Annotated in this window: 54 protein-coding genes and 2 pseudogenes (1 of these 56 cut by a window edge); 26 read left to right on the plus strand and 30 right to left on the minus strand. The window is 73.0% G+C overall.

Features of this window, described 5'->3' with window-relative positions:
- The 3 genes and pseudogenes from ACWC97_RS18960 to ACWC97_RS18970 all read right to left on the minus strand — a co-directional run.
- Positions 1 to 81 (minus strand): annotated as a pseudogene (locus tag ACWC97_RS18960) (electron transfer flavoprotein subunit beta); the annotation flags it as partial.
- Positions 82 to 285: 204 nt separating this feature from the next.
- Positions 286 to 792 (minus strand): flavin reductase family protein, encoded by a 507-nt coding sequence (locus ACWC97_RS18965; protein WP_352274541.1) that lies wholly within the window; start codon positions 790 to 792, stop codon positions 286 to 288.
- A 196-nt stretch (positions 793 to 988) separates the two neighbouring features.
- Positions 989 to 1,315, minus strand: a complete 327-nt coding sequence (locus tag ACWC97_RS18970; protein WP_352274540.1) for a TlpA family protein disulfide reductase — start codon at positions 1,313 to 1,315, stop codon at positions 989 to 991.
- A gap of 218 nt (positions 1,316 to 1,533) precedes the next feature.
- On the opposite strand from ACWC97_RS18970, the gene ACWC97_RS18975 reads away from it, so the two are divergent.
- The gene (locus tag ACWC97_RS18975; RefSeq protein WP_352274539.1) at positions 1,534 to 2,256 is read left to right on the plus strand and encodes a lysophospholipid acyltransferase family protein; all 723 of its coding nucleotides are present in this window, start codon (positions 1,534 to 1,536) and stop codon (positions 2,254 to 2,256) included.
- 75 nt (positions 2,257 to 2,331) lie between these two features.
- On the opposite strand, the gene ACWC97_RS18980 is transcribed toward ACWC97_RS18975, so the two are convergent.
- From ACWC97_RS18980 to ACWC97_RS18990, 3 genes are read right to left on the minus strand one after another with little or no spacing between them, the layout of a single operon-like run.
- Positions 2,332 to 3,414 (minus strand): threonine aldolase family protein, encoded by a 1,083-nt coding sequence (locus ACWC97_RS18980; RefSeq protein WP_352274538.1) that lies wholly within the window; start codon positions 3,412 to 3,414, stop codon positions 2,332 to 2,334.
- Complete coding sequence (locus tag ACWC97_RS18985) at positions 3,393 to 4,154, minus strand: SDR family NAD(P)-dependent oxidoreductase (protein WP_450650403.1); 762 nt, start codon at positions 4,152 to 4,154, stop codon at positions 3,393 to 3,395. The genes ACWC97_RS18980 and ACWC97_RS18985 overlap by 22 nt, the downstream gene beginning before the upstream one ends.
- Positions 4,155 to 4,180: 26 nt before the next feature.
- Positions 4,181 to 5,578 carry a DUF6421 family protein gene (locus ACWC97_RS18990; protein WP_450650405.1) on the minus strand — a complete coding sequence of 466 codons (1,398 nt, stop codon included), beginning with the start codon at positions 5,576 to 5,578 and terminating at the stop codon, positions 4,181 to 4,183.
- A 277-nt stretch (positions 5,579 to 5,855) separates the two neighbouring features.
- On the opposite strand from ACWC97_RS18990, the gene ACWC97_RS18995 reads away from it, so the two are divergent.
- Complete coding sequence (locus ACWC97_RS18995; protein WP_352274535.1) at positions 5,856 to 6,539, plus strand: glycerophosphodiester phosphodiesterase; 684 nt, start codon at positions 5,856 to 5,858, stop codon at positions 6,537 to 6,539.
- A 37-nt stretch (positions 6,540 to 6,576) separates the two neighbouring features.
- Here ACWC97_RS18995 and ACWC97_RS19000 read toward each other — a convergent pair whose 3' ends face one another.
- Positions 6,577 to 7,140, minus strand: coding sequence for a GNAT family N-acetyltransferase (locus ACWC97_RS19000; RefSeq protein WP_385213307.1), 564 nt, complete (start codon positions 7,138 to 7,140; stop codon positions 6,577 to 6,579).
- A gap of 81 nt (positions 7,141 to 7,221) precedes the next feature.
- Here ACWC97_RS19000 and ACWC97_RS19005 point away from each other — a divergent pair, with 81 nt between their 5' ends.
- On the plus strand, positions 7,222 to 7,608 hold the full coding sequence (locus ACWC97_RS19005) for a VOC family protein (RefSeq protein ID WP_385213310.1): 387 nt from the start codon (positions 7,222 to 7,224) through the stop codon (positions 7,606 to 7,608).
- Positions 7,609 to 7,616: 8 nt separating this feature from the next.
- On the opposite strand, the gene ACWC97_RS19010 is transcribed toward ACWC97_RS19005, so the two are convergent.
- Positions 7,617 to 9,029 (minus strand): aminotransferase-like domain-containing protein, encoded by a 1,413-nt coding sequence (locus ACWC97_RS19010; RefSeq protein ID WP_450650408.1) that lies wholly within the window; start codon positions 9,027 to 9,029, stop codon positions 7,617 to 7,619.
- A gap of 104 nt (positions 9,030 to 9,133) precedes the next feature.
- Here ACWC97_RS19010 and ACWC97_RS19015 point away from each other — a divergent pair, with 104 nt between their 5' ends.
- From ACWC97_RS19015 to ACWC97_RS19045, 7 genes are all read left to right on the plus strand, one after another.
- Complete coding sequence (locus ACWC97_RS19015) at positions 9,134 to 10,387, plus strand: Tm-1-like ATP-binding domain-containing protein (RefSeq protein ID WP_450650410.1); 1,254 nt, start codon at positions 9,134 to 9,136, stop codon at positions 10,385 to 10,387.
- 57 nt (positions 10,388 to 10,444) lie between these two features.
- Complete coding sequence (locus tag ACWC97_RS19020) at positions 10,445 to 11,269, plus strand: phosphoenolpyruvate hydrolase family protein (RefSeq protein ID WP_352274530.1); 825 nt, start codon at positions 10,445 to 10,447, stop codon at positions 11,267 to 11,269.
- 139 nt (positions 11,270 to 11,408) lie between these two features.
- Entirely contained in the window at positions 11,409 to 11,978 is a 570-nt protein-coding gene (locus tag ACWC97_RS19025) for a DUF5134 domain-containing protein (RefSeq protein WP_352274529.1), read from the plus strand.
- Between the two features lie 85 nt (positions 11,979 to 12,063).
- Positions 12,064 to 12,999, plus strand: a complete 936-nt coding sequence (locus ACWC97_RS19030; RefSeq protein ID WP_450650412.1) for a M56 family metallopeptidase — start codon at positions 12,064 to 12,066, stop codon at positions 12,997 to 12,999.
- Between the two features lie 82 nt (positions 13,000 to 13,081).
- Positions 13,082 to 13,771, plus strand: a complete 690-nt coding sequence (locus ACWC97_RS19035; protein ID WP_450650414.1) for a phosphatase PAP2 family protein — start codon at positions 13,082 to 13,084, stop codon at positions 13,769 to 13,771.
- A 60-nt stretch (positions 13,772 to 13,831) separates the two neighbouring features.
- Positions 13,832 to 14,536: an HAD family hydrolase gene (locus ACWC97_RS19040; RefSeq protein ID WP_450650416.1), complete on the plus strand. Its 705-nt coding sequence runs from the start codon at positions 13,832 to 13,834 to the stop codon at positions 14,534 to 14,536.
- 66 nt (positions 14,537 to 14,602) lie between these two features.
- Positions 14,603 to 14,782 (plus strand): hypothetical protein, encoded by a 180-nt coding sequence (locus ACWC97_RS19045; RefSeq protein ID WP_352274525.1) that lies wholly within the window; start codon positions 14,603 to 14,605, stop codon positions 14,780 to 14,782.
- A gap of 4 nt (positions 14,783 to 14,786) precedes the next feature.
- On the opposite strand, the gene ACWC97_RS19050 is transcribed toward ACWC97_RS19045, so the two are convergent.
- From ACWC97_RS19050 to ACWC97_RS19060, 3 genes are all read right to left on the minus strand, one after another.
- A complete protein-coding gene (locus ACWC97_RS19050; RefSeq protein WP_352274524.1) occupies positions 14,787 to 15,158 on the minus strand; it encodes an ArsR/SmtB family transcription factor in 372 nt (123 codons plus the stop codon).
- A gap of 136 nt (positions 15,159 to 15,294) precedes the next feature.
- The gene (locus ACWC97_RS19055; RefSeq protein ID WP_352274523.1) at positions 15,295 to 16,392 is read right to left on the minus strand and encodes an NADH:flavin oxidoreductase/NADH oxidase; all 1,098 of its coding nucleotides are present in this window, start codon (positions 16,390 to 16,392) and stop codon (positions 15,295 to 15,297) included.
- Positions 16,393 to 16,485: 93 nt separating this feature from the next.
- Complete coding sequence (locus tag ACWC97_RS19060) at positions 16,486 to 16,875, minus strand: hypothetical protein (protein WP_450650419.1); 390 nt, start codon at positions 16,873 to 16,875, stop codon at positions 16,486 to 16,488.
- A gap of 146 nt (positions 16,876 to 17,021) precedes the next feature.
- On the opposite strand from ACWC97_RS19060, the gene ACWC97_RS19065 reads away from it, so the two are divergent.
- Together ACWC97_RS19065 and ACWC97_RS19070 are read left to right on the plus strand one after the other, a co-directional pair.
- Entirely contained in the window at positions 17,022 to 17,543 is a 522-nt protein-coding gene (locus ACWC97_RS19065; protein WP_352274521.1) for a GNAT family N-acetyltransferase, read from the plus strand.
- A 104-nt stretch (positions 17,544 to 17,647) separates the two neighbouring features.
- On the plus strand, positions 17,648 to 18,736 hold the full coding sequence (locus tag ACWC97_RS19070) for a WD40/YVTN/BNR-like repeat-containing protein (RefSeq protein WP_450650421.1): 1,089 nt from the start codon (positions 17,648 to 17,650) through the stop codon (positions 18,734 to 18,736).
- 73 nt (positions 18,737 to 18,809) lie between these two features.
- Here ACWC97_RS19070 and ACWC97_RS19075 read toward each other — a convergent pair whose 3' ends face one another.
- On the minus strand, positions 18,810 to 19,487 hold the full coding sequence (locus ACWC97_RS19075; RefSeq protein WP_352274519.1) for a uracil-DNA glycosylase: 678 nt from the start codon (positions 19,485 to 19,487) through the stop codon (positions 18,810 to 18,812).
- A 126-nt stretch (positions 19,488 to 19,613) separates the two neighbouring features.
- Between ACWC97_RS19075 and ACWC97_RS19080 the strand changes: the two genes are divergently transcribed.
- Both ACWC97_RS19080 and ACWC97_RS19085 read left to right on the plus strand, forming a co-directional pair.
- Complete coding sequence (locus ACWC97_RS19080) at positions 19,614 to 20,660, plus strand: N-acetylglucosamine kinase (RefSeq protein ID WP_450650423.1); 1,047 nt, start codon at positions 19,614 to 19,616, stop codon at positions 20,658 to 20,660.
- A 119-nt stretch (positions 20,661 to 20,779) separates the two neighbouring features.
- Entirely contained in the window at positions 20,780 to 21,703 is a 924-nt protein-coding gene (locus ACWC97_RS19085; RefSeq protein WP_352274517.1) for a sirohydrochlorin chelatase, read from the plus strand.
- A 99-nt stretch (positions 21,704 to 21,802) separates the two neighbouring features.
- On the opposite strand, the gene ACWC97_RS19090 is transcribed toward ACWC97_RS19085, so the two are convergent.
- From ACWC97_RS19090 to ACWC97_RS19100, 3 genes are all read right to left on the minus strand, one after another.
- Entirely contained in the window at positions 21,803 to 22,885 is a 1,083-nt protein-coding gene (locus tag ACWC97_RS19090) for a lactonase family protein (protein WP_450650425.1), read from the minus strand.
- A gap of 112 nt (positions 22,886 to 22,997) precedes the next feature.
- On the minus strand, positions 22,998 to 24,503 hold the full coding sequence (locus ACWC97_RS19095; protein ID WP_450650427.1) for an FUSC family protein: 1,506 nt from the start codon (positions 24,501 to 24,503) through the stop codon (positions 22,998 to 23,000).
- Between the two features lie 216 nt (positions 24,504 to 24,719).
- Positions 24,720 to 25,319: a TetR/AcrR family transcriptional regulator gene (locus ACWC97_RS19100; RefSeq protein WP_450650429.1), complete on the minus strand. Its 600-nt coding sequence runs from the start codon at positions 25,317 to 25,319 to the stop codon at positions 24,720 to 24,722.
- 249 nt (positions 25,320 to 25,568) lie between these two features.
- Between ACWC97_RS19100 and gndA the strand changes: the two genes are divergently transcribed.
- Positions 25,569 to 27,011 (plus strand): NADP-dependent phosphogluconate dehydrogenase, encoded by a 1,443-nt coding sequence (gene gndA / locus ACWC97_RS19105; protein WP_450650431.1) that lies wholly within the window; start codon positions 25,569 to 25,571, stop codon positions 27,009 to 27,011.
- A gap of 164 nt (positions 27,012 to 27,175) precedes the next feature.
- Here gndA and ACWC97_RS19110 read toward each other — a convergent pair whose 3' ends face one another.
- Positions 27,176 to 28,285, minus strand: a complete 1,110-nt coding sequence (locus tag ACWC97_RS19110) for a trypsin-like serine peptidase (protein WP_352274512.1) — start codon at positions 28,283 to 28,285, stop codon at positions 27,176 to 27,178.
- A 69-nt stretch (positions 28,286 to 28,354) separates the two neighbouring features.
- A pseudogene (locus ACWC97_RS19115) lies at positions 28,355 to 28,429 on the minus strand (dienelactone hydrolase family protein); the annotation flags it as partial.
- Positions 28,430 to 28,557: 128 nt separating this feature from the next.
- Between ACWC97_RS19115 and ACWC97_RS19120 the strand changes: the two are divergent.
- Together ACWC97_RS19120 and ACWC97_RS19125 are read left to right on the plus strand one after the other, a co-directional pair.
- A complete protein-coding gene (locus ACWC97_RS19120) occupies positions 28,558 to 29,622 on the plus strand; it encodes a Dyp-type peroxidase (protein WP_352274511.1) in 1,065 nt (354 codons plus the stop codon).
- Entirely contained in the window at positions 29,622 to 30,419 is a 798-nt protein-coding gene (locus ACWC97_RS19125; protein WP_450650433.1) for a family 1 encapsulin nanocompartment shell protein, read from the plus strand. The genes ACWC97_RS19120 and ACWC97_RS19125 overlap by 1 nt, the downstream gene beginning before the upstream one ends.
- Positions 30,420 to 30,426: 7 nt before the next feature.
- Here ACWC97_RS19125 and ACWC97_RS19130 read toward each other — a convergent pair whose 3' ends face one another.
- On the minus strand, positions 30,427 to 31,827 hold the full coding sequence (locus ACWC97_RS19130; protein WP_450650435.1) for a M64 family metallopeptidase: 1,401 nt from the start codon (positions 31,825 to 31,827) through the stop codon (positions 30,427 to 30,429).
- Between the two features lie 206 nt (positions 31,828 to 32,033).
- Here ACWC97_RS19130 and ACWC97_RS19135 point away from each other — a divergent pair, with 206 nt between their 5' ends.
- Complete coding sequence (locus tag ACWC97_RS19135) at positions 32,034 to 33,407, plus strand: tetratricopeptide repeat protein (RefSeq protein WP_450650437.1); 1,374 nt, start codon at positions 32,034 to 32,036, stop codon at positions 33,405 to 33,407.
- A 293-nt stretch (positions 33,408 to 33,700) separates the two neighbouring features.
- On the opposite strand, the gene ACWC97_RS19140 is transcribed toward ACWC97_RS19135, so the two are convergent.
- The 4 genes from ACWC97_RS19140 to ACWC97_RS19155 all read right to left on the minus strand — a co-directional run bounded on the left by ACWC97_RS19140 (position 33,701) and on the right by ACWC97_RS19155 (position 37,855).
- Positions 33,701 to 34,357: an aspartate/glutamate racemase family protein gene (locus tag ACWC97_RS19140; protein WP_352274507.1), complete on the minus strand. Its 657-nt coding sequence runs from the start codon at positions 34,355 to 34,357 to the stop codon at positions 33,701 to 33,703.
- A gap of 43 nt (positions 34,358 to 34,400) precedes the next feature.
- Entirely contained in the window at positions 34,401 to 35,363 is a 963-nt protein-coding gene (locus tag ACWC97_RS19145) for an alpha/beta hydrolase (RefSeq protein WP_352274554.1), read from the minus strand.
- Between the two features lie 275 nt (positions 35,364 to 35,638).
- Positions 35,639 to 36,781, minus strand: a complete 1,143-nt coding sequence (locus ACWC97_RS19150; RefSeq protein ID WP_352274506.1) for a glycoside hydrolase family 3 N-terminal domain-containing protein — start codon at positions 36,779 to 36,781, stop codon at positions 35,639 to 35,641.
- Positions 36,782 to 36,970: 189 nt separating this feature from the next.
- Positions 36,971 to 37,855 carry a GH25 family lysozyme gene (locus ACWC97_RS19155; protein WP_352274505.1) on the minus strand — a complete coding sequence of 295 codons (885 nt, stop codon included), beginning with the start codon at positions 37,853 to 37,855 and terminating at the stop codon, positions 36,971 to 36,973.
- 504 nt (positions 37,856 to 38,359) lie between these two features.
- Here ACWC97_RS19155 and ACWC97_RS19160 point away from each other — a divergent pair.
- Positions 38,360 to 39,226 carry a methylenetetrahydrofolate reductase gene (locus ACWC97_RS19160; protein ID WP_450650440.1) on the plus strand — a complete coding sequence of 289 codons (867 nt, stop codon included), beginning with the start codon at positions 38,360 to 38,362 and terminating at the stop codon, positions 39,224 to 39,226.
- Positions 39,227 to 39,286: 60 nt separating this feature from the next.
- Here the strand turns inward: ACWC97_RS19160 and ACWC97_RS19165 are convergent, their stop codons facing one another.
- The 3 genes from ACWC97_RS19165 to ACWC97_RS19175 form a co-directional block, all read right to left on the minus strand.
- Complete coding sequence (locus ACWC97_RS19165; protein ID WP_450650442.1) at positions 39,287 to 39,985, minus strand: L,D-transpeptidase family protein; 699 nt, start codon at positions 39,983 to 39,985, stop codon at positions 39,287 to 39,289.
- Between the two features lie 133 nt (positions 39,986 to 40,118).
- On the minus strand, positions 40,119 to 41,930 hold the full coding sequence (locus ACWC97_RS19170; RefSeq protein WP_450650444.1) for a choice-of-anchor A family protein: 1,812 nt from the start codon (positions 41,928 to 41,930) through the stop codon (positions 40,119 to 40,121).
- Between the two features lie 128 nt (positions 41,931 to 42,058).
- A complete protein-coding gene (locus ACWC97_RS19175; protein WP_450650446.1) occupies positions 42,059 to 42,529 on the minus strand; it encodes a hypothetical protein in 471 nt (156 codons plus the stop codon).
- 327 nt (positions 42,530 to 42,856) lie between these two features.
- Between ACWC97_RS19175 and ACWC97_RS19180 the strand changes: the two genes are divergently transcribed.
- The 3 genes from ACWC97_RS19180 (at position 42,857) to ACWC97_RS19190 (ending at position 47,294) form a co-directional block, all read left to right on the plus strand.
- The gene (locus tag ACWC97_RS19180; protein ID WP_352274501.1) at positions 42,857 to 43,771 is read left to right on the plus strand and encodes an AurF N-oxygenase family protein; all 915 of its coding nucleotides are present in this window, start codon (positions 42,857 to 42,859) and stop codon (positions 43,769 to 43,771) included.
- A gap of 53 nt (positions 43,772 to 43,824) precedes the next feature.
- Positions 43,825 to 45,474, plus strand: coding sequence for an FAD-dependent oxidoreductase (locus ACWC97_RS19185; RefSeq protein ID WP_450650448.1), 1,650 nt, complete (start codon positions 43,825 to 43,827; stop codon positions 45,472 to 45,474).
- A 203-nt stretch (positions 45,475 to 45,677) separates the two neighbouring features.
- Positions 45,678 to 47,294, plus strand: coding sequence for a chitobiase/beta-hexosaminidase C-terminal domain-containing protein (locus ACWC97_RS19190; protein ID WP_450650450.1), 1,617 nt, complete (start codon positions 45,678 to 45,680; stop codon positions 47,292 to 47,294).
- 51 nt (positions 47,295 to 47,345) lie between these two features.
- On the opposite strand, the gene ACWC97_RS19195 is transcribed toward ACWC97_RS19190, so the two are convergent.
- Positions 47,346 to 47,873 carry a DoxX family protein gene (locus tag ACWC97_RS19195; RefSeq protein ID WP_450650452.1) on the minus strand — a complete coding sequence of 176 codons (528 nt, stop codon included), beginning with the start codon at positions 47,871 to 47,873 and terminating at the stop codon, positions 47,346 to 47,348.
- 233 nt (positions 47,874 to 48,106) lie between these two features.
- Here ACWC97_RS19195 and ACWC97_RS19200 point away from each other — a divergent pair, with 233 nt between their 5' ends.
- The 4 genes from ACWC97_RS19200 (at position 48,107) to ACWC97_RS19215 (ending at position 52,364) form a co-directional block, all read left to right on the plus strand.
- On the plus strand, positions 48,107 to 50,122 hold the full coding sequence (locus ACWC97_RS19200; protein WP_450650454.1) for an FAD-dependent oxidoreductase: 2,016 nt from the start codon (positions 48,107 to 48,109) through the stop codon (positions 50,120 to 50,122).
- 145 nt (positions 50,123 to 50,267) lie between these two features.
- The gene (locus tag ACWC97_RS19205; protein WP_385213401.1) at positions 50,268 to 50,438 is read left to right on the plus strand and encodes a CsbD family protein; all 171 of its coding nucleotides are present in this window, start codon (positions 50,268 to 50,270) and stop codon (positions 50,436 to 50,438) included.
- A gap of 276 nt (positions 50,439 to 50,714) precedes the next feature.
- Positions 50,715 to 51,374: a histone protein gene (locus ACWC97_RS19210; protein WP_450650456.1), complete on the plus strand. Its 660-nt coding sequence runs from the start codon at positions 50,715 to 50,717 to the stop codon at positions 51,372 to 51,374.
- Between the two features lie 6 nt (positions 51,375 to 51,380).
- Positions 51,381 to 52,364, plus strand: coding sequence for an SRPBCC family protein (locus tag ACWC97_RS19215; protein ID WP_450650458.1), 984 nt, complete (start codon positions 51,381 to 51,383; stop codon positions 52,362 to 52,364).
- Between the two features lie 17 nt (positions 52,365 to 52,381).
- On the opposite strand, the gene ACWC97_RS19220 is transcribed toward ACWC97_RS19215, so the two are convergent.
- The 4 genes in view from ACWC97_RS19220 to ACWC97_RS19235 are tightly spaced (each overlapping or abutting the next) and all read right to left on the minus strand, a layout consistent with a single transcriptional unit that may run on beyond the window.
- Positions 52,382 to 52,780 (minus strand): gas vesicle protein K, encoded by a 399-nt coding sequence (locus ACWC97_RS19220; protein ID WP_450650460.1) that lies wholly within the window; start codon positions 52,778 to 52,780, stop codon positions 52,382 to 52,384.
- Positions 52,770 to 53,018, minus strand: coding sequence for a gas vesicle protein (locus ACWC97_RS19225; RefSeq protein WP_450650461.1), 249 nt, complete (start codon positions 53,016 to 53,018; stop codon positions 52,770 to 52,772). The genes ACWC97_RS19220 and ACWC97_RS19225 overlap by 11 nt, the downstream gene beginning before the upstream one ends.
- Positions 53,015 to 53,827: a GvpL/GvpF family gas vesicle protein gene (locus tag ACWC97_RS19230; RefSeq protein ID WP_450650463.1), complete on the minus strand. Its 813-nt coding sequence runs from the start codon at positions 53,825 to 53,827 to the stop codon at positions 53,015 to 53,017. The genes ACWC97_RS19225 and ACWC97_RS19230 overlap by 4 nt, the downstream gene beginning before the upstream one ends.
- Positions 53,824 to 54,061, minus strand: the 3' portion of a protein-coding gene (locus tag ACWC97_RS19235) for a gas vesicle protein (RefSeq protein WP_450650465.1). It continues 230 nt past the right edge of the window; 238 of the gene's 468 nt are visible here — the last part of the coding sequence; its start codon lies off the right edge, out of view — the gene reads right to left on this strand; it ends in the stop codon at positions 53,824 to 53,826. The genes ACWC97_RS19230 and ACWC97_RS19235 overlap by 4 nt, the downstream gene beginning before the upstream one ends.

Consider the following 54,061-nt stretch of genomic DNA (forward strand, 5'->3'; position numbering starts at 1 on the left):
CACCGTCAGATCATCAGCGAAACGCCGGTCACCCGTCGCATCCGGCACATACTTCACACAGACAACGATCCTCAAGCTCACGCCGGCTCTCCTACTGCATCGTCTTTTCCGGGGGCTGCCTTGTTGCTCGCAGCATAGGCGCCTGAAGGGGCGGATTCCGGTCGGGGCGACCGACGCCCCGACCGGAAATATTACTAGTCAGTACACCCAGCGGACGGCACATCGGCAAGCGCGCGTACCTGTGACATGCCCAACGTACGACGGACTCGTGCCGTCGGGGAGGAATCAGTCCCGCAGAGCGTTGAAGCGACCCTGGTGGTACAGGAGCGGACGGCCGCTCCCGGCCGGGTCGCCGACCACGGCCTGGGCGATCACGATCCGGTGGTCGCCCGCCGGAACCCGGGCCACCACGCGGCATACCAGCCATGCCAGTACGCCGTCGAGCAGCGGCACCCCCTCGGGGCCGCTGCGCCAGAAGGTGGACGGGCCGAACCGGTCGGCACCGCTGCGGGCGAACGTGGCGGCCAGCTCCCGCTGGTGCTCACCGAGTATGTGGACGCCGACGTACTCGGCCTCGGCCAGGACCGGCCAGCTGGAGGACCCGGTTCCGGCGCCGAAGGAGATCAGCGGCGGGTCGGCCGCGACGGAGTTCAGGGAGGTGGCGGTGAAGCCGACCGGCCGGTCACCGGCCGCGGTGATCACGGCCACCCCGGCGGCGTGCTGACGGAAGACGGAGCGGAGGAGTGCGGAGGAGGCCTGGACCGGAGAGCCGATTTCGGGCGAAGCCGTCATGGAGATGTCCTTCTGCGGTGGAGACGTACGGGGCCGTGGTTGCTCAGGCACCCGGACAGCGCGCGCTCGCGTTACGGGCGAGATCGACGTGGGCCCGGCCGTAGAGAAGGGGTTCCGGCGGCATAGCGTCAGACTGACGATTCGTGGCCGGTGCCGTCAAGGGCGTCCCGCGATGTGGGAGATGCGTCACGGCCCGTCACATCACCCGTCCCAGCGCGGCGACCACGTCGACGGTGCGCGGCTGGCCGACGGCACGGCGGACGATCCGGCCGTCGGCGTCGAGGACCAGCACGGTCGGCGTCCGGCTGATCCCCAGCTCCCGTACGAGTCCGAGGTGGGCCTCGGCGTCGATCTCGACATGGGCGACGCCCGCCACCATGCGCGCCACCTCGGTGAGCGTGCGGCGGGTCGCCCGGCAGGGCTGACAGAACGCGCTGGAGAACTGTACGAGCGTGGCCCGCTCGCCCAGTTCGGCGCCGAGCCGGGCCGCGTCCAGCGGTCCTACCTGCGACTGCCCGTCCACCCTCGGCCTCCCGTCAGAGTTCGTCACAAGGGCTCAGCACCGCCGGCCACCGGGGCATTCCCGGAGGCCGCACGTGACGAGAATCTCGCCTCCCGAGCCCCTTGAGACTGGCCACCGCGTCGCGCATGGGGCACGATCGGCGCCATGCCGCAAACCTACGGCTGCGTAACTTCCGCCGGGAGAATCCTCCTCAGGCGCTGAAGAAGGGTCTTCCCCAGATGGCAGAACTCGTCTATCGACCGGTCATCGGCGCCGCTCGCACGTTTTTCAAGGCGCTCGACCTGAAGATCGACACCCAGGGTTCCGAACACATCCCGAAGACCGGCGGCGCGGTACTGGTAAGCAATCACATCAGCTATCTCGACTTCATCTTCACCGGCCTCGCGGCCCTGCCCCAGAAGCGACTCGTCCGGTTCATGGCGAAGGAATCGGTCTTCCGGCACAAGGTCTCGGGACCGCTGATGCGCGGGATGAAGCACATCCCCGTCGACCGCAAGCAGGGCGAGGCCGCGTACGCGCACGCGCTGGACTCGCTGCGCTCCGGCGAGGTCATCGGAGTGTTCCCCGAGGCGACCATCTCGGAGTCGTTCACGCTGAAGAGCTTCAAGTCGGGCGCGGCACGGCTCGCGCAGGAGGCCGGTGTGCCGCTGGTCCCGGTGGCGCTGTGGGGCACGCAGCGGCTGTGGACCAAGGGGCGGCCGCGCAATTTCAAGCGCCAGCACGTACCGGTGACCATCCGCGTCGGCGAGCCGGTGGAGGCCCCCGCCGACCAGTACGCGGGTGCGATCACCCGGCGGCTGCGGGAGCGGGTCCAGGAGCTGCTGGAGGCGGCCCAGCGGGCCTATCCGGTGCGGCCGAAGGACGCGGGCGACACCTGGTGGGTGCCCGCGCACCTCGGCGGTACGGCACCGACCCCGGCCGAGGTGAAGGGGCGGAGCTGACCCGGCCGAAACGTCACTGTGGCCCGTACCTCCCGGAGATCCGGGGAGTACGGGCCACAGGCCGTACGTGCGCGGCTACTGCCTCGCCATCTCCTCCTTGAGGGCGAGGACGAAGGCGTCGACGTCGTCCTCCGTGGTGTCGAAGGCGCACATCCAGCGCACGTCCCCGGCCGCCTCGTCCCAGAAGTAGAAGCGGAAGCGCTTCTGCAGCCGTTCGCTCACCGCGTGCGGCAGCCGGGCGAAGACCGCGTTGGCCTGGACGGGGTGGAGGATCTCCACGCCGCCCACCGCACGCACGCCCTCGGCGAGCCGCTGGGCCATCTCGTTGGCGTGCCGTGCGTTGCGCAGCCAGAGGTCCCCGGCCAGCAGCGCCTCCAGTTGCACGGAGACGAAGCGCATCTTGGAGGCGAGCTGCATCGACAGCTTGCGCAGATGCTTCATCGCGCGGACCGCGTCCGGGTCGAGGACGACCACGGCCTCGCCGAAGAGCGCCCCGTTCTTCGTGCCGCCGAAGGACAGCACGTCCACCCCGACGGTGTTGGTGAACGTGCGCATCGGCACGTCCAGCGACGCCGACGCGTTGGCTATCCGGGCCCCGTCCAGGTGGACCTTCATGCCGAGTCCGTGGGCGTGGTCGCAGATGGCGCGGATCTCGTCGGGCGTGTAGACCGTGCCGAGCTCGGTGTTCTGCGCGATCGAGACGACCTGCGGCATGGCGCGGTGCTCGTCGTCCCAGCCGTACGCCTGCCGGTCGATCAGCTCGGGGGTGAGCTTGCCGTCCGGGGTGGGCACGGTGAGCAGCTTGAGGCCGCCCACCCGCTCGGGGGCGCCGCCCTCGTCCACGTGGATGTGGGCGGACTCGGCGCAGATCACCGCACCCCAGCGGTCGGTCATCGCCTGGAGGGCGACGACGTTGGCGCCGGTCCCGTTGAACACCGGAAAGGCTTCGGCGGTGGGGCCGAAGTGGCTGTGCATGACGCGCTGGAGGTGCCCGGTGTACTCGTCCTCGCCGTAGGCGATCTGGTGGCCGCCGTTGGCGAGGGCGAGCGCGGCGAGGATCTCCGGGTGGGTGCCCGCGTAGTTGTCACTGGCGAAGCCGCGGACCTGCGGGTCGTGGTGGCGCCGCGCGTCGGTCCTTACGGTTGTGGGGTCAGCCACAGGCGCTTTCCGTTCACTTCCGGGGCGGGCCGGTCCCAGACGCCGGCGATGGCCTCGGCCAGCTCCTCGACGTCGGTGAAGCCCGCGAATTTCGCAGTCGGGCGCTCGGCGCGCATCGCGTCGTGCACCAGTGCCTTGATGACCAGAATGGCAGCCGCGGTCCTCGGCCCCTCCTCGCCCCCCGCCTTGCGGAAGGCGTCCGCGAGCGCGAGGGTCCACGCCTCGGCGGCGGCCTTCGAGGCGGAGTAGGCCGCGTTTCCCGCGGTGGGCTTGGAGGCACCGGCCGCGCTGATCAGTACGTAACGGCCCCGGTCGCTTCGCTGCAGGCCCTCCTGGAAGGCCAGTGAGGTGTGCTGGACCGTGCGGATCAGCAGTTTCTCCAGCAGGTTCCAGTCGGCGAGGTCGGTCTCGGCGAAGCTCTTGCTGCCGCGCCAGCCGCCGACCAGGTGGACCAGGCCGTCGATCCGGCCGAACTCCTTCTCGGTCCGGGCCGCCCACTCCCGGGTGGCGCCGAGGTCCAGCAGATCGACCGTGTCGCCGGTGACGGTGGCGCCGCCGTGGGCGTAGCGCGCGGCGTCGACCGCCTCGGCCAGCCTCGCGGCGTCGGCGTCGGACGCGACGACGGTCGCACCTGCCTCGGCCAGCCGGAGCAGCGTGGCGCGGCCCGCCGGTCCCGCGGCTCCGGCGACCGCGATCACGGCACCTTCGAGAGTCCCGCTGCCCTTGCCGTTTCCGTTCATGGCCACCGCCTCCTCAGACCCGGCGCTCACGCGGCTGCCCGCTCGGCATCCGCGGCGGTGATCCCCTTGGTCGAGGCGATCACGTTCTTCAGCTTCTTGGAGAGCGCCTCATAGAACATGCTCAGGGGAAACTCGTCCGGAAGCACGTCGTCGACGAGCTTGCGCGGCGGCTGCGACAGGTCCAGCGCGTCCGGACCCTTGGCCCAGCGGGAGCCGGGGTGCGGGGCGAGGTAGGACGAGACCAGCTCGTAGGCGGCGAACCAGTGGACCAGCTTGGGGCGGTCGATGCCGTCGCGGTAGAGCTTCTCGATCTCGCCGCAGAGCTGGTTGGTGATCTGCGGGGCACGGTCCCAGTCGATCTTCAGCGTGTTGTCGGTCCACCGGACGACGTCGTGCTTGTGCAGGTACGCGAAGAGCAGCTGGCCGCCGAGGCCGTCGTAGTTGCGGACCCGCTCGCCGGTGACGGGGAAGCGGAACATCCGGTCGAAGAGCACGGCGTACTGGACGTCACGGCCCTGGGGGAAGCCGTCGGCCTCCAGCTTCACGGCCTCCTTGAAGGCGGTGAGGTCGCAGCGCAGCTCCTCCAGTCCGTACATCCAGAACGGCTGGCGCTGCTTGATCATGAAGGGGTCGAACGGCAGGTCGCCATGGCTGTGCGTCCGGTCGTGGACCATGTCCCAGAGCACGAACGCCTGCTCGCAGCGCTGCTGGTCGCCGACCATCTCCTGGATGTCCTCGGGCAGTTCGAGGCCGAGCAGCTCGACGGACGCCTCGGTGACCCGGCGGAAGCGGGCCGCCTCGCGGTCGCAGAAGATGCCGCCCCAGCTGAACCGCTCGGGGGCCTCGCGCACGGCGATGGTCTCCGGGAAGAGCACGGCGGAGTTGGTGTCGTACCCCGAGGTGAAGTCCTCGAAGGTGATGCCGCAGAACAGCGGGTTGTCGTAGCGGGTCGCCTCCAGCTCGGCCAGCCACTCGGGCCAGACCATCCGCAGGACGACCGCTTCGAGGTTGCGGTCCGGGTTGCCGTTCTGCGTGTACATCGCGAAGACGACCAGGTGCTGGAGTCCGTCGGCGCGGTCCTTGGCCGGCTGGAAGGCGAGCAGCGAGTCGAGGAAGTCCGGCACGCCGAAGCCGTCGGTGACCCAGCGGCGCAGGTCGGCGACCAGGGCGCGGTGGTAGGCGGCGTCGTGCGGCAGCAGCGGGGAGAGCTCCTCGACCGCGGCGATCACCCGGTCGACGGCGGAGCGCGCGGTCTCGGGGGACGGCGCCCCCTCGACCTCGAAGTCGATGGAGCCGTCCTTCGACTGCCAGGGCCGGATCTCCTCCACGGCATTCTTGAGCAGGGGCCAGGCGGAGTGGTCGACCACCCGCTGATCCGTAGCTATGCCGCCTCCGGCGGCGCCGTGCACAAGAATTTCCGTCATGTCACTTCCTCCACAGGAGAACCTCGCGTTAAGCAACCGTATCCATGTGGGGTTCTTCGAGACAAGTGGGACTCAGTAAATTATCCTGCGGACCCCCCATGGTCACCGCGATTTTTCCTGTCCAAAGCGGGACTCGTGGCGACTTCCCCGGGATTACCCGGGACCGTGGTGCCACAGGAGCGGGAGCTTGCTCCGACTGCCTCGCCGGCGTCATGCCGGAGCGTCCGGTGGGTAGGAGACCGCACCGGGAAGACGTCTCGACGGAAGCGGGTTTGCCATGTCTTTTCTCACCATCGGACATCGCGGGGTGATGGGTGTCGAGCCGGAGAACACCTTGCGCTCGTTCGTCCGGGCCGAGCGCGCCGGGATGGACGCGATCGAGCTGGATCTCCATCTGAGCAAGGACGGCGCCCTGGCCGTCATGCACGACGCCGAGGTGGACCGGACGACCGACGGTACGGGGCCGATCAGCGAGAAGACCCTGGCCGAGCTGCGCGAACTCGACGCCGGACAGGGTGAGCGGGTGCCGGTCTTCGAGGAGGTGCTCGACGCCGTGCGGTCCCCCGTGCAGGCCGAGATCAAGGACGCGGCGGCGGCCCGCGCGCTGGCCGAGGTGATGCTGCGCCGCGGCCTCGCCGACCGGGTCGAGGTGTCGTCGTTCCACGACGAGGCGGTGGCCGAGATCGCCCGCCTGGTGCCGGGGGTGCGGACCGTGCTCATCGCGAGCCGCTGGCAGGGCGACGTGGTCGACCGGGCGAAGGCGGTGGGGGCGGCGACGCTGGCGCTGAACATCCGCCGCCTCACCCTGGAGGTGACGGAGCGGGCCCACGCGGAGGGGCTGAGGGTCATCGGCTGGGTGGTGAACACCCAGGACCATCTGCGGCTGGCCCGGGCGCTGCGGCTGGACGGGGTGACGACCGACCACCCGGAGATCCGCCGCGCCGGCCGCTTCACCGCCTGACCGCCCCGGCCCGCCGCCGGTCACCGGCGGCGGGCCGCTACGCCGCTCCGGTGGCGAGGTCCTTGACGAGCAGCTCGAAGGCGAGGTCGTCGCGCTGCGGAATGCCGAAGCGCTCGTCGCCGTACGGGAACGGGCTCAGCTCGCCCGTACGGCGGTAGCCGCGCCGCTCGTACCAGGCGATCAGTTCGTCCCGGACGGAGATCACGGTCATGTGCATCTCGCGCACGCCCCAGCCCTCGCGGACGGTGCGCTCGGCCTCGGCGATGATCACCTTGCCGAGCCCCTCACCCTGGAGTTCCGGACGGACCGCGAACATGCCGAAGTAGGCGGCGGTGTCGCGGTGTTCGAGCTGGCAGCAGGCGACGAGCACGCCGTCCCGCTCCACCACCAGCAGCCGGCTGCCGGGCGACTCGACGATCCGGCGCACCCCGTCGGGGTCGGTCCGCTGCCCCTGGAGGATGTCCGCCTCGGTGGTCCATCCGGCCCGGCTGGCATCCCCCCGGTACGCCGACTCGATCAGCGCCACCAGCGCGGGCACATCGGCGTCGACCGCGTCGCGGAAGGTCGGCTGTCCGGGTTCCCGGGCGGAAACTGCGTCCATCGTGGTGGTTCTCCGTCTCTTCACTCTCACGGCCGTGCCGGAGCAGCGTAACCCCGGGAACGGGCCCCTTAGAGTCCGGGCATGGTGCACGTACTGAGCAGCCGGGTCCTGCTGCATCCGGTCGACCCCGAACGGTCACGGCGGTTCTACGGCGAGCGGCTCGGGCTGCCCGTGTACCGGGAGTTCGGCACCGGCCCCGAGCGGGGCACGGTCTACTTCCTCGGCGGGGGCTTCCTGGAGGTGTCCGGGCGGGCCGCCGGGCCACCGGTGCCCGGTCTCGAACTGTGGATGCAGGTCGCGGACGTACGGGCGGCGCACGTGGAGCTGTCCGGCCGCGGCGTCGAGGTGCTGCGGGAGCCGGTGCGCGAGCCGTGGGGGCTGGTCGAGATGTGGATCGCCGATCCGGACGGGCACCGGATCGTCGTGGTGGAGGTGCCGGCCGGCCATCCGCTGCGCTACCGCCCCTGACGCCGCCGTCAGTGCGCGGCGCGGCTGCGTTCCGCGCAGTCGACGAGTACCGGCAGGGCCCTGGCCAGGGCGCCGTCCCGGTCGGCGAACGGGAGCCGCACATGGTGCCGGAAGCCGTCCACGGCGGAGAAGGCCGGTCCGGGGACGATCAGTACGCCCGCGCGGCGGGCCAGCTGGGCGGTGGCCTCGGCGTCGGCACCGGGCAGCTCGACCCAGAGGGCGGAGCCGCCGTCGGGGCGCCGCCACCGCCAGCCGGTGTCCTGGTCCCGCAGGAGGCGTTCGGTCTCCACGAGGCGTTCCCGCAGCCGGGCGCGGCGGCGCGCCCTGGCCTCGGGGAGCTGCCGGAGCAGCGTCACCGCGAGGAGCTGGTCCACCACCGGGCAGGACAGGTCGATGGACTTCTTGATGTCGGCGAGGCGGCGGACGACCGGGGTGGAGGCGCGGATCCAGCCGATCCGCAGGCCGCCCCAGAAGAGCTTGGAGAGGGTGCCGACGGTGGCCGTGGCGGCGGGCGGCAGCAGCCCGGCCAGCGGGGCGGGCGCGGCGTCGTGGTGCAGGGCCAGTTCGGCGTAGGCGTTGTCCTCCACCGTGTACAGGCCCTGGTCGGTGAGGACGGCGGCCCAGGCGCGGCGGGCGGCCTCGTCGGCGGCGCGCCCGGTGGGGTTGTGGAGCGAGGGCTGGAGGTAGACCAGGCGCGGGCGGACGTGGCCGGTCAGCCGGGCCAGTGCGGCGGCGCCGTGCGGGCCGTCGGCGGGCAGGGGGACGAGCCGGGCGCCCCGGGCGCGCAGTGCTTCGAGGGCGCCGCGATAGGTCGGGTCCTCGACGACCACGGTGTCGCCGGGCTCGACCAGGCCCTGGGTGATCAGCCAGACGGCCTGCTGGGATCCGGCGGTCACCAGGATCTGGTCGGCGCTGGTCGGCAGCCCCGCCGACCGGTGGTAACCGGCGATCGCCTCGCGGAGCTCGGGCAGCCCGTACGGGAGGTACCCGTCCCCGGTCAGCGCGGTGGTGAGGTCGGCGGCCGAGAGCGCGTCGGCGGCCGCCGCGACGGAGGGCAGCCCGTCCAGGGCGCCGCTCGACAGGTCGATGACGCCGTCCCTGGTCCCGAAGCTGGCCAGCCGCCCCTCGGTGACGGGCCGGCCCACCGCCCCCGAGCCCCGCAGCCGGGAGCCGCTGCCCCGTCTGCTCTCCAGCTGTCCGCAGGCCTCCAGCAGACCGTACGCGGCCGTCACCGTGGAACGGCTGACGCCCAGCGCCGCGGCCAGGGCCCGCTGGGAGGGCAGCACCGTGCCCGGCGCGACGTCCCCGCGCTCGGCGAGTTCGCTCAGCGCCGCGGCGAGCAGCGCGGGCAGCGCGCCGGTGCCGTCCTTGGACCACCCGGTCAGCAGGCGGGAGAGCCGGGTGGGAGGAATCCGCTCCATGGCCCCATCATCGCCCGACGCAGGCCAATTGCCGTCAAGTGGTCTTTGCCGCCGCCGGGCGGCTCGCACATGATCGGGAGGACGCCGTTGCAAAGGAGCGAGACATGGCGACCGTGGTGCTCGTCGGGACACTGGACACCAAGGGGGCGGAGTACGCGTGGCTGTCGGAGCGGATTCGTGAGGCCGGCTGCGACGTGGTGCTCGTCGACGCCGGGGTGATGCCCTCGCCCGTCGACGGCCCGGCGGGCGACATCGACGCGGCGGCCGTCGCGCGCCGCGCCGGGCACGGGCTGGACGCGCTGCGGGCCGCCGGGGACCGGGGAGCGGCGGTCACCGCGATGGCCGAGGGCGTGGAGCGGATCGTGGGCGATCTGCACCGGGAGGGGCAGCTCCACGCGGTGCTGGCCGTGGCCGGGAGCGGTGGCTCGTTCATCGCCGCGCGCGCCATGCAGGCACTGCCGATCGGCGTCCCCAAGGTGCTGGTGTCCACCATGGCGAGCGGGGACGTGTCGCCGTACGTGGGCAGCAGCGACATCACGATGATGTACAGCGTCGTCGACGTGGCGGGCATCAACTCGGTGTCGTCGCAGATCCTGGGCAACGCGGCCGCGGCGGCGGCCGGCATGGCCGTCCACCACGAGCGGAGCCTGCGCAACCCGGGCCCCCAGGGGCGTCCGCTGGTCGGTGCCAGCCAGTTCGGCGTCACCACCGCCGCCGTCGACGCCGCCCGGCAGCGGCTGGACGAGCTGGGGTACGAGGTCCTGGTCTTCCACGCCACGGGGGCCGGCGGCCGGGCGCTGGAGAAGCTCACGGCGGGCGGGTTCCTCGCCGGTGTGCTGGACCTGACCACCACCGAACTGGCGGACGACCTGGTCGGCGGGGTGCTGAGCGCGGGGCCGGACCGGCTGACCGCGGCGGGCCTGGCCGGGGTGCCGCAGGTGGTCGCGCCCGGGGCGCTGGACATGGTGAACTTCGGCCCCGCCGACACCGTCCCGGAGCGGTTCGCCGACCGCCGTCTCCTGGTCCACAACCCCACCGTCACCCTGATGCGCACCACGCCCGGCGAGATGGCCGAGCTGGGCGCCTCGATGGGACGGAAGCTGGCCGCGGCCCACGGCCCGACGGCGGTGCTGTGGCCGTTGGGCGGTGTCTCCGCCGTGGACGCCCCGGGCGGCCCGTTCCACGATCCGGAGGCCGACGCGGCCGGGCTCGCCGCCCTGCGGGAGGCGGTGCGCGGCAGTGCCGTGGACCTGCGGGAGATCGGCGCCCACCTCAACGACCCGTCGTTCGCCGTCGCCGCCGCCGACCACCTCCACCAGCTGATCACGGCGCACGGCACGGCCCGCGCTCGGTCCTGAGCGGCGGCGCCCACCGACCACCCCATGAACACCTCTCGTCCGAACAGGAGCTCATCCGTGAACCGCACACAAGCACTGGCCCGACTGACCGAACAGGTCCGGTCCGGCCGGGCCGTCATCGGGGCGGGCGCGGGCACCGGTCTGTCCGCCAAGTGCGCGGAGGCCGGCGGCGTCGACCTGCTGATCATCTACAACTCCGGCCGCTACCGGATGGCCGGCCGCGGCTCGCTGGCGGGCCTGCTGCCCTACGGTGACGCCAACGCCATCGTGCTCGACATGGCGGGCGAGGTCCTGCCGGTGGTGCGGGACGTCCCGGTGCTCGCCGGGGTGTGCGGCACCGACCCGTTCCGGATCATGGGCAACTTCCTCGACCAGCTGAAGGCCGTGGGCTTCACCGGTGTGCAGAACTTCCCGACCGTCGGCCTGTACGACGGGAAGTTCCGGGAGAACCTGGAGGAGACCGGGATGGGCTTCGGCCTGGAGGTCGACATGATCCGCCAGGCCCATGAGCGCGATCTGCTCACCGCTCCCTATGTGTTCGACCCGGATCAGGCGGCCGCGATGGCGCGGGCCGGTGCCGATGTGCTCGTTCCGCACGTCGGGCTGACCACCAAGGGGTCGATCGGCGCCGCGACCGCGCTCACGCTCGACGAGGCCGCCACCGCCGTGCAGGAGATGCACGACGCGGCCAAGCGGGTCAATCCGGAGATCGTCGTGCTCTGCCACGGCGGGCCGATAGCCGAACCCGAGGACGCCCGTTACGTCCTGGAGCACACCTCGGGGATCGCCGGGTTCTTCGGCGCCTCGTCCATGGAACGGCTGCCCACCGAGCGGGCCATCACCGAGCAGGCGCGCGCCTTCAAGGCCCTCACGCTCGACTGACCCCGGGCCGCAACCGCACCGCGCGCGGAGGGAACGCTCCCTCCGCGCGCTCCCCCTGTACCCCAGTGCGCCGCGTACGGCAGTTCCCGTACGGGCATCGACCTTGGGGGTACCGCGTCGTACGTCCAGGGGGTGTGCCGTGCACGGACCGGTGGTTCCGGGCTGGTTGTTGATGGCCTTGTGCGCGGCGGCGGGGGCCTACTGCCTGCTGCGCACCCGGGGCGAGAGCGGGGAGGGGCGCAGGGCGGCGCGCGCGGAGGCGCTGATGGGCTTCGGCATGGCGGCGATGGCCGTGCCCGCGGCCGTCGTGCCGCCGCCCGCCTGGGGCTGGGCGGTGTACGCGGTGCTGTTCGGCGGGGCCGCCCTGCGCGCCCTCTGGTTCGCCCGGCTCGACCGGCACCATCTGCATCATCTGGTCGGTTCCGTGGCGATGGTCTACATGGCGCTGACGATGGCGCCCGGCGCGGGCGCGGGGCACGGCGTCCACGCGGGCCACGGGGCAGCGGTGGCGGGAGGCGTCCCGCTGCTGACCGGGGGGCTGCTGGCCTACTTCGCGGTGTACGTGCTGCGGTCGGGGGCGCGGCTGATACCCGTGGCCGCGGCGTCCGGCGGCGGCGCCGCGGGAGGCTGGGCCACCCGGCCCGAGCTGGCCCTCGCCTGCCGGCTGACGATGGGGATGGCGATGTTCGCGATGCTGCTCGGCCTGTGAGACGACCGCCCGGCAAACCGTGGCGTGCGTCACTTGCCGTGCACGGCCATACCCGTGGCCGCCGCGCCCCTCATAGGCTGGCTGCATGTTGGTCTCCCTCGCACTGCTGCTGCTCGGTGCACTGGCCGCCGTCCTGACCCCGCGGCTGATGGCCCGGGCACGGTGGCCGGAGCGCGAGCCCGTGGTGGCGCTCTGGGTGTGGCAGTGCGCGGTGGCCGGGGTGCTGGTCTCGTTCGCGCTCTCCATGACGTTCAGCGCCGCCGCCGCCTGGCAGGCGGTGCGCGGCCATGTGTTCGCTCCGGCGCCGCGGGCGGTGGTGGAGGCGTACGCGCTCGGCGGGCACGGCTCCTGGTCGGCGGCGATGGCGGTGCTGCTGGCGCTCGGCGGCGTCTGGTCGGCGGTGATGCTGACCCGGGAGATCCGCCGGGCCCGGGTGCGACGGCGCACACGGCGTGCCGAACTGCTGGTGCGGGCCCCGCTGATGCCCGGCGAGGAGGCCGGCAGCGCCCGTCTGGTGGTGCTGGAGGGTGACCGTCCGGATGCCTGGTGGCTGCCGGGCGCCGCCCCTCAACTGGTCATCACCACCACGGCACTCCGGCGCCTGAAAGGCCGTCAGCTCGACGCGGTACTCGCCCATGAGCAGGGGCACGCGAAGGCGCGCCACGACTGGCTGCTGCACTGCTCCGGCGCCCTGGCCTCCGGGTTCCCGCAGGTCCCGGTCTTCGCGGCGTTCCGCGACGAGATGCACCGGCTGGTCGAACTGGCCGCGGACGACGTGGCGTCCAAGCGTTTCGGGCGGCTCACGATCGCCCTGGCCCTGGTGGAACTGAACGAGGACCGCGGGGTGTTCGGCCCGTGCCCGACGCCGGGCGCACAGCTCCCGATGCGGGTGAACCGGCTGCTGACCCCGGCGGACCGGCTCACCGCCGGGCACAGGCTCCGGCTGACCGCCGCGGCCGCGCTGGTTCCGGTGGTCCCGCTGCTGATCGCGTTCCTCCCCGGGCTCAGCGCACTGCGATAGCGCACCGGCCCCGGCGTCGAAAGTGCGCCGCCACAAGGCTCTGTGGTGGCCGCGGCGGCCCGTCGTCCGCGAGGATCGCCCCATGCCGTCCACCTCGCTCGCCCCGCCGCCCCTCCGCCACCACCGGCTCACCGCGCTGCGCGCGGGCACGGTCTGCGGGCTGCTCTTCCTGGCCCTGCTGGCCCTCGTGGCCGTGCGGTGGTCACCGCTGATGGACCTGGACCGCACCGTCGCGGACACCTTGCACCGCGGAGCGGTGACCGAGCCGGGGCTGGTGCACGTCAACCGGGTCCTGACCGACTGGTTCTGGGACCCGTGGACCATGCGGGCCCTGATCGCCGTGGCGGTGGTGGCGCTGTGGTGGCGGGGGGCCCGGCCGCTCGCGGTGTGGGTGGCGGCGACGAGCCTGCTGGGCACGCTGGCGCAGCAGGGGCTGAAGTCCGCGGTCGGCCGGGAGCGGCCGCGCTGGCCCGACCCGGTGGACTCCGCGCACTACGCCGCGTTCCCCTCGGGCCACGCGCTGACGGCCGTGGTGACCTGCGGGCTGCTGCTGTGGCTGCTGCGCCGGTACGGTGCCGGGCCCCGGCTGTGGCGCGGGGCGCTGGCCGTGGCGGGCGTCTCCGTCGTCGGGGTGGGGGTGACCCGGCTCTACCTGGGGGTCCACTGGCTGAGCGACGTACTGGGCGGCTGGCTGCTGGGGGCTGCCCTGGTGGGTCTCTCGGTCGCCGGGTTCGCGTGGTACGAGCGGCGCGGCGGGGCGCGTACGCGGTGAGCCACCGGCCCGGACCGGCCCCCTTGCGGTGTGTCGCGCGCACCGGGAAGTATCGCGATCATGCAGATCAAGGGCGTGTTGTTCGACTTCTCCGGGACCCTCTTCCGTATCGAGCCGGTCCGTTCCTGGCTCCGCGCGGTCCTCACCGAGCGCGGCGTCACGGTGGACGAATCCGCCTTCGAGCGGTACGCGGCCGGCCTGGAAGCCGCCGGGGCCCTGCCGGGCGGTCCTGCTCCCCGGCACGTCCCGGCCCCGCTCGCCGCCCTGTGGGCCGGCCGGGACGAGAGCGCGCGGGCGCACCGGGAGACGTACACCGCTCTGGCCCGCCAGGTGGCGCTCCCGGACCCGGGGCTGTACGACGCGCTGTACGAGCGGCACCGGACGCCCGCCGCCTGGCAGCCCTACCCGGACGCGGCCGAGGTCCTCGGGGCGTTGCGCGGGAAGGGTGTCCGGGTCGGCGTGGTCAGCAACATCGGCTGGGACCTGCGCCCGATCTTCCGGGGGCACGGCCTCGACAACCTGATCGACACCTACGTCCTGTCGTTCGAGCACGGCATCCAGAAGCCGGACCCACGAATTTTCCACATGGCCTGCACATCTCTCGGACTGGATCCGGCCGATGTGGTGATGGTCGGGGACGACCGGGAGGCGGACGGCGGAGCAGCCGCGATCGGCTGCGACGTGCGGTTCGTGCGGCATCTGCCGGTGTCGGAGCGGCCCGACGGACTGCGGACGCTCGAACTGGTACCGGGCGTTCCCCGGTAGGCATGTGAGAGATGTCCCTGACGCGCAATGGGTCCGATTGTCACATCGTGGCCTTAGCCTGTAACCATGTCCCGTTCTTCGTGCTCCTCCGATTCCACGCGCACCGCCGCCGCGGTGAACGAAGAAATCCGTGACCTGTGGCAGCGCTCGGGCGGCTGCCTGTCCCCGGAGGACGAGGAGCAGTACCAGCGACTGCTGGTGGAGTGGGCCGCGGCGACGGGCGACTCCTCCCGGCCCGCCGCCTGACGGCTCAGCGTTCCTCGCCTATGCGCCGCGCCTGGCGGGCGGCCGCGTCCAGCACGTGGTCGAGCAGCCCCGGGAACAGCTCCTCCAGATCGTCCCGCCGCAGGCCGTTCATCTTGGCCGTGCCCCGGTAGACCTGCTGGACGATGCCGCTCTCGCGGAGCACCCGGAAGTGGTGCGTGGTCGTCGACTTGGTCACCGGGAGGTCGAAGCAGGAGCAGCTGAGTTCGGACTCGGCGGCGGCCAGCTCGCGGACGATGCACAGACGCACCGGGTCGGAGAGTGCGTGCAGCACCGCCTCGACGCGGATCTCGTCCCGTGCCGGATGGTCGAGTACCCGGCCGCCGGCCTCGGCGGCGGGGGCGCTGGCGGGGGTCACGGCGGCTCCACCTCCTGGATGTGCACGGGCCCGTGCGGGTTCCCATGATACGAGACACGTCGAAGTTGGAGGCGCCCCCGCCGCCCCGCCCGTGCCCCTTCCCGCCGGTCGCGCACCCGGACGACCGGCGGGGCGGTCAGACGACGCGGAGGTACTGGTCCGGGGTGCGCAGCTCGCCACCCAGCTCACGGGCCGCGCGCTGGGCCCATGACGGGTCGCGCAGCAGTTCGCGGCCGAGCAGGACGGCGTCCGCCCGCCCCTCGGTGATGATCTTCTCGGCCTGCTGCGGTTCGGTGATCAGACCGACCGCCGCCACCGGGAGCGAGGTCTCGGCCCTGACCCGCTCGGCGAAGGGGACCTGATAGCCCGGCCCGGTCGCGATGCGGACCCTCGGGGCGTTCCCGCCGCTGGAGACGTCCAGCAGATCGACGCCGTGGGCCTGGAGCAGCCCGGCCAGGCGCACGGTCTCGTCGACCGTCCACCCCTCGCGGTCGTCCTCCTCGTCCTCCGTGAGCCAGTCCGTGGCGGAGATCCGGAAGAGCACCGGCAGCTCCTCGGGCCAGACCTCGCGGACCGCGTCGACGATCTCCAGGGCGAGGCGGGTGCGGTTCTCGAAGCTGCCGCCGTACTCGTCGGTGCGCCGGTTGCTGTACGGGGAGAGGAACTGCCCGACGAGGTAGCCGTGGGCGCCGTGCACCTCGGCGACCTGGAACCCGGCGTCAAGGGCGCGGCGGGCGGCCTCGCGGAAGCTGTCGACGACCTCGCGGATCCCGTCCGTGGTCAGCTCGTGCGGCACGGGGTGGCCGTCGTCGAACGGCAGCGGGCTCGGGGCGACCGGCGTCCAGCCGTGCGCCTCCGGTCCGACCGGGGCGCCGCCCAGCCAGGGGGCCGCGGTGGAGGCCTTCCGTCCGGCATGGGCGAGCTGGATCCCGGGAACGGAGCCCTGGCTCTTGATGAAGTCCGTGATCCGGCGGAACGCGGCGACCTGGGTGTCGTTCCAGATGCCGAGGTCGCTGGGGCTGATCCGGCCCTCGGGGCTGACGGCCGTCGCCTCGGTGAGGATGAGCCCCGTTCCCCCGATGGCGCGCGCCGCGAGGTGCGCGAAGTGCCAGTCGGTCGCGACACCGGTCTCCGGACCCTCCGGTGCGGCGCTGTACTGGCACATGGGTGCCATCCAGACCCGGTTGGGAACAACGAGCGACCGCAGGGTGTAGGGCTCGAAGAGGGCACTCACGTCGGACTCCGTTTCGACGACTGCGAAGGATCACTACTACGGCAGTCATCGTACTACGACATTCATCAAAGTACGAAGCCCCTCGTACTAGATTCAGGATCCGTCGCCGCGCCGCCGGAGCGTGATGGCGGCCGCCGCGTCATAGCCCTGGGTCCAGCTCCGCCCGGCCCCCGACCGCCAGGTGATCTGGGCGGTGGCGCCGTCGACCCGGACCGCCTCCACGGTCATGGTGCGTTCGCCGTCCCGCACGTCCCCCCGGCGCAGCTCACACGCCTGAACGGTCACGAGCCGTACGGTGCCGGCGCGGTCGGCCTCGTCCGCCGCGCGGAGCAGCTCGGCCGCCAGCTCCCGGGCCCGCTCGGGGGTGCAGAACAGCGAGACGCCGCCTGCGGGCCCCGCCGCCCTGATCCCGACCCGCGCCCCGGCCGGGTCCACCTCCAGGACCGCTCCGCGCCCCTCGACGTCCTCGACACCGCTCACCATCGCTCCACTCCTCCGTCCCGCCGGGCCGACGCGGTCCGCCGGCCCGGTCCAGCCTGCGGTGCAGGGGGCGCCCGGCGCCACTTCCGCCGCCGGTCCCCCGGTATTGCGTTGCGGACCCCGGACGGCCGTGCGTACCGTCTGCGGCCATGACGACCCCTGTCCTGCACACCGCACGCCTGCGCCTGGAGCCGTACACCCCCGCCGACGAGGAGGACTTCGTCGGACTGTTCCAGGACGCGTCGGTCGCCCGGTGGATGGGGGAAGGACTCCAGACCGAGGCCGAGGACCGCGCCCTGTTCGGGCGGATCTTCAGCAAGGTCTACGCGCGGGAGTTGTTCGACGTCTGGGCGGTCCGGCACGACGGCCGCTTCATCGGCCACGCGGAGATCAAGCCGTCCTCGAGCGTGGACGGCCACGAGATCGTGTACGCGCTCGCCGCCCCGGCGTGGGGGCACGGTTTCGGCACCGAGACCGCGCGGGCCCTGACCCGGTACGGGTTCGACACGCTCGGCCTGTCCGAGGTGCACGCCACGGTGGCCGCCGGGAACACCGCCTCGGTGGCGCTGCTGGAGCGGATCGGCTTCCGGCACGTCCGGGACATCACGGAGGACGACGGCGGCACGACCCTGGTCCTGACCTGCTCCGAGGAGGCCGGCCGTCCCGGGTAGGGCCCGGACCGGACCAGGTGTCGGCGACGACCTGCGGGCCACTGTCAGTGGCCGGGTGCAGACTGGCCCGTATCCGGCACAACGGCGTTTCGGGAGGTTCGGTCATGACCGACGTACTGCTCACCGTGGGCACCCGCAAGGGACTCTTCATCGGCCGCAGGCACGGTGGTACGTGGGAGTTCGACGGCCCGTACTTCAATGCCCAGGCGATCTACTCGGTGGCCATCGACACCCGCGGAAAGGTCCCACGCCTCCTGGCCGGGGGTGACAGCGCGCACTGGGGCCCGTCGGTCTTCCACTCCGACGACCTGGGCCGCAGCTGGGTCGATCCGGAGAAGCCCGCCGTGAAGTTTCCCCCGTTCACCGGGGCGTCCCTGGAGCGGGTCTGGCAGCTGCACCCGGCCGGGCCGGAGGCGCCCGGCGTCGTGTACGCGGGCACCGAACCGGCCGCGCTGTTCCGGTCCGAGGACGGCGGGGAGTCGTTCGAGCTGGTCCGCCCGCTGTGGGAGCATCCGACGCGCTCGCGCTGGGTGCCGGGCGGCGGCGGTGAGGGGCTGCACACGATCCTGACGGACCGCAGGGACGCCCGCGCCGTGACCGTGGCCGTCTCCGCGGCCGGGGTGTTCCGCACCCAGGACGGCGGCGCCAGCTGGGCACCGGCCAACAAGGGGGTGTCCGCGGTCTTCCTCCCCGACCCCGACCCGGAGTTCGGCCAGTGCGTCCACAAGGTGACGAGGGACGCCGTCGACCCCGACCGGCTCTATCTCCAGAACCACTGGGGCGTCTTCCGCAGCGACGACGCGGGGGACCACTGGACCGACATCGGCCAGGGCCTCCCCTCCGACTTCGGCTTCGCCGCCGCCGCCCACCCGCACCGCGCGGACACCGTGTACGTCTTCCCGATCAACGCCGACGCCGACCGGGTGCCCGCCGAGCACCGCTGCCGGGTGTTCCGCACCGGTGACGCGGGCGCCACCTGGGAGCCGCTGTCGACGGGCCTGCCCGAGGAGACGCACTACGGCACCGTGCTGCGCGACGCCCTGTGCACGGACGACGCCGATCCGGCCGGCGTCTACTTCGGCAACCGCAACGGCGAGGTGTACGCCAGCGCGGACGACGGCGACAGCTGGCAGCAGCTCGCCGCCCACCTGCCGGACGTGCTGTGCGTGCGGGCGGCGGTGATCGACGCCTGACGCGCCGGAGGGGCGGGGGCGGCGCGGGCCGGTCCCGCCCCCGCGCCTCGGATGGCCGGGGTAAGGGTGCCGCCTACGGCAGCCGCCAGTCGACCGGCTGGGCGCCCTGGCCGAGCAGCAGCTCGTTGGTGCGGCTGAACGGGCGCGAGCCGAAGAAGCCCCGGTCCGCGGACATGGGCGAGGGGTGGGCGGACTCGATCGCCGGGTAGTCGCCGAGGAACGGCCGGAGATTGCGGGCGTCCCGCCCCCACAGCACGGACACCAGCGGCTTGCCGCGCGCGGCCAGGGCCCGGATCGCCTGCTCGGTGACCTCCTCCCAGCCCTTGCCCCGGTGCGCCGCCGGCTTGCGGGGGGCGGTGGTGAGCGCCCTGTTCAGCAGCAGAACGCCCTGCCGCGTCCAGGGCGTCAGGTCGCCGTTGGACGGACGCGGGAGCCCGAGGTCGGTATGCATCTCCCGGAAGATGTTCTCCAGGCTTCCGGGGACCCGCGTCACCTCGGGGGCGACGGAGAAGCTCAGCCCCACCGCCATCCCCGGGGTCGGATAGGGGTCCTGACCGACGATCAGGACGCGTACCTCGTCGAAGGGCTGCTGGAACGCGCGCAGCACGTTCGCCCCGGACGGCAGATAGGTGCGCCCGGCCGCCACTTCGGCGCGCAGGAAATCACCCATCGCCGCGATGCGTCCGGCCACCGGGGCGAGTGCTTCGGCCCAGCCGGGCTCGACTACTTCGTTCAACGGTCGTGGTGCCACGAAACATCACTCTACCGGCGTACACGGACAGCCCCGCCCGCGAACGCCGCTCCCTGGGACCGCACTCCGGGACCTGGGGATAGGCTGCCGCCGTCATTCGTCTTCCCCCTCTCCCTGGAGCCGGACATGAGCGCATCGCGGCCGTCGCCCGAAGCCACCGCCGCACCGGGGTGCCGGGTGCTCGGCGTGGACTCGGGGGGCTCGGGGCTGCGCATCGCGCTGGGCGCCGCCGACGCGGCGGCCCCGGTGGCGACGACGGTGTGCGAGGCCCCGGTCCGCACCGGGCCCGCCGGGATCGACGCGGGCCATCTGCTGGAACAACTCCTGCCCGCCGTCCGGGGCCTGCTGGCGCGGAGCGGCGCCGGGGAGGACACCGGGGTGGACACCGTCGCGATCGGCGCGGCCGGTATGGCCACCCTCGGCGAGCGGCTGCGCACCGAACTGCCCGCCGCCCTGGAGCAGGCGCTCGGGGTGCGGCGGCTGGCGCTGGCCGCCGACGCGGTGACGGCGTACGCGGGCGCGGTCGGCCAGCGCCCGGGGGCGGTCGTGGCCGCCGGAACCGGCATGATCACGCTGGGCACGGATCTGGTGGGCTGGCGCCGGGCCGACGGCTGGGGCCATCTGCTGGGCGACTGCGGCGGCGGGGCCTGGATCGGCCGGGCCGGGCTGGACGCGGCGATGCGCGCCCACGACGGGCGGCGCGGCGGGTCCGCCGCGCTGCTGTCCCGGCTGGAGGCGGTGTTCGGACCCGCGCCGGGGCTGCCCGCGCTGCTCTATCCGCGGACCGACCGGCCCGCCGTGCTGGCCTCGTTCGCGCCCGAGGTCGCCGCGTGCGCCGGGCACGACCCGGTCGCCGCAGGCATCCTGCGCGAGGCCGCGGCGCACATCGCGGAGGCGGCCGCGGCGGTCTGCCCCGCGGCGGGGGCCGACGGCGAACCGTGCGAAGTGGCGCTGACGGGCGGCCTGTTCCGGATGGGCGATCCGCTCCTGGTGCCGCTGCGCGAGGAGTTGTCCCGGCAGGTCCCGCAGGCCAGGGCCGTCCCCGGATCGGGTGATCCGCTGACCGGCGCGCTGTCCATCGCGCGGGCGCTGGCGGTCGGGGATCTGCGGCTGCCGCTCCACCCGACGCTGCTGCGGGTCGCGGGTGAAGAGCCTGGACAGGGGAGCGAGTAGGCGGCGACAGAGCGGGACAGTCACCAGTTAAGCCACTCATCGGATAAAAGTGGACAGATAACGCCTGTCCGGGCCCTCCCCGAACAGAGGCATACCCAAAACCAGTAGCATGCGGCGCCATGAGCACCCCCACTGGGCCCGCTTCCGGCCTGCCTGTACGAATGCCGCGACCTCGCCAGTCCGGACGGCACCGCCGCCCGGAGCCCGTGGTCGCACCCGAGGGCGCCGCAGCGCTCGTCCTCGCTGTTCCCGGTACCCCCTCTCCGGCCACGCGCAGCCTGGCCGAAGAGGTGATCAGCATCGCCCGTTCCGAGCTGCCCGGCCTCAACGCCCGGATCGGCTACCTCGACGGCGGCGACGACGAGTACCCGGCGCTCGGCGCCGTCCTCACGCACTGCGCCGCCGAGCGCGTCGCGCGCTACGAGCAGGCACGGGCGGCGGGCCGCGAGGTGCCCGAGCCCGAGGGTCCGTCGGCGGTCGTCGTGCCGCTGCTCGCGGGGCCGGACAGCTCCCTGATCCGGCGGATACGACAGGCCGTCATGGACAGCGGTACGCAGGTCGAGCTGACCGATGTGCTCGGCCCGCACCCGCTGCTCGCGGAGGCGCTGCACGTACGGCTCTCGGAGGCCGGTCTGGCCCGCGCCGACCGGGCGCGGCTCTTCACGGTGGCGACCGCCGCCGACGGCATCGTGCTGGCCACGGTCGGGGGCGACGAGGCCGTGCAGGCGGCCGGGATCACCGGCATGCTGCTGGCCGCCCGTCTGGCGGTGCCGGTGATGGCCGCGGCGCTCGACGTCGAGGGCTCCGTCGCCTCGATCGCCGAGCAGCTCACCGGCTCCGGCTCGGTGCAGCTCGCGGTGGCCCCGTACCTGGTCGGCCCGGAGGTGGCCGAGGGGCTGCTGGACGCCGCCGCGAAGGAGGCAGGCTGCCCGGTCGCCGAGCCGCTCGGCGCGTACCCGGCCATCGGCAAGCTCGTGCTCTCGATGTACATGACGACGCTCGGCATCACGCCGACCGCGCCGCAGGGTGCTCAGGCGCACTGACCCGGTGCCGGGCAGGCACGGCCCGTCCGTCCACGATCGCCGTACGGGTCCGGAGAACCGGACCCGTACGGCGATCGTGTCGTGTGCGCGGCGCGGGTGTCAGGCGAAGATCACGCAGGACGCGGCCGGGGCGGCCAGCGAGCCCGCACGGCGCGGGACGCCGGTCTCCGGGTCGATGTCGAACCAGCTGACGTCGCCGGAGCGCTCGTTGGCCGCGTACAGGCGGCGCCCGGTGGGGTCGAGGACGAGGTCGCGCGGCCAGTGGCCCCCGCAGTCCACGGTGGTGACCAGGGTCGCCCGCTCCCCCGTGGCGTCGAGCGCGAGGACCGAAAGGGTGTCGGCGCCCCGGTTGGCGGTCCAGAGGAACCGTCCGTCGTGGGAGACGACCACCTCCGAGGGGTAGGTCGGCGCGGCGCCGTCCCCCGCCCCCTCGGGCAGCACGGAGGTCTCCCCGACCGGTTCGAGGACGCCCGCGGCGGCGTTCCACCGGCACACGGTGACGGTCGGGGCGAGTTCGTTCAGTACGTAGGCGTGGCCGCCCTCGGGGTGGAAGGCCAGATGGCGCGGGCCCGTGCCCGGCCGCAGCCGGGTCTCGTCGTGCACGCGCAGTTCCCCGGTCGCCGGGTCGAGGGCGCAGACCCGTACCGAGTCGGTGCCGAGGTCCACACCGAGCACCCAGTTGCCCGAGGGGTCGGGCAGGACCTGGTGGGCGTGCGGGGCGAGCTGCCGGTCGCGGTCGGGTCCGCTGCCCGTGTGCGGCAGTACCGAGGCCACCGGTCCGGGGGTGCCGTCCGCCCGCACCGGCAGGACGCTGACGCTGCCGGAACCGTAGTTGGCGGTGAGCAGATGGCCGGCGGCGAGCGCGAGGTGGGTCGGGCCGTCGCCGTCCACCGGGCGGAGTCCGCCGAGCGGCCGGGGGACGTCCGCGCTGATGTCCAGGGCGGCCACCGCGCCCGGTTCGGTCTCGCTGACCGCGTAGAGCGTGCGGCCATCCGGCCCCGGCCCGTGCCCCAGGGCGAGGTACGAGGGGTCGGGGACGGCGTCCGTGGCGCCGAGGACGGTCAGCGCTCCGCTCTCCGGATCCACCGCGACGGCCGTGACCCCCCGCCCGCCCGCCGAGGTGAACGACCCGATGAATGCCCGCACCACGACGTCGTCTCCGCTCACCGCAGTGTCCGTCACCGTTTCTCCCCTTTGCCGCCGGCCGGCCGCGGCGGCACGCGCCCGCCGCGGTTCTCGGGGCGACGGTAGCAGCCGGAGGAAAGGTCCGGACCAGCACCTCGGCCGGTGCGGTTCAGGCGCCGACCGGCACCCCCGCGGCCCGGCGGAGCGGAACGGCGAGTTCGAGCAGTGCCTGCTCCAGCGCGTGGAGATGGGCCAGCACGGGCCCGCCGGCCACCGGCTCCGGCACGACGGCGGACGGGCGCCGCACCGCGCCGACCGGCTGCTCCGTGAGCGCCTTGACGGCGACCTCGACCCGTCGGCAGGCGGCGGCCAGCCGCGCGTCGTGCGAGGCGTCCGGGTCGGCCGCGGCGACGGCGAGACCGCGCACCTCGCGGGCGCAGTCGTCGAGCAGGGCGAGCACCCGCCGGGCGCGGCTCTTGCGGGCCCTCATCGGGTGGAGCGGATGCACGAGCGGCGCGAGCGAGAGCCGCACCCGGCCGAGGATCGCCTCCAGTTCGGCGACGCGCGGCGCCGGGTCGGCGGTGTCGTCGCCCGCCAGCCGCGCGGCCGTCTCGGCGGTGCACGCGCGCACGCAGCGCAGCGCCCGCTCGACCCAGGCCTCGGTCACCGCGTGCGTGGTCACCGGCAGCACGAGCAGCACCGCGGCCGCGGCTCCCAGCGCGCCGACCGCCGTCTCGGCCACCCGCAGGGCGAGCAGCCCGGTGTCGAGGACGCCCAGCAGTCCGTAGAGCATGCTCGCCATCACGGTCACGGCGAGCATCATCCAGGTGTAGGAGACGGCGGCGGTGTAGAAGATCCCGAAGACGCCGGCCGCGACGACCACGGCGGCGACCACCGGCTCGTGGTGGAGCGGTACGGCGACGGCGAATCCCAGAACGATCCCGAGCGCGGTACCGAGGAACCGTCGGAACCCGCGGACCAGCGTCTCCCCGCGCGAGGTGGTGTTGACGAAGACCCACCAGGTGGCGCCGACGGCCCAGTACCACCGTTCGCCGGAGAGCGCCTGGCCGATCGCGAGGGCGAGGCCCGCGCCCACCGTCGCCTGGACGGCCTGCCGGGTCGTGGTCCGCAGCAGCCCCTTCCCGCCCGTCGGCGCGGGGACGGCGGCCGGGACCGGCAGGCTCCGCTCGTAGCACCAGGCACCGAACCGTACGGCGGCGGCCGTGGCCAGCGACAGCAGCACGGCGGCGTACAGCTCCGGGAGCTGACCAAGCACGGTGTGCAGGAACTGCGCGGAGAAGAACATCATGAAGGCGAACACGCCGAGCGCGTGCCCCCGCGGCCCCCACCGCCGCGCGTACACCCCCGCGCCCACGACGGCGAGGAACGCGAGGTCACGGGCGAGGGGCACGTCGTGCAGCGCGGCGGCCAGCGCGAGCACCGGAAGTCCGGCGACGGGCAGCAACGCGGTCGTGACCGCCTGCCCGCGCACCGTCGGGTCGGTCACCGTGAACAGGGCGAGCAGCGCGGCCAGGCCACCGGTGATCGCCGCCACCAGTGAATGCCCGGCCGCCCCGCACAGCGCGACGGCGAGCCCGATCCCGAGCACGCCCCGGCTCGCGAAGCGCAGCCGTACCCGCCCCGGGTCCGGTGCCACGAACACCCTCTTCAACAACGCGCCCCGCCCCTTTCACGCCCGTACCGGCGCAGACATGGAAAAGGCGCCGCGGGGATCCCGGGAGGGAACCCGCAGCGCCATTGATGGATCTATCCCAGCATCCAGGGGGCTAGTGGTTCAAACCAGGTCCGATCGACTGGGCCAATGGCCCAGAAAGAGGAGACTCCGCCCGGCCATGTCCGGACCAACGGACCAGCTGCGCGCGGCAGGGGCTCAGGGCGTGTTCCGAACGTCCCGTCCGCCCGTCGCGGCCGGCCAGTTCTCCAGCAGGAAGTGCAGCGCCTCGACGGACCGCTCCCAGGAGGCCCGCACCTCGCGGGCCGCGCCGAAGCCTCCGCTCGCCTCCAGGGCGCAGTAGCCGTGGAAGGCGCTGCGCAGCAGTCGTACCGCGTCCGTGAGGTCGGGCTCGGTCAGTCCGTAGGCGCGCAGCATTCCGCCGGTGATCTCGACGGTGCGGTGGTACGCGGACGACGTGGCGACGATCTCGGGGGCGACCTTCATCTGTGTCGCCGCGTACCGCCCGGGGTGCTCCAGGGCGAAGGACCGGTAGGCGTCGGCGAAGCCGGTCAGGGCGTCCCTGCCGGCCCGGCCCGCGACGGCATCGGTGATCCGGTCGACGAACTCCCCGGCGGCCAGCAGCGCGACCCGGATGCGCAGATCGTCCAGGTTCTTGACGTGCGAGTACAGGCTGGCGTCCTTGACGCCGAAGCCCCGGGCCAGCGCGGAGAGGGTGACCTTCTCGAAGCCGATGGAATCGGCCAGGTCCGCCGCCGCCACCACGACGCGTTCGGTCGTGAGACCCGCGCGTGCCATCCCCACCTCCGCCGAAGGAATCCGAATACCTCCAGGACCTGTCTGCAAACTGCCGTCCGCCGCGCGGCCCGGCCTCCGGCCGGACGACGGCACTGTGAAGACAGGTCCTAGGAATCTGCCGAATATACACAGGAAGCCCGGCCCGGACGGGTGAGGTCGAACAGGCCGTCTTGCCGCCCCCCGCCCATACTGGAGACTCCGGCCTGTCGAAGATCCAGGCACTCCCGAGACGGATTGCGGAGCACCACCATGAGCGGTACCGCGCAGATCGGCGTCACAGGACTGGCGGTCATGGGCCGCAACCTCGCGCGCAACTTCGCCCGCCACGGGTTCACCGTCGCGGTGCACAACCGGACCACGGCGAGGACCGAGTCGCTGGTCGAGGAGTTCGGCGGCGAGGGCTCCTTCGTCCCCGCGCGCACGGCGGAGGAGTTCGTCGCGGCGCTGGAGCGTCCGCGCCGGCTCGTGATCATGGTGAAGGCGGGTGGGCCGACCGACGCGGTGATCGAGGAGTTCGCCCCGCTGCTGGAGGAGGGCGACGTCATCATCGACGGCGGCAACGCGCATTTCGAGGACACCCGCCGCCGGGAGCGGGAGCTGCGCGGGCGCGGCATCCACTTCGTCGGGGTCGGCATCTCGGGAGGTGAGGAGGGCGCGCTGCACGGGCCGAGCATCATGCCGGGCGGCTCGGAGGAGTCGTACCGCTCGCTGGGACCGCTGCTGGAGCGGATCGCCGCCAAGGCCGAGGACGGCACCCCGTGCACCACCCACATCGGCCCCGACGGGGCCGGGCACTTCGTGAAGATGGTCCACAACGGCATCGAGTACGCGGACATGCAGCTGATCGCCGAGGCGTACGATCTGCTGCGCTCCGTGGCGGGCTACTCCCCGGCGAAGATCGCCGAGACCTTCCGGGGCTGGAACTCCGGCCGTCTCGACTCGTACCTGATCGAGATCACCGCCGAGGTCCTGGCGCACACCGACGCGGCCACCGGCAAGCCGTTCGTCGACATCGTGGAGGACCGGGCCGAGCAGAAGGGCACCGGCCGCTGGACGGTGCAGACGGCGCTCGATCTCGGGGTGCCGGTCTCCGGGATCGCGGAGGCCGTCTTCGCGCGGTCGCTGTCCGGGCACGCGGAGCTGCGCGCGGCCGCCCGTCATCTGACGGGGCCGACGGCGGTCCCGCTCGGCGAGGAGGCCGCCGCGGCGTTCGCCGCCCGGGTGGAGCAGGCGCTGTACGCGTCGAAGATCGTCTCGTACACGCAGGGGTTCCACCAGATCCGGGCCGGCAGCGAGACGTACGGCTGGGACATCGACCTCGGGGCGGTGGCCTCGATCTGGCGGGCCGGGTGCATCATCCGGGCGGCGTTCCTGGACCGTATCCGGGCCGCCTACGACGCCCGGCCGGACCTGCCGAGCCTGCTGTCCGACGCGCGGTTCGCCGAGGAGATCGGGGCGGCGCAGGACGACTGGCGCGCGGTGGTCGCCGAGGCGGTGCGGCAGGGGGTGCCGACGCCGGGGTTCGCCGCCGCGCTCTCGTACTACGACGGGCTGCGCGCCGACCGGCTGCCCGCCGCGCTCACCCAGGCCCAGCGCGACTTCTTCGGCGCGCACACCTACCGGCGCACCGACCGCGCGGGCTCCTTCCACACGCTCTGGGGCGGTGACCGCTCCGAGGTCTCCACGGGCTGACCGGGCTCCGCGAGTGCACCCCCTGCTGGACGTCGCGGAAGGAGCGCTTCCCTCCGGATGCCGCGTCCGGCGCGAGCTTCCCGCGCCGGATGCGCCGGTGCGGTCCCGCGGAGCCCCCCCGTGCGGCACGGGGCGGGCGGCCGGCCCGGTCGGGACAGAAGGCCCTACCGCGACTGAGCCCAGTCGTAGAGGCGGTGGGCGCTGTCACCGAAGCGCGTGGCGTAGAGCGTGGGCGCGGGTCCGCCCGCGAGTTCGTGGTCGGCAGTGGTGACCCCCACGACGGTGCCGGTGCCGGTGCGGGGATCGAAGTGGGCGAGGTGCGGGCCGCCGCTCGACCCCGCGGACATGTCGCAGGTCTCACCCCACAGCAAGGGGGCCTCGGGTCCGGGGCGGCTGCTTCCCGCGCAGTGGACCATGCGGGATCCGACGTACCTGTCCGTGGGGTCGTTGAGCCCGTAGTTCGGGTAGCCGAAGGAATGGACGAACTCGTCCTCGACGGGCTTGCCGAAATCGATTTTCTGGCTTCCGGTGACATCCTCGATGGGGCGGCCCCCGGCAGCGGGGTTCGCCACGAGAAGTCCCGTGTCGAAGCCGGCGGCAGCGACGTCCGACGATTCCGTGGTGTCCGGATCGTCGTCCCAACGGGAAGAGGTGGCCATGGTCCTGACGCTGAAGCCGCCGAGCGGCTTCGTTCCGTTGCGGTAGCCGGGCACGAAGTAGAAGTTGTGGTTCCAGGTGTCGTCGGCAGAAGGCGACCCGACGCTTCTCAGGCAGTGTGCCGCTGTGACGACGGTGCTGCGGTTGGCGCTGGTGACGACCGTCGCGGTGCAACTGCCGTCGTAGCCGTCCGAGAAGGTGAAGAACAGCCGGCCGACGTTCCTCTCCACCGCCCCGCCGTGTGTCCACACGGCCCCGGGGTCCGGGGTGTTCCCGGGGAGCGGCCGGGGGTCGTCCGGTGTTTTGTCGTTCTCGGGCACGGGGGTGATTTCGGGGACCAGAGCCCCTGCCAGCTTCATCCGCCCGGGGGTCCAGTAGGCGTTGATCCGGTTGCGTTCCTTCGTGGTCGTGGCACCGGCGTGGGTGGTGATGGTGTCCGGTCCTGCCGCACCGGCGCCGGAGGACGAGGGTCCGGGCGGCGCGGCGTGGGCGGCCGCGGTCGGTGCGAGCAGTGCGGCCATGGTGGCCGGAACGGCGAAGGCGGCGCCGATCGCGCGCCGAAGAGCCCTGCCGGTGCTGCCCTGGTGACCGTGTGAGCAGTGAGGAGTTGTACGCATGTGCGAGAAATTAGTGACGCGATGTCAGGAAGCGGTCAGAAGAGTGTGAGGGTGGTGTCCGAGCGAATGGGCCGCCTCGCCCGGTCGGCCCGTGATCAGGCCGTTGACCGTCCCGATCGCACGCAGGCCGACACCGTCACGACCGGGTCCGTCGCCCGGGCGGGCGACCCGGGGTGCGGTGGCGGCGGGGCCGTGCGTAAGTAGCAGCAGGCCCCTTCCCCGATGCCGTCACCGCCCCCGTCCCCCGCCCTCGCCGCCCAGGGAGCTCCCGCATGTCCGATGCCACCCCGGACCCGGCCGCGGCCCAGCCCGTCGTCGCACCGCTGACCACTGCCGCGCTGATCCTGGTCGCCACCATCGAGCCGGGCGGCGAGGCGGCCGTGCGCGAGGTGCTGCCGGACCTGGCGGCCTTCGCCCGATCCATCGACTTCCGCTACCCGGAGGCCGGGCTGATCTGTGTGACCGGTTTCGGCTCCGACGCCTGGGACCGGCTGTTCAGCGGGGAGCGCCCGGCCCTGCTCCACCCCTTCGAGGAGCTGCGCGGCGCCCGGCACCACGCGCCGGCCACGCCGGGAGACCTGCTGTTCCACATCCGGGCCGAGCGGATGGACGTCTGCTTCGCCTGGGCGGACCGGCTGTTCAAGCGGCTCGGCGACGCGGTGCGGGTCGTCGACGAGACGCAGGGGTTCCGCTCCTTCGACCACCGGGACCTGCTCGGTTTCGTGGACGGCACGGAGAATCCGGTGGGCGACGACGCCCGTTCGGCGGCGCTGGTCGGCGCCGAGGACCCGGCGTTCGCGGGCGGCAGCTATGTCGTCGTGCAGAAGTACCTGCACGATCTGACCGCCTGGAACGCGCTGAGCACCACGGAGCAGGAGCGGGTCATCGGCCGTACCAAGCTGGACGACGTGGAGTTCGCCGACGAGGTCAAGCCCCCGGACTCGCACGTCGCCCTGAACACCATCACCGACCCCGACGGTACGGAACGCGACATCCTGCGCGCCAACATGCCGTTCGGCAGCTTCGAACAGGGCGAGTTCGGCACGTACTTCATCGGGTACGCCGCCGATCCGGGGGTGACCGAGCAGATGCTCCGCAACATGTTCCTCGGCAGCCCGCCCGCCACCCACGACCGCATCCTCGACTTCTCGACCGCGGTCACCGGCACGCTCTTCCACGTCCCCAGCGCCGACTTCCTCGACGCTCCGCCGCCCCCGCCGTCACCGGCCCCGGCCGCCGCCGTCCTGCCGGAGCCCGCGTCCGCGCCGGTCACGGTCCCGGACCGGTCCGCCGACGGTTCGCTGCACATCGGCAGCCTGCACGAAAGCGCCCAGTGATGAACAATCTGCACCGCGAACTCGCCCCTGTCACCGATGCCGCCTGGGACCAGATCGAGGAGGAGGCCCGGCGCACGTTCAGCCGCCATGTGGCCGGCCGCCGGGTGGTGGACGTCACCGACCCGGAGGGCCCGGGGCTGGCCGCCATCGGCGACGGGCATCTGCGCGGCATCGACCCGCCCGCGCCCGACGTCATCGCGCGGGCCCGCACCTCGGTGCCGGTCATCGAGTGGCGGGTGCCGTTCACGGTGACCAGGGCGGCGGTGGACGATGTCGAGCGCGGCTCGGACGACAGCGACTGGCAGCCCGTCAAGGACGCCGCCCGGACCTGTGCGTTCGCCGAGGACATGGCGATCATCGACGGGTACGCGGCGGCCGGGATCACCGGGCTGCGGGACGGCTCCTCGCACACGCCGCTGACGCTGCCCGCCGACGCCCGCGACTATCCGGCCACCGTCAGCCAGGCGCTGACCCGGCTGCGGCTGGCCGGGGTCGACGGCCCGTACCGGCTGCTGCTCGGGGCCGACGCGTTCACCGAGGCCACCGAGACCTCGGACCACGGGTACCCGGTCGCCACCCATCTGGGCAGGCTCCTCGACGACCAGATCCTGTGGGCGCCCTCCGTCACGGGCGGGGTGCTGCTGTCCACCCGGGGCGGTGACTTCGAGCTGTGCCTCGGGCAGGACCTGTCCATCGGCTATCAGGACCACGACGCGACGAGCATCCGGCTCTACTTCCACCAGGCGTTCACCTTCCGGATGCTGACGCCGGAGGCCGTGGTCCCGATCATCGCCTGAGCGCGGGTCACTTCCTCCGGTGTCCGGACGCCTTGACGTCCCAGGTCAGGGTGGAGGTGGCGAGGGCGCGGACGGCGGGGTCGCGGATGGCGTCGGTGCGGTCGACGGCCCGTGCGGTCACCCGGTGGCCGCGGCCGTCCGGGCGGACGCCGAGCGAGTCGGGGGTGACGGCGGTGCGCCCGCGGGCGGCGGTCCGCTCGACCCCGTCCACGTACCAGCGCAGTTCGGTGCGGGCGAGACCGGCCGGGGTTCCCGGACGGTGGGCGCGGGGTGCGGTGCCGGTGGTGCGCACGGTGATGCGGTGGCCGGGGGCGAGCGCGGTGCCGGTGTCGACGGTGCTGGTCAGGGCCTTGCCGGCGCGGTAGAACCCGGCGATCATCGCCTCGCGGCCCGGCAGGTTGAACTCGGTGTTGCCGAGTTCGCGCATGATCGAGGACGCGGTGGGGCGGTAGAGGCCGGACGGGTAGTAGGCGCTGCCCTCGTACGTGCCGACGGTGCCGCCCGCCGGGTCCGCCTGGCCGAGCCAGCGGTACCACTTCGCCCGCTTCCGCGTGAGCTGGCCGGCGGTGTATGTCGTGGAGTTGATGCCTCCGGGCTCGCCGCCGGTCCAGGTCCCGTACTCGTCGTAGGTGTACTCGTCGTCGAGCAGGCCCACCGAGTGGCCGATCTCGTGGGCGGCGATCATGCCGGACGCGGGGTGGTCGGAGGAGAGGGTGGAGACCCCGTTGAAGGGGTAGCCCTCGGCCTGGAGACCGGAGTAGCCGGCGCCGCCGTACTTGGTGGAGTTGGCGATGACGACCACGAGGTCGGCGGCCGGGGCCTTCGCGGCGTACGCGGCCACCTTGTCGATGTCCGCGCAGATCAGCCGCTCGATGTCGGAGCACCAGAAGCCGCTGCCGAGCGCGGAGTTCCGGACGGTGCCGGGGTCGGGGTCGCCGCTGATCCCGGATTCGGCGGAGACCGCGTCGACGGTCCAGACGTTGAAGAGGTCCTGGTAGCTCCGGTAGGGCTCCAGGGCCGTGATGTCGGCCCACTTGGCGGCGGCGTCGGCGTGGAAGTCGTCCTGCTGGCCGGCCGTGTAGCCGTCGCCGACGATCACGACGTCCAGGCGGTCGTCGGTCGGGCCGGTCACCGCCTGTTCGCCCACCGTGCCGTCGGCGGCGGCCTCGGTGGCGCTCAGCGGGGCGGCGGTGGCGGCGGCGCGGGCCGGGGAGGTGGCCGGGACCTCGGTGGTCCGGCCGGCCCCGCCGGGGTCGGGGAAGTACTCGGCCGCCACCCGACGGCCGTCACCGGGACCGGTGGGGGCGGCCGAGGCCGGGGCGGTGACGGCGGTCGCCGCCAGGAGGGCGGCGAGGGCGAGCCCCGCCGTCACTCCTGCCGTTCGACGCGCGTGGGGGCGTATCCGCATGGACAACTCCTTCTGGTCCGGAGCGACTTCCAGGGCACGGCCAATGTGTAACCCATGGGTTAAGTCGAGTTGATGCGACGCTTAACCTAGAGGCGAACGAACCTTCGAACAAGGCCCGGTGTCCGGCGCCCGGGGGTCGTATCCGGGCATTTACGATGCGTGGACCGCGTTCCGGCGCGGCACACGCGGGCGAAGGGGGCGGCGCGATGGGCGCGAAGGGCACGGCGGGACGGGGAGCGGCGCCGGAGGAGGTCCCCGAGCCGCTCGGCCGACGCGTCCAACGTCTGCGTACGGACAGAGGGCTGACACAACGTCAGCTCGCGGAGCCGTCGTACACCCCGGCCTATGTCTCCACGGTGGAGGCGGGCCGGGTACGCCCCTCGGAGGCGGCCCTGCGCCATCTCGCGGACCGGCTCGGCGTCACGTACGAGGAGCTGGCGACGGGGCGCCCGGCCCATCTGGCGACCGCGCTGCGGCTGCGGCTGGTCGAGGCCCAGCGGACCCTGGCCACCGGCGCCGCCGAGGACGCCGCCGCCGACTACGCCGTACTGCTCGACGAGGCCGCCCGGCACGGACTCGACGAGGAACGCGCCACGGCCCTGCTCGGCCTCGGCCACTGCGCGCTGGAGACGGGCGATCTGCCCGTGGCCCGCGAACACTTCGAGGCCGCGGAGCTGCTGCTCGCCGACGCCCCGCTGCCCCGCCGCGCCCCGGCGGTCCGGGGTCGGGCCGTCGCGCATCTCCTGGCGGGCGAACTGCGTTACGCCTGCTACCTGCTGGAGAGCGCCATCGACGAGCTGAACGCCTCGGGGCTCCAGGATCCCGGCGCGCTCCTGCTCCTGTACACGGCCGCGATCGCCCCGTACATGGACATGGGCGCGCATGCCCGGGCCGCCCAGGCGGGCGAGCTGGCGCTGGCCCTCGCCCCACGGGTCGCCGATCCGGAGCTGGTCGCCGGGCTGCACCGCAGCGTCGCCCGCACCCTCATCGCGGCGGGCCGCACCGCCGAGGCCGACGCCTCACTGGCCCGGGCCGCGGAGATCTACCAGCAGCTCCAGATCCGCACCGAGCTCGCGCACTGCCACTGGATGCGCGGCTACGTCCACGCCCAGGACGGGGACCTGCCGGGTGCCGAGAGCGAGCTGCGCGCCGCCCGCGCCATGCTGGCGTCCAAGCGGGCCCGGCTGTACACGGCGCAGGTCGAGGTGGAGCTGGCCGATGTGCTGCGCCGCCGGGGCCGGGCCGGGGAGGCGCGGGAGCTGCTCCTGCGGCTCCTGGGCAAGCTGCACCCGGACCGGGGTGCGGTGCACGCGGGCGGGGCGCACCGGCTGCTCGGCCTGATCCACGAGGAGCAGGGCGACCCGGAGGCCGCCGAGGAGCACTACGTCACCGCGCTGGGCCTGCTGGAGCGGGCCGGGGCCGCCGGGGACCTCGCGGACATCTGCCGGCTCCTGGGCGACCTGCTGCGCCGTACGGGCCGGACGGAGGCGGCCATGGACGCCTACCGGACCGGGCTCGGCCACCGCTCCTCCCCCGGCACCACCACCCTGGGCCCGGCCCCCGTCCGCCCCCGGCCCTGATCCGGCACGGCCGTCCTACTGCGGGGCGGGCTCGGGGCGGGGCTCCGGGGGCTGCGGGATCGGGTCGGGCGAGGGGCCGGGCGGTACCGGACCCGGACCCGGGGGCGGTTGCGGGGGTCGCGGAGGTTCCGGCACCGGTGCGGGCGGGCTCGGCATCGGCCCGGGGGTGGGCGCCGGCGGCACCGGGTCGGGGTACGGGTTGGTCATCGGGGCCTCCGAGGGGATCACGTGGTCGCGTCGTACGTCCCGTGTCCCTCCACCGTCCCCCGGGACGGCCGGGCGCGCCCGGTGGGTCAGCCCGTGCGGGTTCGGAACACCCGGTCCCGGGCCACGGCGGCGGCCGCGGCGGCGAGTCCCGGCCGGGGGCTGGCGAGCACCGGCAGCCGGGTGGCCGTCCGGGCGGCCGCCCCGGCCATGGACGCCTGGGCGAGCACGATCACCTCGGCGTCCTCCACCGCGTCCGCCGCGCCCGCGACCAGGTCCAGGTAGCCCTCGCGGTCACCGGCCTCGAACCGCTCCCAGGCTCCGTCCACCACCTCGGCGCGTACCTCGACGGGCCGGTCCCCCGCCTCCTCGGCGAGCAGCGCGAGGGTCGGTGCCAGCGTGCTGCGCACGGCCGCGAGCACCACCACCCGGTCGCGGGTGACGGCGGCGGCCGCCATCGGCCGGTCGACGCGGAGGACGGGGACGCCGAGCGGGGGCGACCACGCCTCGGCGACGGCGCCGATCGTGGAGCAGGTGCAGAGCACGGCACGGGCCCCGTCCGCGACGGCCCCGGCGAGCAGCGCCCCGATCTCCTCCGCCACCGCACCGGGGCCGGCCTCCCGGGCCCGGTCGAGCAGTTCCTCCCGTACCAGGTGGCGCAGGACGAGCCCGGGGTGGTCGGTGTCCCGGAGGGCGTCGAAGACCGGTACGTGGACCGGGGAGGTGTGCAGCAGCGCGAGGGTCACCGGCCGCACGCTACCGCCCCGGTCCGTGCACCGGCCGGTCGGATCAGCCGTCGGCCCTCAGGGCCCGGAGCAGCATCGGCAGCGAGGAGTGCAGTTCGCGCTGCCAGTAGGGCCAGCTGTGGGTGCCCGGTCCGTAGAAGTCGGTGACGACGTGCTTGGCGCCCGCGCGCTTCAGCCGGGCCGCGAGCGCCTGGTTCTGCCGGTGGAAGTCCGCCTCCAGCTCGCTGGTGCTGCCGGGCGGGTCCAGGGGGCCTGTGGTGCCGTCGCCGGACGACAGGAAGAGGGGCGTCCGGGCCAGGCTCCTGGCCAGGTGGAACGGGTCGTGGGCCGCCCAGATGTCGCGTTGTGCGACCGGGTCGCCCCAGACCCGCAGCGGGTCGTTGCCCTGGCCGGCGAAGAATCCGAGGATGCGCTGCGTGGACTCGTCGTCGAGCAGCGGGTGCACGGAGCCGGAGTACGCCGCGGCCGCCTTGAACATCCCGGGGTGCCGGGCCGCGTACAGCAGGGCTCCCTGACCACCCATGGAGAGCCCGGCCACGGCCCGGGTGCTGCCCGCTCCCCAGTCGCGTTCCAGGAGTCGGCGCAGTTCCCCGGTGTGGAAGGTCTCCCACGCCGGGTCGCCGCCCCGCCCGTGGTTCCACCAGTCGCTGTACCAGCCGTTCCAGCCGCCCTCGGGCATGACCACGAGGACGTCGCGCAGGCTGTCGGTCCGCGCGACGTCGGTCCGGGCGGTCCACGAGGTGTAGTCCCCGCAGCAGCCGTGCAGCAGCCAGAGTGTCGGCCAGTGGCGGCTGCGGTCCGCCGGGTTCCAGCCCTCGGGGGTGAGCAGCCGGACGTTGACGGTGCGGCCGCCGAGGGCCGGTGAGCGGACCGACAGGTCCACCTGCCGGTCGGCGACCCGGGTGACCGCGACGACCTCGGCGCCCCGGGCAGGGGCCGCCGCCCCGGCCGGTGACGCCTCGGCCGCGGTGGCGAGCGTCGGCGCGGCCGACGCGAGGGCGAGCATCAGTGCGGCGAGGACGAGCCGGAGGCGGGGCCGACGCGTTCTCGGCGGAACGGCCGGACGGGCGGCGCGCGCGCCCAAAACCCCGCGCGTGCCGGTCAACTTGCTGTTCACATGACTCCTTCGGAAGATCGGCCCCGCAACGGTGCGTGCGGTGGCGGCCACCGGTCAAGACATGTGCATGCCCAAAGGGTCCACCCGAGGGCACCGGTCCACTTCGCCACCGCGCGGAGAGCGGGGGCACGGGCGGCTCGGCACGGCGGCGAAGTGGCCGGTGGTCAGGCCAGCCCGGCGCGCAGGGCGTTGACGCGGGCGGCGGCCGCGTCGAAGGCGGCACCGTCGAGCGTGCCGTCGGTCAACGCCCGGCCGAGGGCGGTCACCGCGTCGTTCCCCTGGGCGACGTCGCGGGCCGAGCACAGCAACAGGTCCATGCCCGCCCCGGCGGCCAGTACGGCGCGTTCCGCGGTGCCGCCGAAGGCGCGCAGGGCCCCGGCCTCCAGGGCGTCGGTGACGGTCACGCCGGGGAATCCGAGCCGGTCGCGCAGCTCCCCGACCACGGCCGGGGAGAGGCCCGCGGGCCGGTCGGCGTCGAGCGACCGGTAGACGGCCCAGGAGAGCATGACGAGCCCGACCCCCGCCCCGATCGCCGCCCGGTACGGCGCCTCGTCGGTGGCGCGCAGGGTGGCCGCGGAGGTGGTGAGGGTGACCGGGCCCAGGTCGGTGTTCTGGTTGGTGGTGGCGGGGCCGAGGCCGGGGAAGTGCTTGGCGGTGGCGGCCACCCCGGCGTTCTGCTGCGCGGTGACGAAGGCCGCGCCGCAGGCGGCCACCGCCGCCGGGTCGCTGCTGTAGGACCGCTGGTACCGGTCGGTGAAGTCACCCGCCTTGCGGTACACGTCGAGCACCGGTGCCAGGTTGACGTTCATGCCGACGCCGGCGAGGTTCATGCCCGCGCCCTCGCCGGTGAACGCGGCCCGCGCCCTGGGGTCCGCGGAGGCGCCGACGGCCTTCGCGGACAGGACGGGCTCGCCGGGCAGGCGGCGCACCAGGCCGCCCTCCTGGTCGGTCATCAGGAGCAGTGGGGCCTTCACGGGGGCGGAGGCGTGCGCCTCGTTCATCGTCCGGACAACGCCCTCGATCTGGGTCAGGTTCTCGATGTTCTCGCCGAAGAAGATCACTCCGGCCGTGCGCCCCTCCCTGATGGCGTCCAGCAGGGCGGCGGGAGGCGTGAGCCCCGGGTAGGAGTGGATGACGCACTGCCCGGCGCGCTGGGCCGGGGTCAGCTCGGGCAGCCGCAGGCGGGCGCCCTCGGGCAGGCGCGGGGCGGCGCCCGCGCGGCCCGTCGCGCCCACCCCGCCGACCAGGGCCGCGGTCGTGGCGAGCAGGGCGCCGCGCCTGCTGAGGGGCCGTGGTGTCGCGGTCATGACGTGCTCCTTCGCGAACTGTCGTTGCGTCCGGCCGGAGAGGGGCCGGCGGGCCGGTCCCGGCCGTCCGCCGGCCGGTCGCGGCAGGGCTCCGGGCCGGAGCGGCTCGCACCGCCGCTCCGGCCCGGGTCGCCGGTGGTCCCAGGGTCACAGAGACCCGGGGCGGTCACCGGGTACCGACACCCGCCGTCACGGGGTGTTGTTGGCCAGGGCCAGCAGACGCGAGCGGTCGCCGCCGAAGCGGTCGCGGTCGACGTTCCCCGAGACACCGCTCACCGAGCCGGTGGAGCTGTACTGCCAGACGGTCCAGTACGGGAAGCCCGCCGGGATGGAGGGGTTGCTCGCGGTGGTCCAGTGGGCCACCCACAGCGGGCTGCGCGCGGACATGCCGCTCCAGCCGCCGGTGCAGGAGTTCCACCAGCTCGGGCTGGTGTAGATCACGACGTCGCGGCCGGTGCGGGCCTTGTACCTGTTGTAGAAGTCGAGGATCCAGGTCTGCATGGCGGCGGCCGTCTTGCCGTAGCAGCTGCCCTCGATGTCGAGCACGCCGGGGAGCGTCAGGTTGTCGCGGGACCAGGCGCCGCCGTTGCTGGCGAAGAAGTCGGCCTGCGCCGCTCCCCCGGACACGTCGGGCCGGGCGAAGTGGTACGCGCCCCGGATCACACCCGCGTTGTAGGCGCCGAGGTAGTTGGCGCTGAAGGTGGGGTCCTTGTACGTGGTGCCCTCGGTCGCCTTCATCCAGGCGAACTCGATGCCGGCGCCGCGGACCGAGCCCCAGTTGATGCCGCCCTGCCAGCTGGAGACGTCCACGCCCAGGGGGGTGGCCTGGATGTTCATGTCCGGCTTCGCGTCGAGGCGGAGCTGCCGGGTGTCCGGCTTGAAGTCCCTGCCGTCCTGGACATAGCCCACGCCCATGTACCCCTTGCCCTGCGGTACGGCGTTGTCCGACGCGTGCGGTGCGGCGGAGGCGGTGCCCGACAACAGACCGACGGCCAGGGCGAGGCTCGCACCCACGACGCCGGCCGAGGTGAGTCTTTGCTGTACGGATTTACGGGAAAGGCTCCGGGAGAACAAGGCTTCCTCCTGCTGGGTGGGGGGAGTGGGATGCAGTGGTGCCGCGTGGTCCTTCGTGCGGTGGATCCCACGGCGCCGGTGTACGGGCGGCGCCGTGATCGGCGGAGCTGCGTGCGTCCGGTCAGGAGGAGTCGGCCACGCGTTCCCGGCAGGGTCTACGCGCGTCCGATGACGCGAACATGACACAGTGAGCCACAGGAGGGCCGGTCCGGTAAACAGTTTTCCGTTCTGTTAGTGGACCAGACCAATACGCGCTCCGGTGAGCTGCGGGAACGCGCGGAGCCGGGCGGAAAATTTTTTAACCTCCGGAGGAAGTAGGGCTGTTGGTGCCTGGACCCACCGGATCGTCCGGGACCGGGACGGTCGCCCGGCCGGCGCCCGCGCCCCGTCGACGGGCCGCACCCCGGGGCCGGCCGCGCCGTGGCGCCGTCCGCGCGGCGCGGCCCGCCCCCACGGCCGTCTCCGGGCTCTTGTTATCCTCCCTCGGCCCCCGACAGGAGCACGATGAACCCTCACAGCCCTTCCACCCCGGCGACGCACCCGTCGCTGCTCGACGACTTCTCCCTCGAAATGACCGGCAAGGACGTACCGGGGCTGGAGGAGGCCGCACACCTCGTCCCGCCCGGGACCCGGATCAACGTGACCTTCCTCGGCAACGAGGACCAGGAGGCGCGGCTCGGGGCGGCCCTGGCCGCGAAGCGCCTCGGGCTCCGCCCGGTACCGCACATCTCCGCCCGCCGGCTCACCTCCCGGGCCGAGTTCGAGGCGTTCCTCGGCGGTCTGCGGTCCGGCGACGCCCACACCGACGTCTTCGCCGTGGGCGGCGACCCCGCCCGCCCGCAAGGGCCCTACCCGGACGCCCTCTCCCTGATCGAGTCCGGTCTGCCGTCCGCCTACGGGGTCCGGAACATCGGGATCGCCGGGTACCCGGAGGGCCACCCGGCCATCGCCTCCGACGTGCTGTGGGCCACCCTGCGCAAGAAGAGCGCGGCCGTCGCCGACCAGGGGCTGGGCGCCGACATCATCACCCAGTTCGGCTTCGACGCGGATCCAGTGCTGGCCTGGATCGAGCGCGTCCGGGACGAGGGCATCACCCTGCCCGTCCGGGTCGGCGTCCCGGGACCGGCCGGGGTGCGGCGGCTGCTGAACTACGCCAAGCGGTTCGGCGTGGGCACCAGCACGTCCATCGCCAGGAAGTACGGCCTCTCCCTCACCAACCTGATGGGCACCGCGGGCCCGGACCGGTTCCTGCACACCCTGGCCGAGGGGTACACCCCGGCACGGCACGGCGAGGTGAAGATCCACTTCTATACGTTCGGCGGACTCCGGGCCACCTCCGAGTGGGTCGCCGGATTCACCGGCGGAACGTGACGGCGCCCCGGGCCACTCGCGCCCGGGGCACCTCGGCGGACCCACCGCCGGGTGGACCGCTCAGGAGCCGGTGCCCGGCTTGACGCCCCAGACGTAGACGGCGTCGTCGAGCTTGAGCAGGTCCCACAGCTTGGCGGCGTCCTCGACGGTGAGGTTGACGCAGCCGGCGGAGCCGCCGCCGTCGAAGAGGTCGCCCGGATGTCCGTGCAGGGCCTGGCCGCCGTCGAAGAACTGGGAGTACGGCATGGGGGCGTCGTCGTACAGCGAGGAGACGTGGTCCTTGTCGCGCCAGTAGATGGAGTGCCAGCCGGGCCGGGTCTCCTGGGACTGGCGCCCGGTGCGTATCGGGACCGGGCGGAAGTCGATCCGCTTGTTCGTCTGCACCCACAGCAGTTGCCGGTCCATGTCCACACAGGTGACCCGGTAGGTGCGGACCGGGCAGTGCCCGGCGGCGTTCGGGTCGTCGGCCGCCTGGACCGCGAGCATGTAGCGGTACGTGGACAGATCCGCGTACCCGTCGGTGCGGGGCAGCTCCTGCTTGGCCTGGAACGTTCTGATGGCCTCACAGTCCGCCTCGGACTGGATGCCGTCGACGGGGCGGCCGAGGTACTTCTCCAGCTCCCGCTGGTAGGGGCCGGTCGGTGCGGTGCACCCGGCGGAGGGGGCGGGAGCCGCGGCGGCGGGGGCCGCGAGCGCCACGGACGCGAGGACCGCCGCGGCGGCGGCGGTCGCGAGGGCGGATATGGGGGCAGGACGCACGGGGCGAACCTCCTGGCGGACGTGGGGGGACCGTTTCCGCCAGTGAAACAGCGCACCGGTCCGGCCGCCCTGTTGTGGTGGCCGAACCGGTGACCGCCCCGGTCGCCCGGGGCGGTCGTACGCCGTATCCGTGTCAGCAGGACTTGCCCTTGCAGGGCTCACCGCGCTCGTTGGAGAGTTCGACGTGCACGCCCTCGGCGCTGTTGGCCTCGGTCACCGCGTAGGGGCCGAAGACCGGGTTCTCGGGCAGCTCATAGCCCTCGGGCACGGCGGTCTCCAGCAGGTAGTAGTCCCCGAGCGGCAGGTCCGGGAAGGTGCACAGCCCGGCCCGGTCGGTGGCGCAGCCGGGGCCGAACCGGGTGTCGGGGTCGGCGCCCGTGGTCTGGAGGCCGGCGATGCCGTTGGTCTCCTTCCAGCTCTCGAACACGGCCCCGGGCAGCGGCCTGCCGTCCTTGCGGTCGGTCTTGGTGAGGTGGATCGAGCCGTGGTTGTGCGGCTCGACGGCGCTGACGTCCCGGGCCTCGGCCTGCACGCCCCGGCTCGCGTTGTCCTCGGTGAGGACCAGCGGACCGAAGACGTCCGGGTCGGGCAGTTCGTAGCCGGGAGGGGCGGCGGTCTCACGCCAGTAGTACGTGCCGAGCGTCGTGGTGACGGAGCAGCGCCCGTCGGCCGCCGTGACGCAGGTGGTCACCCGGGTGTCGGGGGTGGTTCCACCGGTCTGGAGCCCGGGGAGGCCGTTGCTCTCCCGCCACAGCTCGAAATGGGCGCCGGGCAGGACGTCCCCGGTGTCGGCGTCGGTCTTGAGGATCCGGACCTGGCCGGTGACCATGGGCACGCCGGAGCAGTCGGGCAGGTCGCCGTCGAAGGGGTAGGCGTGGAACTCCTGGCCGCCACCGCCGCTCGCGAGGCTGGTGTGGGTGAGCGAGCCGGTGGTGAAGAAGCGGCCGTTGACCCCGGCCATGGTCACCGTCGTCATGGACGACTGGTCGCCGATGAGGAAGCTGCCCTGCATCTGGCCGATGCCCTGGAGGCGGACGGTGGTGGCGTCGGGGATGTTCCACAGCAGCCGCTCGCGCAGCGCGTTGAGCGGGTCGTCGCTGTCGTCGATGGCGCCGCTGTAGGTGTTGACGGTGCGGTTGGCGCCGACGATGTTGACGAGAACGGTGGCGTCGGCGGGGATGTTCTCGAAGACGATTCCCTGGGGGCCGCCGCCGGGTGCGGTCAGGTCGAAGTCCACGTTGAAGACCTGGAGCGCGGATCGGCCGTCGCCGTGGAAGACGGTCTGCCCGCCCTCGTTGACCGCCGTTCCGGTGGCCTCCCGGGGGCGCCCGTCGACCCGGGCGTAGCAGCGGCTGGCCGCGGTCAGGTCGTCCCGCAGCCCGGCGTACGGCACGGCGGCGTCCGGGTCGTGGACGAGCCGTCCGTCCACCGTTCCGGATTCGGTTCCGGCGTACCGTGCGACGCCGGGTTCCTCGATGACCCCGCCGGTGAGGTCGAGGCGCTGGCCCGGGGCCACCGTCAGGTTCCCGCCGGTGGTCAGGAAGTCCGCGCCGGGGGACGGGGGGACCCGGGAGCCGACCCCGGCGATCCCGAGGTTGTACAGGCTGCTGGCCCCGGCCTCCTTCTGCTGGTCGAAGTTGTCGAGCACGACCACGCGGCCCTCGGCCTCCGCGGCCCGGCCCCGTACCAGGAAGTCGTCGCCGACGAAGACGTTGACGGCGTCGTCGCGGCCGGCGAACGGACCGTTGCCGACCCCGGGGAACGGGTCCGGACAGGAACCGGGTACGCAGGGGCCGAGGCCGCCGGGGAGCGGCGCCGCCTGGGCGGGCGCGGCACCGATTCCGAGGGTGAGCACCGGCACGGTCGCCACGGCCACGGCCAGGGCCGTACCGGTGCTTCCGACTCGGACGCGCAGCGCGCCGAAGCGTTGGGAGATACGTCTCATGAGGGCATGTTCGATCTCCCACCGGCACCGGATGCCCGCGTGACACGGAGCACTGACCGGATCTCGCGATCGATCTCAGTCGAACGGCGTACGCCGGGCACGGCGGGTCGTGTCCGCCGGGGACGGGCTCATTCCCCGGACTCCGGCCCGCTCCCGGGCGGGGGCGCCAGGATTACCGGCCAGTCCTCCTCCGCCTCCCCGGCGTCCGGCGAGCCGCCCGGTTCCTCGGTGAGGAGCACGGTGGCGGGGGCCGCCCGCGCGTACAGCTCAGGGTCCGCCTGGGTCTCCGCGCGCAGGATCAGCACCGCCTCGGGGTCCACCGCCGAGCGGTCGGGGAACTCCGCCGGGTCCACGCCCGTACGCGCCAGCACGGAGGCGTACACCGCGAGGCCGACGGTCAGGCGGTGGCCGTCGAAGGCGCGCTCGGCCCAGCCGTCGGTGCGCACCAGGTAGAGCACGCCGTCACCCTCGTAGCAGTGGTCGCCGAGCCGGGCGGCGACGCGCTCGCCGGGCGTCCCGTCCGGGTCGACGTGGAGGGTCACGAAGGGCGTCGCGTGCTCGTCGGGGTCGACGCCGGTACGGACGTGGAGCCGGGCCATGAGCGGGCCTCCGGTGAGAAGTGGGGCGGGCGGTGCCCAGTACAGCACGGTCCACCGACAGCCCGGTCCGGCGTACCGCCCGGCCGACGGGGAATCCTTCAACAGGGCGGATCGCGCAGCGGGTTGACGCCCATGGGTCCGCACCGGAACCCGATCCTCCGCGACCGCCGGGCCGGAGATCGGGTGACCGGATTCCGTCCAGGGGGTAGGCCCGCACCGTCCTCTTGCTATACGTTCCGTCTAACAGCTTGCTAGACGTGACGTCTAACAAGGGAGCGAGGCGCCCGGCGAGCGCCGAGTCGATCAGTCGAATCGAGGAGCCGCACCATGGCAAGCAGCACCGTTCGGCCGCAAGACCAGGACCGGTTCGACGAGAACGACGTCGCCCGGCGCCTGCTCGCATCGTCGGCGAAGCTCTCGTACGACCCGGCCACCGAAGTGGACTGGAACACCCCGCTGGACAAGGAGTTCCACGGCGCGAGCCCGGAGTGGAGCACGCTCTACGGCACCTCGTACTGGGCCGAGATGACCGAGGAGCAGCGCAAGGAGCTGACACGCCAGGAGGCCGCCTCGGTGGCCAGCACCGGCATCTGGTTCGAGATGATCCTCCAGCAGATGGTGCTGCGCGACATCTACACCACGGATGCCACCGATCCCCGGTTCCAGTGGGCTCTCACCGAGATAGCGGACGAGTGCCGGCACTCCATCATGTTCGCCCGCGGGGCGGCGAAGCTGGGTGCTCCGGCGTACCGGCCGCGCCGCGCGGTGGTCGAACTCGGGCGGGCCTTCAAAACGCTGGCCTTCGGCGAGGCGGCGTACGCGGCGATCCTGGTCGCCGAGGAGGTCCTCGACGTCATGCAGCGCGACTGGATGCGGGACGAGCGGGTCGCTCCGTTCGTCCGCACCATCAACAACATCCATGTCGTCGAGGAGTCCCGGCACATGAAGTTCGCCCGCGACGAGACCCGCAGGCGGCTGCGGAACGCGGGTCCGGTGCGGCGGCAGATCCACGCGTTCGTGATCGCCGTGGCGTCCTACTTCATCGTCACCAGCATGGTGAACCGCGAGGTCTACGCGAACGCCGGGCTCGACGCCCGGCGCGCCCTCGCCGAGGCCTCCGCCAATGAGCACCACAAGTCCCTGATGCGGTCGAGCTGTTCGGGGCTGATGGAGTTCCTGGCCTCGGCCCGGCTCCTCACCCGGCCCGCGCTGGCCCTCTACAGGCGCGCCCACCTGATCTGACCCGTCCCGACCCCGAGAGAGCCGATCCGAGCCGAGCGACCCGAGCCGACGAGATGACCTACGCGATCACCCAGACCTGCTGCAACGACGCCACCTGTGTCGCCGTGTGCCCCGTCAACTGCATCCACCCGACCCCGCAGGAGCGTGCCTTCGGCAGCACGGAGATGCTGTACGTGGACCCGAGGGCCTGCATCGACTGCGGGGCCTGCGCCGACGCCTGCCCGGTCGACGCGGTCTTTCCGGTGGACTCGCTGCCCGAGGGGCAGCGGGAGTACGCCGCGATCAACGCCGCGTACTACGCGGGCCGGGAGCCCGAACCGGCCGACGAGGGGCCCAACTTCCATCACTGGGACGCGCCTTCGTTCGATCGGAGCCTGCCCTCGGACTTCGGGCCGATCCGGGTCGCGGTCGTCGGCACGGGACCGGCCGGCATGTACGCGGCCGAGGACCTGCTGCTGCACACCAACGCAGAAGTGACCCTGGTCGACCGGCTGCCGGTGGCCGGCGGGCTCGTCCGGTACGGCGTGGCGCCCGACCACCCCTCCACCAAGAAGGTCGGCGAGACCTTCGCCCGGTTCCACGCCCATCCCCGGGTGCGGATGCTTCTGGGCGTCGAGATCGGCAAGGACGTCACCGCCGCCGAGCTGGCCGCCCACCACGACGCGGTGGTCTACGCGGTGGGCGCCTCCACCGACCGCCGGATGAACATCCCCGGCGAGGATCTGCCGGGCAGCGTCTCGGCCACCTCGTTCGTCGCCTGGTACAACGCACACCCCGAGGCCGCGCCGGACCCGGTCGCCCTGGACACGCCCCGGGTGGTCGTGGCGGGCAACGGCAACGTCGCCCTCGACGTCGCCCGCATCCTGGTCACCGACCCGGACACGCTGGCCGCTACGGACATCGCGGACCACGCGCTCGCGGCGCTGCGGGCCTCGAAGGTGCGCGAGGTGGTGCTGCTCGGGCGGCGCGGACCGGAGCACGCGGCGTACAGCGCCTCGGAGCTGCTGGCCCTCAAGCGGCTGCCCGGGGTGGAGCTGGTGGTCGACGACCGCGACCCCCGGACCGGTGGCACGATCGACGAAGCGGCCGCGGACGACCGGGCGGCGCTGCTGCGCGGGGTGCGCCGGGAGACGGTCGACTGGTCGGCCGCGCCCGGCCCGGGGCGGCGGATCGTGCTGCGGTTCCACTCCGCCCCCGTGGAGGCGCTGGGCGACGAAGCCGTGCGGGCGGTGCGGGTGACCGATGGGCGGGAGGAGTCGGAGATCCCCGCGGGCGTCCTGCTGCGGGCGGTCGGCTACCGCGGCGTACCGGTCGCGGGCCTCCCGTTCGACGAGGGGACCGGCACCGTTCCGCACGAGCGCGGCCGGGTGGCGGGCATGCCGGGCACGTACGTGGTCGGCTGGATCAAGCGCGGGCCCTCGGGCGGGATCGGCGCCAACCGCACCTGCGCCGCCGAGACCGTGGGCACGCTGCTGGCCGACGCGGTGGCCGGCCGGCTGTCGGCGCCGACGCCCGCGCCGAAGGAGTTCCGGAAGCTGGCCAGGAGCCGTAACCGCCAGGTGGTCGACGCCCGGGGGCTGGCCGCCATCGACCGGGCCGAGCTGGCCCGGGGCCGCGCCGAGGGACGCCCCCGGGTCAAGCTCGGCACGGTGCGGGAGCTGGTCGCGGCGGCGCGGGGCGGCCGTCGGCGCACATCGGGCTGACCGGGCACGGGATGGGGCGTCGGGGCCGGAACGGGCTCGCCGCCCCACAGACGTTCATGATCGCTTCATCCAGGCGCCCACCGGGCCGCACCAGAGGCTGACCCACGGCACCTAACTTCTCTAATTCAGACCGGTTATCCACCCGTCACCCAACCGGTCCGGAAATCCGGAGCGGGCTTTCGGACCGGGGAACAGGGACCCCCGTGAGATTCATCCCCCTCGCCGTCGCCGCGACGTCCGTCGCGCTGATCGCCCCGACCGCCGCGCAGGCCGACTCCCCCGGCACGCGCACCCCGTCCGCCCCCGCCGTCACCGTCCCGGGCGGACGGTACGAGCACGCGGTCGAGGTCAGGTTCCAGGCCGAGCGCGGCACCACCGTCCGCTACACGCTCGACGGCACGACCCCGACCCGCGACAGCAGCGTCTACTCCCCCGGCCGCCCGCTGCGGATCGCCAAGGACACCAACGTCACCGCGGTCGCCTTCCACGGCAACCGGAGCAGCGTCCCGGTCTCGTACGGCTATCTGATCAAGACACGGGAGAAGCCGCTCGCCCGGCTCGTCGTCATGTCCGACGTGCACGTCGGCAGCCACAAGGACGCGGACCGGAAGTACGAGAGCTTCTTCGACACCATCGGCTCGATCTTCCCGGAGCCCGACGCGATCCTGTCCAACGGCGACATGATCAACGACAACGGCGACGGCAAGGGCCCCGACCACCGCATCGTCTCCGAGATCTTCCAGGCCAACCTGGCCCGCAAGGGCATGACCGGCACCCAGCTGCTGATCTCCAACGGCAACCACGACGCGAGCCTCGCGGCGATCCGGGCCGGCTACCCGGCCACCTGGTTCCCCGACTCGGGCGGCGGCTACTACGAGTCCGAGGTGAAGGGCGTGCACGTCCTCACCGTCAACACCGAGACGTACGACTCCGACACCGCCCAGCGCGGCTGGCTCAGGAAGCGGCTCGCCGCGATCACCTCGGCCCCCGGGGCCCGGGACAGGCCGGTCCTGGTCCAGGGCCACCGGCCCACCACGGGCACGACGATGGACGGCCAGCAGGCGGCCAACCCGCGGCTCGCCGAGGACCTGGGCGCCTTCCCGCAGGCCGTCCTCTTCTCGGGCCACTCGCATCTGAACGTCAACGACGACCGTTCGATCCACCAGCGCGACTTCACCTCGGTCAACGACGGCTCGATGTCGTACGTCGAGGTCGACCACGGCTACCAGGCGGTCACCGAGAACGGTCTGGCCGACCGCTTCGAGACGCCCACCGCGCAGGCGCTCTTCGTCGAGGTCTACCGGGACCGCACGGAGATCGCGCGGGTGAACATGGCCGCGGACAAGCACGACATCTACACCGGCGGAAAGTGGTCGGCGAACTGGCAACCGCCCTACGCCAGCGCGGGCACCCTCGCCGGGTCCACCTGGACGGTGCGACTGAAGGGCTCGACGAACAAGGAGATCAAGGAGAACTTCCGCTACACGGACACCACGCGCAACACCGTCGCGCCCGCGTTCACCACGAGCCGCCCGCTGTCCCGGGTGGACGGCGCCCAGGGGGGCACGGCCCTGCGGATCGCGCAGGTGCGGGACGACCAGATGGTGCACCACTACACCGTCGACATCACGGACGCCTCGACCGGCGCCCCGGTCGTGTCGTCCAAGGTCCTCTCGGACTACACCTTCATGCCCCGCCCGAACACCCTCGACATCCCGGTCCCGGGGGCGGTCCCCGGTGGCCGGTACGTGGCCCGGGTGGTCGCCGTCGACGCGTACGGGAACGCCTCCCCGGCCGCGTCCCTGACCTTCCGGGGATAGCCGTGCCGCCCCGGCCCTCCGGGCATGGCCGGGAGGGCCGGGGTCGGGCCGTCAGGTGGCGTCGGGATCCACCGCGGCCCGGCCCCTGGCACGCCTGCCGACCACGGCCGCGGCGGCGACCGCGCTACCCGCGAAGGCCAGGGCGACGGTCCACGGCCGGTTGAGGACATGCCCGGTGACATGGTCGAGGGAGCAGCGGCCCGGCCCGATGAGGCCGATCGCGGCGGCGGTGAAGCCGAGGAACGCCGGGTACTCGTAACCGCCGCCCTGCGCGAAAAACCCGGCGGGCGCGTGGACGGCCACGGCCCCCGCCATCGCCCCGGCCGCCGCCGCGCCGGCGGCCGGGGTGGCGAGGCCGAGGGCCAGCAGCGCGCCGCCGCCCGCCTCGCCGAGCCCGGCGGCGACCGCGCTGTGCTTCGGCGGGTGGAATCCCATCGCCTCCATCGCGGCGGTGGTCCCCTCGATGCCCCCGCCGCCGAACCAGCCGACCAGCTTCTGGGTGCCGTGCGCGGCCAGTACCGCACCGGTCCCCACGCGCAGGACGAGCAGGCCGAGGTCACGTCGGTCGAAGCAGGGCATGAGGTCTCCACGGGGGTTCGGGCCGGCGGACGCGGGCGGGCCGCGCGCCCGACCGGCCGGGACGGTCGTGGTTCCACTCTCCGTGGCGCGGGGCGCCGGCGGGCCGTGCTGCTGGGCCGTCCGGGCGACGGGCGCGTGTCCGGCGGTGAGACCCACGCCATTGTGCAACTTGTTGCACAGCGGTGTTCCGGTGGATTACAACTGGCGGAACCGACCGCGCGAGGAGCCGCCGCATGAGCCCGTACCCGAATCTGCTGAGCCCGCTCGACCTGGGGTTCACCACACTCCCCAACCGGGTCCTGATGGGCTCGATGCACATCGGCCTCGAAGAGGCGGAGAACGGCTTCGAGCGGATGGCCGCCTTCTACGCGGAGCGCGCCCGCGGCGGCGTCGGCCTGATGGTCACCGGCGGCATCGCCCCCAACGAACGGGGCTGCTCCTTCCCCGGCGGGGCCATGATGACCACCGAGGCCGAGGCCGAGCGGCACGCCCTGGTGACCTCGGCGGTCCACGCGGCGGGCGGCCGGATCGCGATGCAGATCCTGCACTTCGGCCGGTACGCGCACCACCCCGGGCTGGTGGCGCCCAGCGCGATCCAGGCCCCGATCAGCGCCTTCACCCCGCACGCCCTGACCGACGACGAGGTGGAGGAGACCGTCGAGGACTTCGTCGGGGCCGCCGTGCTCGCCCGCCGGGCCGGGTACGACGGGGTCGAGATCATGGGCTCCGAGGGCTATCTGATCAACGAGTTCATCGCGTCCGCCACCAACCACCGCACCGACCGCTGGGGCGGCTCGTACGAGAACCGCATCCGCTTCCCGATCGAGATCGTGCGGCGGGTCCGGGAGCGGGTCGGTGCGGACTTCATCCTGATCTACCGGCTGTCGATGCTGGACCTGGTGCCGGGCGGCTCGTCCCTGGAGGAGGTCGTGCACCTCGCCCGGGAGATCGAGGCGGCCGGCGCCACGATCATCAACACCGGCATCGGCTGGCACGAGGCCCGGATCCCCACCATCGCCACGTCGGTGCCGCGCGGCGCCTACACCTGGGTCACCGAGAAGGTGCGCAGCGCGGTCTCGGTGCCGGTGGTGACCAGCAACCGCATCAACACACCGGAGGTCGCCGAGGAGGTCCTCGCCTCGGGCCGGGCGGACCTGGTGTCGATGGCGCGGCCGTTCCTGGCCGATCCCGACTTCGTCGCGAAGGCGGCCGCCGGCCGCGCCGACGCGATCAACACCTGCATCGGCTGCAACCAGGCCTGCCTGGACCATGTCTTCAGTGGCAAGGTCACCTCCTGCCTGGTCAATCCGCGCGCCTGCCACGAGACCGAGCTCGTTCTCGCACCGACCCGCACGGTGAAGCGGGTGGCGGTCGTGGGCGCCGGGCCCGCCGGTCTCGCCTGCGCGGTCTCGGCGGCCGAACGCGGGCACACGGTGACGCTGTTCGACGCGGCCGAGGAGATCGGCGGCCAGCTGAACGTGGCGCGCCGGGTTCCCGGCAAGGAGGAGTTCGACGAGACGCTGCGCTACTTCACCACCCGCCTCCGCGAGGAGAAGGTGGAGCTCCGCCTCGGCGCACCGGTCACGGCCGAGGAACTGGACGGCTTCGACGAGGTGGTCCTGGCCACCGGAGTCACCCCGCGCTCCCCCGGCATCCCCGGCCAGGACCACCCCAGCGTGGTCGGCTACCTCGACGTGCTGCGCGACGGGGCGCCGGTCGGCGACCGCGTCGCGATCATCGGGGCGGGCGGGATCGGCTTCGACGTCGCCGAGTTCCTGACCGGCCCGAGCGAGGCGGCGGGCCGCGACGCGGAGGCGTTCTTCCGGCAGTGGGGCGTCGACACCGACTACCGCGAGCGGGGCGGACTCGGCATCCCGGAGCACCCGAGGAGCCCGCGCACCGTCCACCTGATCCAGCGCCGGACCGGCAAGGTCGGCGCGAACCTGGGGAAGACGACCGGCTGGATCCACCGCACCGAGCTGCGCCACCGCGGCGTCACGACGATCGCGGGGGCCGTCTACGACCGGATCGACGACGAGGGACTGCACCTCACCGTCGACGGCGAGCTGCACGTCCTGCCCGTCGACACGATCGTGCTCTGCACGGGCCAGGAACCGCGCCGCGACCTGTACGAGGAGCTGCGCGCCGCGGGCCGCACCGCCCATCTCGTCGGCGGCGTCGACGTGGCGGCCGAGCTGGACGCCAAGCGGGCGATCCACCAGGGCACGGAACTCGCGGCCGCGCTGTGACTACTCGGTCCGGTGGGGCGGGGCGCTGCCCCCGCACCACCGGATCCGGCTCGCGCACGTGGCCCCCGGCTTCCCACCGCGCCGATGCCTCCGGCAGGAACTACGTTGGAATGAGAGCCCGAAACAGTCCGTCGGAGGAGTCGCGATGGCTCACGGAAGCGGCAAGGACAAGATCAAGGGCAAAGCCAAGGAAACCCTGGGCAAGTTGACGGGAGACCGTCGAAAGGAAGCCGAGGGAAAGGCCGAACAGGCAAAGGGCGCGATAAAGAAGAAGATGAGTGGCGGCCATGACCGCACCCCGCCGACCGCTCCGTAGTCGTGCAGCACCACCATCGTTCCGCCGCGTGACCGGAGAAGTCCGACGGGCGGACATCACAGGACGGCCCGCGCGCCCCTCCGGGAAGTGCGGGCCGTTCGCGGCTCCGGCCCAGCTACTCCTCGCTGCGGGTCTCGACCCAAGGGAGTGCCCGGAAAAGCGTGGGCCCCTCTCGCATTGACCAGCGAAGGCGCGGTCGACGGCACGAGCGTGGAACAGCGGAACGGGGATCCGCGCCCACCGGCTCCCCGACGCCTTTGAGAGGGTGAAGCACCCATGACCGAAGTCAACAGGCTGTTGCTCGCTGGGGCACTGGCAGGGGGTTACGTACTGGGGCGGACCAAGAAGGGCCGCCTCGCGCTCACCGTCGCGTCCTACGCGGCCGGCCGCCACTTCGGGGTCGAGCCGGTGAAGCTCATGAGCGAGGGCGCGCGCAGGCTCGGCGAGATCCCCCAGGTCGCGGATCTAGGGGACCAGCTGCGGGGCGACCTGATGACCGCCGGCCGCGAAGCCGTTTCCGCAGCCGCCGGCCGCCGCCTCTCCTCGTTCGCGGACTCCCTCCACGAGCGGACTCTTGAGCTGGAAGGCCGCAACGAGGGGGAGGACGACGAGGAAGAAGAAGAGGACCGGGACGACGAGGACGACATCGCCCGGGACGAAGATGAGGACGAAGAGGAGGAACCGGACGAGGAACCCGCCCCCGAGGCCCGGAAGAGGAAGTCGCACACCAGCGGCACCTCGGGAAGGAAGTCGGAGGGGCGTGCGGCCGGAGCGGCCGGTCAGCGGAAGGCGGGCGGCCGCAAGCAGCGGGGCGCGGCGGAGAAGACCGCGCCGTCCAGGAAGCCCGCGGCCAAACGGAAGACTGCCGGGAGGGCCGCGCCGGGGAAGCGGGCTTCTGCGGAGAAGACCCCACCCCACGCCGAGCGCCGGAGGTGACGAGTCATGGCACAGCGGCACGAAGAAACCCTGGATTCGGGCTTCGACCGGTTCCGCGACGAACTGGCGGACTACCTGGCCGCTCGCGTCGGAGACCTGGCGGAGAAGGCGGGAGACAAGCTGTTCGACGTGACCGACCAGCTCACCGAGGTCGGCAAGCACGGCGGTTCGCTGTTCCGGGTGGGTGCCGGACTCCTGGCGGGCAAGTCCCCCGTCAAAACCGTCCTCTCCGAAACGGCGAAGAGCGTCAAGGACACGGTCATGGACAAGGCGGGCGGCCTTCTCGGCGGCAAGGGGAGTTCCTCGGGGGACGCCAAGGTCACCAACATCGTCGAGGTGATCGATGTGGGAGTCCCGCTGCGCACCGCCTACGACCACTGGACCCGTTACGAGAAGTTCAGCAGCTTCACCAAGGGCGTGCGCAGCGTCTCGGCAGCCGACGAGACCACGAGCGACTGGAAGGCGAAGGTCGGCCCCTCGACCCGCGGCTGGAAGGCGACCGTCCAGGAACAGGTACCGGACGAACGCATCGTCTGGACGTCGGACGGCGCCAAGGGCACGACGCGGGGCGCCGTGAGCTTCCACGAACTGGCTCCCGGCCTGACACGCATCGTGCTGGTCGTCGAGTACTACGCGTCGGGATTCTTCGAGAAGACGGGCAACCTCTGGCGCGCCCAGGGCCGCAGGCTGCGGCTGGACCTCAAGCACTTCCAGCGTCACGTCACTCTCACCGACGAGGAGCCCGACGGCTGGCGCGGTGAGATCCGTGACGGCGAGGTCGTACGAACCCACGAGGAAGCCGTCGAGGACGAGGAAGCCGAGCGGGACCGCGAGGCGGAGCAGGCGGACGAGCCGACGGACGAGAGCGAGGAGGACGAGCCGGACGAGGCCTGGGAGGACGACGCGGAAGAGCCTGCGGACGAGGAAGAAGAGGAAGAGGAAGAGCCTCCGGACGAGGAGGACGAGAAGGAGGACAAGGGGTCGGCCTGAGCGGCTTGACCAGCCCCTCACTCGCTGCTGGGGGGCAACAGGGTGCCCAGCGGACCGAGGTCCAGGTTGAGGTCGCTCATCGAGAGGTCGTACCGGGCACAGAGTTCGGTCATCCGGTCGTGCAGGATCATCAGCGTCGCGCCCAGTCGCTCCTCCTGTTCGGCCGTGAGGTCTCCCGCGTCGACCCTGTGCAGGGCCTGACGTTCCATGAGCTGCCGCAGCAACTCGACCACGGTGAGCACGAGTTTCATCAGATCGCGTTCGACCGTGTCGGGATCCGTGGTCACCCTGCGGGCCGGTCGGCGGCTGGCGCGGTGCGGTGGCTCCTCCCGCGGAGGCAGGGACCCGAGGGCGCGGTCGGCGGCCTCGGCGACTTCGGCGACACGGTCGTGCGGCCGCCACTCTTCACCCGTCATCGTCCACTCCCGGCGATGCGGCGGCGGATCCCCACGGTACGGGGTTCCGCTCGCTGACGGACACGATCAGTGAGCGCAGGGAGATGCGCACCAGATCGACATCGGCGATCGACAACACGATGTCCCCCGTGAGGACGGCGCCTCCGGTGAGGAGCCGGTCCAGCAAGTCGATCAGCGCCACCTGCCGGTCCGGGAGTGGTACGTCCGACGGGACGGACAGGCCGCCCATGGACGTCATGGCGCCCCTCCCGGTCCGTCCTGCGGCACGTCGGGAGCCGTCGCGAACGAGTACGGGGCCCACGGGCCCGTGATCTCGACGCGCACCCCCTCGAACCCCTCGGCCGCCCGACCCACCTGGGCCCGGAACTCGTCGGTGCATCGTGCCGGGACCAGATAGGCGTCGTTACTGACGTTCTGTCCCGTCCCCGGTGCGATCCCGCCCTGCTGCGGCCGGTGTCTGGCCCGCCCCACCGCGTAGGGCCGCGCGGCGGATTCGATGCGTTCGACGACTTGTCCGGCGCGGCGGTAGGCGCCCTCGCGGGCGTTCCGCTGGACTCTGCGACGGCTCAGGTAGGCCCGTCCGGGCCCCGTTGCCTCGGCATCGGGACGTCCTTCCGGATCCTCCGGCGCCTGGTCGTCGACGTAGACCTTGACGCCCCATTCGGCTCGGGAGGCCAGGGCGTCGAGCCGGGAGCCGAACGCGTCGCGGCCGTCCCGGAGGACGGAACGCACGCGCTCGTCGTCGCGATACAGCGTGACCAGCCGCAACGGCAGGACGGTGGTGTGTCCAGCAAGTGCCTCGACCACCCGGTGGTGGGCCCTGGCCGTGGACTCCAGCCAGTCCAGGTCCTCCAGTCGGAGCCGCAGAGCTTCCTCCCCGAACTCCTCTTCCGGCACCGGGCTGACGGCGATCACCAAGGTGTCGCGGTCCGTCGGGCGCACCAGGTGCACCGGAGCTCCGGAGACCCCGGAGAGACCGGTCAGCGCCCGCCCCAGCGCCCCGTCGTCGCGGGCGACCGCGTACGCGTAGCTGATGGCCGTGATCATGGCTCGTCCCGGTCATCGGTCCGGCGGCGCCGAGCTCGCCGTTCTGCCCGTTCCTGGCGGCGATCACCGCGGGTAACCTCCTCGGCGGACTCGTCCCGGCCGTCCTCCGTCAGCGGTTCGGCGCCCCGGCGCAGCGTCTCGATCTCGGCGCGCAGGCGTCTGTTCTCGTCGGAGAGCGAGCGGTATCCGTCATGGGCCCGGGAGGAGAGCGACGGGTCGTGCTCCCACCAGTCG

It is taken from the genome of Streptomyces sp. NPDC001108 (genome assembly GCF_053598535.1).

Coding starts and splice junctions, on each gene's coding strand:
- ACWC97_RS19150 (WP_352274506.1), bottom strand. CDS start 36,781: ATGACCGCGACACCACGGCCCCTCAGCAGGCGCGGCGCCCTGCTCGCC.
- ACWC97_RS18995 (WP_352274535.1), top strand. CDS start 5,856: ATGTCTTTTCTCACCATCGGACATCGCGGGGTGATGGGTGTCGAGCCG.
- ACWC97_RS19175 (WP_450650446.1), bottom strand. CDS start 42,529: ATGGCCCGGCTCCACGTCCGTACCGGCGTCGACCCCGACGAGCACGCG.
- ACWC97_RS19035 (WP_450650414.1), top strand. CDS start 13,082: ATGCCGTCCACCTCGCTCGCCCCGCCGCCCCTCCGCCACCACCGGCTC.
- ACWC97_RS19215 (WP_450650458.1), top strand. CDS start 51,381: ATGGCACAGCGGCACGAAGAAACCCTGGATTCGGGCTTCGACCGGTTC.
- ACWC97_RS19015 (WP_450650410.1), top strand. CDS start 9,134: ATGGCGACCGTGGTGCTCGTCGGGACACTGGACACCAAGGGGGCGGAG.
- ACWC97_RS19080 (WP_450650423.1), top strand. CDS start 19,614: ATGAGCGCATCGCGGCCGTCGCCCGAAGCCACCGCCGCACCGGGGTGC.
- ACWC97_RS19100 (WP_450650429.1), bottom strand. CDS start 25,319: ATGGCACGCGCGGGTCTCACGACCGAACGCGTCGTGGTGGCGGCGGCG.
- ACWC97_RS19230 (WP_450650463.1), bottom strand. CDS start 53,827: ATGATCACGGCCATCAGCTACGCGTACGCGGTCGCCCGCGACGACGGG.
- ACWC97_RS19010 (WP_450650408.1), bottom strand. CDS start 9,029: ATGGAGCGGATTCCTCCCACCCGGCTCTCCCGCCTGCTGACCGGGTGG.
- ACWC97_RS19210 (WP_450650456.1), top strand. CDS start 50,715: ATGACCGAAGTCAACAGGCTGTTGCTCGCTGGGGCACTGGCAGGGGGT.
- ACWC97_RS19065 (WP_352274521.1), top strand. CDS start 17,022: ATGACGACCCCTGTCCTGCACACCGCACGCCTGCGCCTGGAGCCGTAC.
- ACWC97_RS19205 (WP_385213401.1), top strand. CDS start 50,268: ATGGCTCACGGAAGCGGCAAGGACAAGATCAAGGGCAAAGCCAAGGAA.
- ACWC97_RS19180 (WP_352274501.1), top strand. CDS start 42,857: ATGGCAAGCAGCACCGTTCGGCCGCAAGACCAGGACCGGTTCGACGAG.
- ACWC97_RS18965 (WP_352274541.1), bottom strand. CDS start 792: ATGACGGCTTCGCCCGAAATCGGCTCTCCGGTCCAGGCCTCCTCCGCA.
- ACWC97_RS19070 (WP_450650421.1), top strand. CDS start 17,648: ATGACCGACGTACTGCTCACCGTGGGCACCCGCAAGGGACTCTTCATC.
- ACWC97_RS19005 (WP_385213310.1), top strand. CDS start 7,222: ATGGTGCACGTACTGAGCAGCCGGGTCCTGCTGCATCCGGTCGACCCC.
- ACWC97_RS19185 (WP_450650448.1), top strand. CDS start 43,825: ATGACCTACGCGATCACCCAGACCTGCTGCAACGACGCCACCTGTGTC.
- ACWC97_RS19125 (WP_450650433.1), top strand. CDS start 29,622: ATGAACAATCTGCACCGCGAACTCGCCCCTGTCACCGATGCCGCCTGG.
- ACWC97_RS18985 (WP_450650403.1), bottom strand. CDS start 4,154: ATGAACGGAAACGGCAAGGGCAGCGGGACTCTCGAAGGTGCCGTGATC.
- ACWC97_RS19130 (WP_450650435.1), bottom strand. CDS start 31,827: ATGCGGATACGCCCCCACGCGCGTCGAACGGCAGGAGTGACGGCGGGG.
- ACWC97_RS19060 (WP_450650419.1), bottom strand. CDS start 16,875: ATGGTGAGCGGTGTCGAGGACGTCGAGGGGCGCGGAGCGGTCCTGGAG.
- ACWC97_RS18975 (WP_352274539.1), top strand. CDS start 1,534: ATGGCAGAACTCGTCTATCGACCGGTCATCGGCGCCGCTCGCACGTTT.
- ACWC97_RS19170 (WP_450650444.1), bottom strand. CDS start 41,930: ATGAGACGTATCTCCCAACGCTTCGGCGCGCTGCGCGTCCGAGTCGGA.
- ACWC97_RS19195 (WP_450650452.1), bottom strand. CDS start 47,873: ATGCCCTGCTTCGACCGACGTGACCTCGGCCTGCTCGTCCTGCGCGTG.
- ACWC97_RS19200 (WP_450650454.1), top strand. CDS start 48,107: ATGAGCCCGTACCCGAATCTGCTGAGCCCGCTCGACCTGGGGTTCACC.
- ACWC97_RS19110 (WP_352274512.1), bottom strand. CDS start 28,285: ATGCGTACAACTCCTCACTGCTCACACGGTCACCAGGGCAGCACCGGC.
- ACWC97_RS19220 (WP_450650460.1), bottom strand. CDS start 52,780: ATGACGGGTGAAGAGTGGCGGCCGCACGACCGTGTCGCCGAAGTCGCC.
- ACWC97_RS19000 (WP_385213307.1), bottom strand. CDS start 7,140: ATGGACGCAGTTTCCGCCCGGGAACCCGGACAGCCGACCTTCCGCGAC.
- ACWC97_RS19030 (WP_450650412.1), top strand. CDS start 12,064: ATGTTGGTCTCCCTCGCACTGCTGCTGCTCGGTGCACTGGCCGCCGTC.
- ACWC97_RS19040 (WP_450650416.1), top strand. CDS start 13,832: ATGCAGATCAAGGGCGTGTTGTTCGACTTCTCCGGGACCCTCTTCCGT.
- ACWC97_RS19135 (WP_450650437.1), top strand. CDS start 32,034: ATGGGCGCGAAGGGCACGGCGGGACGGGGAGCGGCGCCGGAGGAGGTC.
- ACWC97_RS19120 (WP_352274511.1), top strand. CDS start 28,558: ATGTCCGATGCCACCCCGGACCCGGCCGCGGCCCAGCCCGTCGTCGCA.
- ACWC97_RS18990 (WP_450650405.1), bottom strand. CDS start 5,578: ATGACGGAAATTCTTGTGCACGGCGCCGCCGGAGGCGGCATAGCTACG.
- ACWC97_RS19160 (WP_450650440.1), top strand. CDS start 38,360: ATGAACCCTCACAGCCCTTCCACCCCGGCGACGCACCCGTCGCTGCTC.
- ACWC97_RS19145 (WP_352274554.1), bottom strand. CDS start 35,363: ATGCTCGCCCTCGCGTCGGCCGCGCCGACGCTCGCCACCGCGGCCGAG.
- gndA (WP_450650431.1), top strand. CDS start 25,569: ATGAGCGGTACCGCGCAGATCGGCGTCACAGGACTGGCGGTCATGGGC.
- ACWC97_RS19045 (WP_352274525.1), top strand. CDS start 14,603: ATGTCCCGTTCTTCGTGCTCCTCCGATTCCACGCGCACCGCCGCCGCG.
- ACWC97_RS19225 (WP_450650461.1), bottom strand. CDS start 53,018: ATGACGTCCATGGGCGGCCTGTCCGTCCCGTCGGACGTACCACTCCCG.
- ACWC97_RS19085 (WP_352274517.1), top strand. CDS start 20,780: ATGAGCACCCCCACTGGGCCCGCTTCCGGCCTGCCTGTACGAATGCCG.